Here is a 54,799-nt window from a genome sequence, read left to right as displayed (position 1 = left end):
ACAATCTTGGATTCGCGGGATGAGCTGGCGCAAGCAGCGACCGACAAGAGAACGGCTGATGCAGATCGGAGAGATTCGCCGATCGCGATACCGGCAATTCCTTACAATGAGTTGACGCCGTACTTCTACGGCTCACGATTTTCACAATCAACTAATCATGAGCTGCGAGACTGGCGGATACATAGGAGATGTGTCCCATGTTTACATTTGAAACCGCCGACCAGAAGGAAGTCAGGCGTTTCCGAATTGCGCAGTTCAACGGCCGGACCGCAACAGTGAAATCCGGCGGAGCCACGATCACGGGCCACGTCCGCTCCGTGATGGAGAAGGAAGCCAGCGTTCCGCCACGCTGGACGATTACGCTCGTGCCGGCGCCCGCCAAGGCACAGGCTCCACTGCGCCCCGCGTCCCGCGTTCGTCCTTTCGCCGAGGATTATTTCTGATAGCCGGGCAGCCCGCATCTCGATCGGCTCGCCAAGTGCCTGATCAATGCGATCGCAACGCCGCCGCTTCGCCCGACACAGCAGCAACCGCAATCCGCGATCGATGCCCAGCCGTCATCGCGGTCGATGCTGCTCGTTAAGCTGCGGCGTAGTCCGCAAGCCAACACGCAGCCAAGTTGGATCATCCGATCTGATTGAGTAACGCCGCGCGAACCAGCTCGGCGGTGTTGCGTGCACCCAGCTTGCGCATCGCCTCGGCGCGATGGCTTTCGAAAGTACGCGGGCTGATCCCCATGCGCAGCGCGCCTTCCTTGTTCGAGTGTCCTGCGCTGATCAATTCGAGCACCTCGCGCTCGCGAGGGGTCAGCGACTTGTTGGTCCGGCCTGGGTGTCTTGACGTCGTAGCCGTGCCGATAACGACGGAATCCTGGCCCGGCAGGCTTCGCGGCGCAGAGCCGCATTGCGGCTGCGCACCAGCCATTTGGCTGACCAGCGTGCAAATCCGCTCTGTCTGCATCAGTGCGTTGTCGACGATCATCTGGACATGGCGACGGTCGCCGGGCGTCCTGGCGATGTCATCGCTCCGCTGCTTGATCTCGCCCATGTAGAGCATCAGCGCCGTGAGCGAGCCGTTGAGCTGGCCGGTCAAGGCGACAAGTCCGTCGGATGGCTCGGCCTGTGCCGTGACGGGCGCACCCAGCGCCTCGGCGCGAGGGGGCGCCAAGCCGCCGTCGTTAACTTTCGGCGCGCTCGACAGGGCGACGCCGCGATCGTCGGGAAGTCTGTGTCTCAGCTGTGCCATGCCTCATCTTGACGGCTCGGAAACTTTAACATGGTTAATATTGGAACCCGTAACAATACGGGATTTTCTGCAGAACTCCCGCAAACGTCGAGAAATTTCCCTCATGAGCTGTACGGCTGGAAGTTAACTCTCTTAGGGCGATATGCCTCTGAGACGGCGGGACCGACCGGCCATGCCGAGCGAACAGGCCATGGTTTGGTGGCTTTGTTTACCGGAATTAATCGAGCACCAACTGTTTCGTGGTTCGATATTCCCGTTCTCGCCCATAGAGGCGAGCGGGTTCGGACATTCAGCTGACAGCCAGACGCATGGGACCGGTCGACCGGATCTGGGAATTTCTGCAGCGGTTGTCGCCGTTGACGCGGAGCTGTCTTCTCAGCGAGCTGGAGCGGCTCGAGCTGAGCGGTGTCGACATGCCCGGATCGGCGGATATCCAGGCCCGCCTGCGGGCCGAGATCCGCAAGGATGGCGTCGGCGGCCATCGGACGGCCAATCCCTCGCGCTACTTTTTCATGCCGGTGGAGCAGCTCCTGATCGACGGCTCACCGGAGCATGCCAATGAAGGCCGCATCGCCCGCGGCTCGCTGACGCCGATCTGGGAATGGATCTCGCGCGATCTGCTGCCGACCATGGCGCGCGACTATAATGCACAGATGCGGGACCTGATCGCGGCGGACAAGCAGCGGGAGATTCGCCAGGTCGCGAGTGCCTTCCAGACCAAGGTGACGAAGTCGCTGGAGGGCACGCTCGCGCGCGCTGACGGCATCGAGCAGGTTCGCAGCAAGCTCAAGGCCTATACGGCATCGCCGTCGGTCTTCGACGATGTCGTCAAGCTGATGAAAGCGCTGCGCGCCCGCGACGAGCTCGCAAAGTTCGCCGACTCACTGCCGGATCGGATCGCCGAGTTCGACGACCCGCAGGTCAAGAAGATGGCGTTGCTGCTCGATGGCCTTCGCAAGAAGGAGCCGGAAGCGGTGCCATTCGCCCTGACGCTGGTCGCCAAGCGGCTGAAGGAGCCATGGCAGGTGATGCGGCTGGCGACGAAGGCCGCACGAACGAAGAACGTCGCCGACGTCGTTGCTGCGCCCTATGCCATGACCATTCCGATGGTGCTCGATCAGCTGGAGGACAAGCGGCTGGCGCTGCGAATGGCCCTGAAGAACAACCGCGTGGTCACGGCCAAGGAGATCCTGACCAGCATCTATGAGATCGAATACGCGATCCAGGTGCGCATCGACCGGATCGAGGAGTCCGACTGGGGCGCACGGCTGGAGGCGATCATGACCAGCACCGACCGGATGGTCCAGGCCGAGATCAAGCGGTTCCCGGACGAGGTCGGACACGTGCTCGGCTCGAACCGCCTGCGCGGCCACCGTTCGCTCAGCGGCCGCCTCACTTACCTAGCCTGGAAAGGCCGCGATGCGATCAAGACCGCATTGCGCTCGACGACCGGCTGAGGCCGCCGGTCCGCCGATCTCGCTGGTCGCTTTGCTCATCCTCCGGCCATCCGCTCACGCGCCGACTTGAAGCCGGCAACAAAGCGCGCCAGCGTGTCCGACGTCTTGCCACGGGGCAGCATCACTTCGACCAGCGAGAACTGCCCGCGCCGTTCCACGGCGCGTTCGAGCGCGGCAACAAGCTCGGCTCGCGTGGTGACGCGTTCGCCGACACCGCCGATGGACTTGGCAATGTCGGCGTAGTGCCAGTCGTCGAGATCGTTGAAGCGCGATTCCGGCTGGAACACCCGCAGCATCTCCCAGCTGCAATTGTTGAACAGCACCACGATCGGATCGAGACCGTAGCGCCGGCAATTGCCGAGCTCCCAGCCGGTCATCTGAAACGCCCCATCGCCGACGAGGATCAGCGGCCGCAGCCCGGTCGCCGCGACCCCGATGCCGGCCGGCACGCCAAACCCCATCCCGGCATAGTAGCCGGGCGCAGCCAGCGCCGTGTTATCGATCTCCATCGCCGTGAACAGGCAGTCGCCGATATCGGCGGTCATCGGCATCCGGCCATGGCGGTCGAACATGTCGTTGATCGCGGTCGCGATGTCCGACGGCGCGATCGGATTGCTGTCGGCGACCAGACCGCGCGGATAGGCCGAGCGCTGCCGGACGCGATCGGCCGGCGCCGCGCGCGGTGTTGCGCGATCGTCCAGCGCATCGATGAGATCGCCGAGCGGCATGTCACGATAGACATGATGCCCGATCTGCACCTCGCAGCTCGCCGCCAGGATCATGCGGCGCGGGTCCGGTGCCCGGTTTGACAGCGCAAAATTCGTATCCGACAGGATCACGCCGAGCATCAGCACCAGGTCGGCATCTTCGACCAGCGCGGTGATCGCGGGATTTCCCGCGGCGCCGAGATAGGTGCCGGCGACGACATCGTCGGCCTGGTCGAGCAAGCCGCGTCCCATGAAGGTCGTGACCAGGGGCAGGCCCAGCTTGCGCGCCAGCGCCGCGATCCTGGCCTCGACTCCATAACGCCGGATCTCCACGTCCACCACGATGACCGGGCGCTCGGCGCGCGCGATACGGCCGAGGATCTCCTCGACGCACTCGCCGAGCGCGTCCTGATCGGCCCGCCGCGGCGGCAGCGGCACCACCGGCTCGGCTTCGACATCGACCATGTCGCGCGGGAATTCGAGATAGACCGGCAGCGACATTTCCTTTGCGCTGCGCAGCACACGCGCGATCTGCGCCGGCGCGGTGGCCGGATCGCTGAGAACGGCCTGATCGCAGGTGATCTCCTTAAACACCGCAAGCTGGGTATCCACCGTGCGGGCCTGATGGTGCAGCAGGAAGCCGGACACGCGCTCGCGCGCGCCGGGCGCGCCGGCAATGACCACGACGGGCGAGCGCTCGGCATAGGCGCCGGCGACCGAGTTCACGAGGTTGAACGCGCCGGCGCCATAGGTCACGACGGCAACGCCGAGGCCGCCGTGATAACGGGCCGCGGCATCCGCCGCAAAGCCGACCGCCGGCTCGTGACTGAGCGTGACGGCTGGCAGGATCCTGCTCTCCTCGATGACCTTGAACAGAGGCAGAACGAAATCTCCGGGAATGCCGAAGATCTCGCGGGCGCCGTGGTCCCTCAGAGCGGCAAGCAGCACATGAGCGAGAGCAGGCATCAGCGTCCTCCTGCGCGGGAGCGTCGACCGGTGCTACACGATGAGCGGCGCCGTGCCAATGTCAGGACCTCACGATGGTTCAACGGGCCGGAGCTGCCGGCGGCACCTGATTGCTGCTCACCAAGGTCGCCGCCGCGCGGCCATCCGGCGCGGCGGTGCGGGAGATGCTCAGCGACAGCGAGAACGAGACCGCCAGCAACGCGATCATGCCAAGCTTCATCATCACCGTTCGGCGGTCGGTGATCGGCAGGAACAGGAAGAACAGCAGCGCAGCAGCGAGAGCGGCATCGAGTATGTAGGTCATTTCCATCTCCATCGTTGCGATGGACAATGGCGCCGAGCGCGTCGGCCCGACTGTGGAACGCATCACACAGCGTGAAACGACATCCCGACAATGCCAGCCGGCCGCGTCCCCTTTCTCGTTCCTCCGCTGTCTCGTTCCTCCGCACCTAGCCCGCGATCACGCGCTGCTCGATCGCATAGCCGTGGCGGATCGAACGGTTCAGCACGGGATCGACGAGCTCGTAGGCGAACCGATCGGCCGGGCGGATGCCGCCTTTGGCGGCGAAAGTACCGCCGAACATCGCGGTGCCCTCCGGCAAGCCGGCCTCGCCATAGCGGCGCGCGATCAGATCGGCCGGCGCCAGCATCCCGCTCAGCGCACCCTCCTGATACAGCACGCGCTCGCCGCCGATCGTCGCATAGGCCCGCAGCACCAACTGGTCCCAATGCGCCAGGACATCGTCGACCAGCCACAATTCCGGCGCGACCGGCTTGTCGCATATCTGCTTCGACACGGTGATATTGTAGGTCTCGACCTTGCGATCGGTGTGATCGGACCCGACGCCGAGCAGCAGCCGGCCGCCGGCCTTTACCAGCACGAACTCGACCTCGCCGGACGAGTCGGCGCCGCTCACCTCGATCGCGTCCGAGGTGGTGAGGCGGCGGGCCGCGACCTCGTAATAGATCGGCGTGGTCGCCGGGCGGGGAATGCCGAGCGCTTCGAGCTCGGCAATGTGCTTGTCGCGCGCCACCGGATCGCGCCCGGTCCAGCCGGCGATGACGAGGCGGTTCACCGTGACCTGCTGCCGCGTGGCCGTTCCGCCCGCGTGAACCAGAACATCGATCGTCATGCCGCTCATCGTCTCATCGCCTCTCGCTGATCAGCACGCCGCTTAACGCCGCTGTCGCGCGCTGGCAAGCGCCCGTCCCTCATTCCCCGGCCGTCTTCTCCGCCTCATGATCCTCCTTGAGATGCCGCTTGCGGATCTGGTGCGTCGTGAACCAGATCAGCGCGATCGCAACCGGCACGAAGGCGGCGGTGGCGAAGGTCGGCTCGACCGGCAGGCCGATGTCGTGCGCGCCCTTGGCGAGATAGCCGAACAGGCTGACGACGTAATAGCCGATCGCGGCCACCGACAATCCCTCGACCGTGCTCTGCAGCCGCAGCTGCAGCTTGGTGCGCTCGTTCATCGAGCGCAGCAGGTCGCGGTTCTGCTCCTCCAGCTCGACGTCGACGCGGGTGCGCAACAGGTCGGCGGCGCGGGCGAGCTTACGCGACAGATTGTCCTGCCGCCGCTCCAGCGTGGTGAGCGTGCGCATCGCCGGCGCGATGCGGCGAGAGAGGAACGAGGACCAGCTCGAATAGGGCGTGATCGGCTCGCCCTCGATCACCGTGAGCCGCGCCTGCACCAGCTCCCAATAGGCGCGGCTGGCGCCGAAGCGGAACAGCGAGCCGGTGGCGCCACGCTCCAACGACGCCGCAAGCTCGGTCAGCTCATCGAGCAGATGGTTGTTGATCTTCAGCGTCTCGGCGCCCTGCATCTCGACGAGCACCTCTCCGAGCCGCCGCTCGATGCGGTCGACCTGCGGCGCCAGCTCGAGCGCGGCGGGCAGGCCGAGCAGCGCCAACGTGCGATAGGTCTCGAGCTCCAGCGCGCGCTGCACCAGCGCCCCAAGCCGCTCCTGCGTCGGGCCGTCGGCGCAGACCAGGATGCGGGTGAAGCCGTCCTCGTCGAGGCGGAAGTCGGAGGCGACTGCGCCGGCGCTGCCCTTGATCGTGACGATCGCGAGGCTGGTCTTGTTGAAGATCTCCTCCGCACGCGCCACCGGATCGGCCGCGTTCTCAACCTCGAGCTTGACCGCGACCAGCAGCTCGCCGGCCTGCGGCAGCGCGGCGATCAGCGCCCGCAGTTCGGGCGCGATGGCGCCGAAGCGGCGCGGACCGGCGCCGGCCGGCGGGGTCCAGATCCAGGTCAGGGTGGCGAATTCCGAATGCTGCTCGAAGCGCAGCCTGACCGGGCCGAGATCGACCTGGTGATGCTTGACGCCCGGCTCCGGCGGCGGCGCGCCGTGCTGCGCGCAGAATGCCGCGAGGCTGGCGCGATCGGCCGCGGCGCTGTCGCCTCTCGCCATGAAGGCGAAGCGGATCACCAGCACCGGCTGGGTCAGCGGCGTGAACGGCCGCGCATGCACCTCGTTCAGCACGCTGTCGCGCAGCGCGTGCGGCGTGAAGGCAGAGAGGTCGAATGCGGCGGTCATCGGCGGGCTCCATCGGCGGCTGCCCATCGCGCTGCGGCGGCGCTGCGGATTGGCGACACATCTGCAGCCGCAGCGCACGGCGCCCACGCGGCCGCCGCGTCTGGAACGATCACTCCCGTCATGCCGCCACCCACCTCCCTTTGCTCGGCCGCACCCGACTCGCGCAAGGCCGCCCCTGTTTGACGCCACTGTAGCGCAATTCAATGACGGCGCCACGGCTGCGGCGTTGCGCCAGCCTCGCGCATCTTGATGTCGCGAAGAACGGGGAGGAAGGGCAGTGTGCGCGTCCCAATAGACCGGCTCACACCTGTTCAGATCGCATCGGTGGCGTGAATGTCGACGCAGCATGCCGCTCGTGCCTTCCGCGCGATCGCAGCTGGCGCCTGGGCGATCTCCTCGTCATGCGTCGGAAAACGCTCCGCGTTCCTCGTGCGAGCGCCTCCGCAAAATCGCCTCGCGCCGATCACGCGACAGCGCCGTCTCGGACTCGGCCCGCTGCAGATCGGCAAGCAGCGTTGCAAGGTCGCCGTGGCCGTCCGCCACCGCATGAGATCATAGCCGCGCACTTGACCTCATCGATCGTGGCGCAGCGCGAGCGGGATGTTCGGTCTGAAACAGAGAACATCGTCGGCGCGCTTGGCCTTGCCGCGGCCAACGAGCTCGCCGCGCACGGTGATGCGGCCCTTTTGAAAGTGGTGGCGGCCAGCCGACACAACGTCGACGCCTCGAAAGTCCCGGCGCAGCCGTGCTTGGCAGCCGGGCGCCACTCAATTATAGTCAATTTAGTCATTATGGTCATCTTTCATGAAGACGCCGAAATCAAGCAAAGCCGACTCTCGGGAAGGCGCCTGGACTCTTGCTGGCGCCAAGGCGCGACTGTCTGAACTCGTCGACCGCGCTCAGGCTGGCCCGCAGGTCATCACCCGAAACGGCAAGCCGGCTGCCGTGGTCGTTTCGGCCGAGGAATGGTCGCGCAAGACCGCCCGCAAAGGGACGCTCGCGGAGTTCCTGCTGGCCTCGCCGCTGCGCGGGACCGACCTCGACCTGCCACGCTCGACTGACAAGCCGCGCGACATCGACCTGTGAACTTCCTGCTCGATACCAACGTGCTCTCGGAGGTTCGCCGCCCGGTCCCCGATCGGCGCGTGATCGGCTGGCTCGATACCGTCGACGAGGATCGGGTCTTCATCAGCACGGCTTCACTTGCGGAGCTCCAACGAGGCATCGAACTTTTGGACGCAGGCCGCCGACGGACGGCTCTCGCGGCCTGGCTCAGTCATGACCTGCCGTCGCGATTTGCCGGTCGGATCCTCGCGATCGATCAGGCCGTCGCGCTGCGCTGGGGTGACGTGATGGCGGCAGGCCATCGACGCGGTATCGCGCTCTCGGTGATGGATGGCTTCTTCGCAGCCACCGCTTTGGTGCACGGACTCACTCTCGTCACGCGCAACGTGAAAGACTTCGCCGCGACCGGAACGCCCCTTTTCAATCCCTGGACAGACGACGACGACGTGGGCTGAGCCGGTGAAGGGTTCGCAGATCCCATGCGCAGCGCACGCAATTGTCACGTTGGGCATGATAGACCATAACGGCATGGTCTTCTCCCGTCTGTATGGCCCTCACGCATCCCACCTCTGCCCCATCTCCACAGGACTCCCATGACAACCCTCTCCTCGATCGTCGCGCGCGGTGTCGCGCTGGTTGGCAATGCGGCGCTGCAATGGCGCAAGCTGCAGGGGGAGACGCCGCAGCCGGCCTGGGGCACGCAGCCGCAGATTCCGGTCGCGAAGCCGCAGGGCCTGTTGCCGACCCTGAAGATGCCGACCGCGCGCGGCTGGCGCGACGGCGAGCGGCCTGTGGCGGCGCCGGGGCTGAAGGCGAATGCCTTCGCCACCGGGCTCGACCATCCGCGCTGGATCTATGTGATGCCCGACAAGTCCGTGCTGATCGCGGAGGCCACCCAGATTCCGAGCCCGGTGCGCAACATGTTCGGCTATGCGATGCAGGCCACGATGCGCCGCGCCGCAGCGCTCGGCGTCAGCGCCAACCGCATCACAAGGCTGGTCGATGCCGACGGCGACGGCACCGCGGAGCGCCGCAATGCGTTCATGGAGAATCTGAGCCAGCCGTTCGGCATGGCGCTGGTCGGCGACACCTTCTATGTCGGCAACACCGACGGCATCGTCGCCTTTCCCTATGCCGCGGGCGCCGAGCGCATCACCGCGCAGGGCAAGCGCCTCACCACGTTCAAGCCGGGCGGCCATTGGACGCGCAGCCTGCTGGTCAGCCCTGATGGCACCAAGCTCTATGCCGGCGTCGGCTCGCTCAGCAACATCGCCGAGCAGGGTTTTGAGGTCGAGAAGGGCCGCGCCTGCATCTATGAGCTGGACATCGCGAGCGGGCAGTCGCGCATCTTCGCCGGTGGCCTGCGCAACGCGGTGGGGCTGGCGTTCGAGCCGACCACGCGCGTGCTATGGACCGTCGTCAACGAGCGCGACGGGCTCGGCGACGAGACGCCCCCGGACTATCTGACGTCGGTGCGCGAGGGCGGCTTCTACGGCTGGCCCTATTGCTATTGGGGCAAGACCGTCGACGACCGCGTGCCGCAGGATCCGGCTCTGGTCGCGACCGCGCTGACGCCGGACTACGCGCTCGGCGGCCACACCGCCTCGCTCGGCCTGTGCTGGCTGCCGGCGGGCACCCTGCCCGGCTTCCCGGACGGCATGGTGATCGGCCAGCACGGTTCCTGGAACCGCAGCAAGCTGTCCGGCTACAAGGTCGTGTTCATCCCGTTCGAGAACGGCAAACCGTCGGGACCGGCGCGCGACATTCTCTCCGGCTTCCTGGCGCCGGACGAAAGCTTCTCCTACGGCCGGCCGGTCGGCGTGACGCTCGGCCCGGACGGATCGCTGCTGGTCGCCGACGATGTCGGCAACTGCATCTGGCGCGTGACCGGGGCGTAAGAGCCGGGCCAGGTGCGGCTCCGGCCTTGCGCGTGGGCCGCCATGCTCAGTCGTGGCCGTAATATTGGCGATTGCAGTAGCGGCGGCCGGCTTCGTGCTTCGCCGCACGCTGGGCCGGGGTGGCATTTGCCGGCATCAGGAAGTCGCCGGTGTAGAACAGCTGCAGGCAGCGGACGTAGTCCTTGTTGCCGAGCCAGTCCCAGCCCGCCTCAGCCGGCGAGGTCGATGCGGACGCGAGCAGGCCGGTGCTGGCGACGATGGCGGCGGCGGCGAGAAGGCGAAGGCTGGAGGTCATGACCGTGTCCCTTGTGCTTGAGGCTGCCCGTGCAGCCGATGCGGGGATCATGACGACAACGGCTCGCGGCTTCAGTGATGGCGCGCACAGAGCGTGCATCGGCGCAGCCGCGGCACTCGGCCGCGGAACGGCATCACACCCGGAACGTTGTCCGGTACAGCGACAGGAGAGTTCCATGGCCGACAATGTCAATCCCGACCAGAAGCAGCCGGGCGAGAACCACGAAGGCAAGTTTCACTACAATCCAGGCAACCAGGCCGGCAAGACGGTCGAGGTGGGCAAGCCGGACAGCGAGCAGGTCAACAACAAGGACCGCATCGAGAACCGCGAGACGCCGCGGTCGCGGTGAGGTCCCGGGACGTCGCTTCTCGTCATGCCCGGGCTTGACCCGGGCATCGATCTCCTTGCGAAGAGTGATGGATGGCCGGGTCAAGCCCGCCCAAGACGCTTGAGAGAGCGCAGCCTACCCCTCCAGCAGAAACGCCAGTGCCTCGTCGCAGGGCGCTTCCACCTTGAGTGACAAGAGATCATCCGCGCGGGTGCGGCCGAGATTGACGACGGCGATCGGAATGCCGCGCTCCGCTGCGGCGCGGACGAAGCGGAAGCCGGAATAGACCATCAGGGATGTGCCGACGACGAGCATGGCGTCCGCCTGATCGACGTGATCGCGCGCTGTCGAAACGATCTCGCGCGGCACGGTCTCGCCGAAGAACACGACATCCGGCTTGAGGATGCCGCCGCAAATATGACAGGCCGGGACCGTGAACGCTGTGAAATCGACGCCGTCGAGATCGGCGTCGCCATCGGGCGCATCGGCTGCATCGAGATCGCCCCAATGCGGGTTGGCTGACGCCAGCTCATCCTGGAATGACGCGCGCGACAAGGTTGCGCCGCAGCCCATGCAGCGGACGCGATCGAGCCGGCCATGCAGGTCGATGACGTTGCTGGCGCCGGCGGCCTGGTGCAGCCGGTCGACGTTCTGCGTCACCAGCAGCGAGCTGCGGCCCTGTGCTTCCAGCCGCGCCAGCGCGTGATGCGCGCCGTTCGGCACCGCGCGGCCGAAGCGGCGCCAGCCGACCATGCTGCGCGCCCAGTAGCGCCGGCGGGTCTCCTCGGTTCCCATGAAGGCCTTGTAGGTCACCGGCGGCGTGCGCTTCCATTGGCCGTCGCTGTCGCGGTAATCGGGAATGCCGGAATTGGTGCTGCAGCCGGCGCCGGTGAGCACGACGATGCGGCTGTGGCTCTGGAGAAAGGATTGCAGCGCGGTGGGATCAACCATGGCGCAGATGTAGGCGGCCAAGGTCGCCTGCGCCAGACCGGCGCAGCGCGGATCGGCCGGGGTGAACCAATGCGCGCGACCGGTCTTATCCCGGACGGGAGGACACGCCATGACGCCACGCAATGGACATGACCGCGGATTGTGGCCGCTCGAGGAGGCCGAAGACGACCCCGCCGAGGACGAGCGCGACCTCGCCACCGGCGAAGGCGGCACGATCGAGCTGCCGCTCACGCCCGACGACCTCGATGAGGACGACTGACGCGGCTCAGACCGGCGGCACCGTCGCGAGCCAGTGCCGCGCGATGTCGGCGCGGGGCGCGATCCAGGCGGCGCCGCTACCGGTGACGTGCGCCAGGATGCGGTCCAGCGCACCGATGCGGCCGGGGCGGCCGATCATGCGCAGATGCAGCCCGATCGACAACATCTTCGGTGCCGTCGCGCCCTCACGCGCCAGCCAGTCGAAGGCGTCGATGACGTAGTCGGCGAAGTCGCCGCCACGGAAACGCGAGCCGTTGAAGTACTGCATGTCGTTGCTGTCGAAGGCGTAGGGCAGCACCAGATGCGGGCGGCCGGCGACATCGACGTAGTACGGCAGGTCATCATTATAGGCGTCGCTGTCGTAGAGGAAGCCGCCCTGCTCGACCAGCAGCCGGCGCGTGTTCGGCGAGGCTGCCGAGCGCGTATGCCAGCCCAGCGGCGGCTTGCCGGTGACGTGCTGGATGGTGTCCACCGTGCGCGCGATCAGGCGTCGTTCCTCGGGTTCGGCCATGCCGGCATGGCTCTGCCAGCGCCAGCCATGGGCCGAGATCTCATGGCCGCGTGCGACCGCATCGCGCGCGAGGTCCGGTGAGCGCTCCACGGCACGGCCGCAGGCGCTGACGGTCACCTTGACGCCGTAGCTGTCGAACAGGTCCATGATGCGCCACCACGCCGCGCGCGTGCCATATTCGAAATGGCTGTCGATGCAGGGATCGGGACCCTCGAGCCGGTGCACGACCTCGTAGATCGCCTCGTTGGCCGTATCGCCATCGGCGACGGAGAATTCCGAGCCCTCCTCGAAATTCACCACCACCGACACCGCGACGCGGGCATCGCCGGGCCAGCGCGGATGCGGTGGACGGCCGCCATAGCCGACGAAATCGCGACGAAAGACTGGCTGTGAGCTCATCGTGTCAATCCGCGGTTCCAGCCATGCGGTGCAGGCCGACCAGGCGATCGCTGATCAGCAGCAGCACCAAGGTGCCGGCGAGAATGAGGGTGGAGAGCGCAGCCAACGTCGGATCGGGCGCCTCCTCGATATATTGCAGCATACGGATCGGCAGCGTCTTGGAGCGGACGTCGGTGAGGAAGATCGAGACCGGATAATTGTCGAACGAGGCCAGCAGGCTGAACAGGCCTGAGATCAGGAAGGACGGAGCCAGCGCCGGCACCATCACCCTGATCACGCTGCCAGCATAGGTGCAGCCGAGCGTGCGCGCGGCTTCTATCAGGGTGAAGTCGAAGCGAGAGAGCCCGGCGATCATGGTGCGCGCAACGTAAGGCAGCGTCACCACGAGATGCGCGACCAGCAGCGCGCTCCAGGTCGCGGTCAAGCCGATCATGCGGAAATATTGCAGGAGCGCGATGCCGAGCACGAGGCCGGGCATCATCAAGGGCGACACCAGCAGCGTGCCGAGCGCCGTCGCGCCGGGCAGCCGGCCGCGCGCGATCGCGATGGCGGCGAGCGTGCCGGCGACCAGCGACAGCGCGGTCGACAGCACGGCGATCTGCAGCGACAGCGACAGCGACGGCCAGAAGCCGTCGAGCCGGCCGATGCGGCCATACCAGCGCAGCGATGCGCCCGACAGCGGCAGGTCGAACACCGGCGTCGGTGAGAAGCTTGCCGCCGCGATCACGACCAGCGGCAGCAGCAGGAACAGCGCGAGCCCGATCGCGAGCACCCAGCAGAAGATGATGGCGTGGCGCGTCATCATTTCGGCTCCCGCGACAGCAGCGCGCTGAGTGCAACGACGATGATCGCGATTGCCAGCAGTACGACGCCGGCGGCGGCGCCGAAGCCGGGCTCGCGCGCCAGCAGGTAAGCCTTGGCGATGGTGGTGGCGAGCGTCGGATATTTCTCGCCGATCAGCAGCGTCGGCACCACATAGGCCGACACCGACAGCGAGAACACCAGCGCGACACCGGCAACGATGCCGGGCAAGGTCAGCGGCAGGATGACGCGAAAGAACACGACGAGCGGCGAGGCGCCGAGCGTTGCCGCAGCTTCTGCATAGCGGCTATCGAGCTGCGCCACCACGGCATAGATCGGCAGCACCATGAACGGCAGGAAGATGTTGACGGCGCCAACGATCAATGCGGTCTGGGTGAAGATCATGCGGATCGGATCCTCGATGATCCCCGCCGCGATCAGCACCGTGTTGATGAGACCATCGCTGCGCAGCAGGATGGTCCAGGCGAAGGCCTTGACGATGACAGAGGCCGCGAGCGGCAGGAATAAGGTGGCCAGCAGGATCGAGCGCAACGGCCCGCGCGCACGCGCCAGCGCAAACGCCGCGGGATAAGAGATGAGGAAGGCGATCAGGGTCGTCAGCAGGCCGAGCCGCAGCGAGTTCCAGATGACGCCGAGATAATAGGGCGTGCCGAGCAGCCGGGCGTAATGCGCCGAGGTGCCGCCGCCCTTCGGATCGAGCACGCTGACGCCGAGCAGCAGCGCCAGCGGCAACACGAACACCAGCGCGGTGATCAGCAGCGACGGCGCGACAAAGCCGAACGCGGCGAGCCGCTCGCGATCGGGCGCAGGCGTCGCGACCGGGGCTGAGAGCACGGCGTCCGTCATGGCGACGCCTCGGCGGCGAAGGCGAAGGTCTCGGCGGCCGGCCAGGCGAAGCGGACCTCGTCATGCACGCGCGGCACCTCGGCCTCGCGTCCCGACAGCTCGGCGAGCAGGCTCGCGCCGGCGCCGGCGTCGACGTCCACGAGGGTCCGCGAGCCCTGGAACACGACCGAGCGCACGCGGCCGCTCGCGGAGTTCGCCTCATGGTCCGCGCCGAGGCGCAACTGCTCGGGCCGCGTCGCGACGATCACCGAGGCGCCGAGCTGGAACGCACCACGCGCCGAGAGACGGCCGACCGGGGTCACGACATCGACCATGCCGTCTTGTCCGCCAACCACCTGTCCTGCGATGCGCGTGGACAGCCCGACGAAATTGAGCGCGAACAGACTCGCAGGCCGCGCGTACAGCTCGCGCGGCGCCGCGAGCTGCTCGATGCGGCCCTTGTTCATGACCGCGACGCGATCCGACATCGTCAGCGCCTCGTCCTGGTCGTGGGTAACGAAGATCGCGGTCGCCTTGACGTCCTGCAGCAGGCGGCGCAGCTCGATCTGCATCTCCTCGCGCAGCTTGCGATCGAGCGCCGACAGCGCCTCGTCGAACAGCAGCACGTCGGGCTCGACCGCGATCGCGCGCGCCAGCGCCACGCGCTGCTGCTGGCCGCCCGACAATGCGGAGATGCGTCGGCCACCGAGATGACCGAGCTTGACCAGCGCCAGCGCCCGCTGCACTGCGCGATCGATCTCCGCCTTCGGCGCGCCGCGCACCTTCAGGCCGAAGGCGACGTTGCCCGCGACGGTGAGATGCGGAAACAGCGCGTAGCTCTGGAACACGACGCCGACATTGCGCCGGTGCGGCGGCACATGAGTGACGTCGCGCCCGGCAAGCGCGATCGTGCCAGTGTCCGGCGGCGAGAGGCCGGCGATGGCGCGCAGCAAGGTGGTCTTGCCGCAGCCGGATGGGCCGAGCAAGGTGACCAGCTCGCCGCGCCGGATCGTGAGATCGACGCGATCGAGCACGGTGGCCGCGCCGAAGCGCTTCGAAACGGCGCTGATGACGAGATGCGGCGCAGGCTCGCTCATGTCATCTCCTTGCTCCAGCGATCGACCCAGCCGGCGCGGTTCTTGGCAATGAAGGCCCAATCGGGCGCGAACAGCGAGGCCGGATCCGGATAGCCGGCCGGCAGCGGCGTCGCCTTGCTGGTCGGCGCGATGAAGGCCGTCTTGGCCAGAATGGTCTGCGCCTCCGGGCTGAGATAGAAGTCAATCACGGCGTCGGCGAGGTCGCCGGCCGGCGCGCCTGCGACCTTGGCGATGCCCGACGGCATCGAGAAGCCGCCATCCTTGGGAATGGCGAGATCGACCGGCGAGCCATCGGCCTTGCGGATCAAGGTGTAGGCCGAGAACTGGCCACCGATCATCCAGGCCTCGCCCTGCTCCAGGAGATTGATGGCCTGCGGCGCGTTGGTATAGACGTTCAGCAGATTGGCCTTCAGGCTCTTGATCTTCTTGAAGCCGGCGTCGATCTCGTATTGCGCCTCCTTGTAAGGCTTGCCGGTCTCGAGATGCGCGGCGGCGAGCAGCGTCCAGAACCCTTCGGTGTTGGACAGCGACGGCACGACGATCTTGGAGTCGTATTTCGCATCCCACAGCTCGGCCCAGCTCACCGGTGCCGTCTTCATGCGCTTGGTGGAATAGGCGATGCCGACCCAGGGCTTCTGGTAGTTGGCCCACATGCCGTCCTGGTGCACGGCATCGTCGACCAGTTTGCCGAGATTCGGAATCGCCGACGACGACATCTTGGTGATCAGCCCTTCGGCCGCGGCCGGCAGCATCACCGGGTCGTCCATGATCACGACCGAGATCTTCGGGCTCGCTTTGTCGGCCTGCATCTTCTGCAGATTGGTCAGCGAGTTGGTGCCCTCATAGAGCACCTTGCAGTCGAGCTTCTTCTCCAGCACCGGAAACAGGTCGGCGTTGAAATATTTGGCGGCACCGGCGGGGCCGCCAATCACGATCTCTTTCGGGGCGGCGCGCACCAGGGATGGCGCGGCGAAGGTGGCGGCGAAGGCCGCACCGGTCTTCAGGAGGCTGCGGCGGGAGAAAGGGTGCATGAGGTGATCCCGTGTGAGCTGTCGCGTGGCGCGTCACCAGACATCAGCAAGCCCTATGCCAAATGTGCACATTTTTATTTCAGGCGCGCCGTCAATGCCTTAGTCAAATCGCTGCGCCGGTCCCTGCTCGCTGCGGTGCATAATGTGCACATTTTTTGGAGGTGACCTGCCGTACCTTTGAGCCTAGCTAGGAGGCATGGCGATGCGCGTGCAACGAATCGGGAAGGCCAATCCCGCCGAGGACGAGGCGGTGTACCAGGCCATCCTGCGCGCGCTGCTGGAGGGCAAGCTGAAGGCCGGCACCAAGCTCGCCGAGACACCGCTGGCCGCGATCTTCGGCGTGTCGCGCGAGCGCATCCGGAAAGTGCTGCACCGGCTCGGCGCCGAGCGACGGCTGGAGATGATCCCCAACCGCGGCGCGCGGGTGCCGCGACCGACGCTCGACGATATCAGGCGGGTCTATGAGGCGCATCGCGTGCTCGAGGCCGGCGTGCTCAGCCAGCTGGTTCTCAGGGTCGACGAGGTGCTGCTCGCGCAGCTCGACACCCATCTCGAAGAGGAGCGCGCCGCGGCGCGGCGCGGCGATCGCGCCGCCTCAGTCAGGCTGTCCGGGGCCTTCCATGTCCATCTCGTCGAGGCGCTGGGCAATCCCGAATTGTCCCGCATCCTCGCCGACCTGCTCAGCCGCTCCTCGGTGATGGTCTCCGTCTACGAGCCGGCGGCGCAGTCGATCTGCGCGGTTGATGAGCATGGCGCCATCGTCGCGGCGCTGCGCGACCGCGACCTGATGCGGGCCATCGCGGTGTCGCGCGAGCATTTCCTGCATGTCGAGGGCCGGCTCCGGCTCGACGAGGCCGCGGCCTCGGAGAGCGAGGATCTTGCGGCGATCTTCACACCTGTCAAACCGCTGCGGCGCAAGCCTCGCTCAGCGCAATCGTGACGACCGCACCGGCTCACCGTCATGTCCTCGGCAAGTTGCGCGGCACACACCAGGGCAAGGCCAGCCGCGGCATGTAGTAGCCGTTCCATGTGCAGACCTCCTCGGGTCCCCTGCGCTTGAGCGCCATCTTGACCGGCTCAGCCTGGCTGATGCCGACATGCAGCACGAGCAGCGTCACCCCGATCGGATAGGCGAAACGCGCCAGGCGCAGGTCGACGAGGCGGTCGAGCAGGATCATGCCGGCGATGATGATCAGCGGATCGGTGAAGACGAGATACTCCACCTTCAGCCCGCGGCGGACGCCGAGCGTGTCGATGCCGATGGCGGCCAGCATCAAGAGCGCGGCTTGCAGCGCCACCTGCCGCTCGCCGCGGCGCCACGCCAGCACGATGCCGGGCAAGATCAGCCAGGTCAGGAACACCGTGGGCCGCGCCGAGGATTGCAGGATGAATGTGTAGCGCCGGATCACCCCGAGGACCCCGGACAACAGCAGTCCGATGGCCCCGCTGAGGCTGCCCGCGGCCTCCGGCGCGTCGACATAGGTGATCATCTTCTCCAACGGATTCAGCACGACCACGACGTTGTTGATGTCGTAGCTGAGATCGAGCGCGAGCAATCCGAGACTTGCGCCGGCCGAGGCCGCCGCCATCGCGGCCAGCGTCTCGGCCGCGCTCACCTGCCAGAGTCGTGCGAACACGATCATGCCGATCGCGATCCCACCGATCAACGCGAACTGATAGGCGCCGAAGCGGCCGAACAGCAGCGGCTTCAGGCCGGCCGCGGCGGCGTTGGCCGGATCGATACCGGCGGCGACCAGCGGCCAGACGATGAACGCTCCGGCGAGCGCCAGGACGACCGCGAGCAGCGCAGCCATCCACGCCTGTGGTGTCCGCCAGAACGCCACGCTTCCGCTCGTCGCCGTCCCGAACGGCATGACGAGGACCGGAATGGCGGCGATCAGCAGGATCGCATGCACCTTGTTCTCCAGTCCGAGCGTGCAAAGCAGCGCCGCGAGTCCGATAGCGAGCGGACGCGACACGCTGGCGCGGCGCGCGGCCAAGATCAGGATTATCAACGCGAGGACACAGAACGACGCCGCGATCATCTCGCTGCGCAGGATGCGCAGATGCATCTGCACGCCGCCCGACCAGGCGAAGGCGACGACCGCGAGCATGGCGATGCGCCAGTCCGACACCAGCCGGCGGGCCAGCACCGCGAATGCGAGGATGACGCCGCCGGCGGTGAGCAACGCGGCGATGCGCCCCGCCCGAACGGCGCTGATCATCGAAGCGTCAAAGGCGGCGCGGTCCGCCGCCGACGGCATCGTCGAGAGCGTCCAGACGTCGAGCAAGCCGATCCGGTGCAGCAAGGCGAACCACGCCTTGACCGAGAGGATGGTGAGATAGGCCGGATGGTCGAAAAACACCTGCGCGCCGCCATCATTCATGGCGAGCGCGCTGTAGATCACCATGAAGTCCATGTCGGCGTTGCGCCAATACACGGTGAAATAGCCGACGATCAGGAACGAGGCCAGCGACAGCAGCAGCGTGACCGCCACGCCGCCGCGCCAGCCGAACGGCGTCAGGCGGTCGAGAGCGTCGCGGGCGGAGGCGTCTGTCGCCGTCTTGCAGTCCGCTCCGGCCCCGGGCCCGAGGCGGTCAATGCGAGTCACGGCAGGCCTCCGCCGCGGGTCGAAACGAAGCGCCGCCTGGGGCCGTCCTTCGAGACGCCCGGCTGCGGCGGGCTCCTCAGGACGGGGGACGAATGCGCGGCGTGGCTCGGAACCCTCTCCATGAGGACGCTGCCGTAACCGGCAGCATCCTCATGGATTGTGTGCAGCGCCAGTTGGCGGACGCGACTCATGGCGAGGAGCGCCGTCTTCGGCGCGTCTCGAACCTTGAGGCCCGGACAGCGGCGCTCGCCAACGACTTCGCCTGCTCGACGCCGGCCCTGCACATTCCTCAGATCGCCTTGATCTTGAAGAATGCGAACACGACCATCTTGAGCAGCATCCAGCCGTGACGGAAGCGGGAGATCTGGGTCTCGCCATAGCTGCGCGCCGCGTAGCGGATCGGCAGGTCGATCGATTTCAGGTTCAGCTTGGAGGCGCCGAAGATCAGGTCGAAATCGCCGAACGGATCGAAATCGCCGAAATAGGCCTTGCCGGCCTTGAGCCGCTGATAGTCACTGCGGCGGAGCACCTTGGTGCCGCACAAGGTGTCCGTGTAGCGCTGGTTGAGCAGCCATGAGAACAGATAGGAGAAGGTCTTGTTGGCGATCAGGTTGAGAAAGCGCATCGCGCCCTCGTCCATCGGATAGACCAGGCGCGAGCCGTTGATGAACTCGCCCTTGCCCGAGCGCAGCGCCTCGAAGAATTTCGGCAGCTGCTCCGGCGGCATCGTGAGGTCGGCATCGAGGATCATCAGCACGTCGCCGCGCGCCGCATCGAATGCGGTGAACACCGCATCCGCCTTGCCCTTGCCGGGCTGCCGCATCAGCTTGATGTCGTGCTGCGGATAGGCCGCGCGCACGCGCTCCATCTCCTCATAGGTGCCGTCCTGGCTGTGGCCCTCGATGAAGATGATCTCGATGTCCGGGCAGAACGCGGCGATGCGCTGCACCGCCGGCGCGATATTGCCGCGCTCGTTGCGCGCCGGGATCACCACCGTGGCCGAGCGGACGTCGTCGGTCACGCAACGCATCGAGCGCGACACCAGATAGTGCCGCAGCGACAAAGCGCGCAGGCCGGGCAACACGCTGAGGAAGCGGTTGGCAAAGCGGCCAAGGCCGTAGAGCCGCAGCGGCGACAGCACGCGCTGCTCGGATTTCACCGGATCGAAATCGGCCAGATGCGCGAGGTTGCGCAGGTCGGCCGGCGACAGCACGTTCTGCTCCGGCTGCGGCATGCGCAGGCCGATCGCCTCCGCCGCCTTCAACAGCGGATACCAGAGATGCGAGAAGTAGCCGATCACCAGCCGGGTCTCGCGCGTGCACAAGGGATGCAGTTGCGCGATGAACTGCTGGCAGTCGTCGAGCGAGCCGATCGTGTCGAGCACCAGGATGACATCGAACGGCCCGGTGACGGCGGCGAGCGTCGCTGGATCCTCGGCATCGCCGGCGATGAAGGTCAGGTTGGGATGGCGGGTGCGTGCGATGGCGATCTGCCGGTCGCTGAAGTCGATGCCGACCCCGTAGGACGGCGCCAGCGCGGCCAGCGTGTCACCGATGCCGCAGCCGATCTCCAGCACCCGGCTGCCGGGCGGGATCAGGAAGCGCAGATAGCACTCGTCCTCGGCATGAAAGAACGCGGCCTTGTCGCGCCAGCCGGCGCGCGCATCGGCATGGCTATTGGCGTGATCGAGGATGGCCTGCTTGCGCGGCGACAACGCCTTGGGCGCAGGCGCCGCGATGGCTGCGGCCTGCGGCCGCGCGTGCTCGTCCTGCAGGACCTGCCCGTCCAACTCCGTCACCCGACACCATCCTTGTTAAGATCCCCGTCTCTCTAAGGCCAGCCGCGCTGGGCGGAGTCAAGGCCGGCCGGCGCGGCCTTGTATTCGGCTTCGGCAACGGATCGAAACGCGGCCACCACAATCATTCGCACGCGCACGGCGCAGCCACCTTTGCTTCTCATTCGCGCTCGCAAATGCGAGGACGCGGGGAATTCCGGGTGAAGGCCTCGCCCAGGGCTCACTTGCGACGAATAAAGGCCGGCGGCGCTCAGCGCAGGTGCAGCTCGCCACCGGTTTTCGCCGCATCATGGGTCAGCGCCCGCAGCAGAATTTGGACTTCTTGCCGCTGCCGCACGGACACGGATCGTTGCGGCCGACCTTCGCTGCACCGGCGGTGCGCTTCGGCTCCACAATGACGGCCCGCGTGTCACCCGCGACGAACCGCCAGGCGCCGTCGTCATCGCGGCGAAACTGCGAGACCTCGTGATGCTCAATGGTCTTGCCGGCCTCGCGGTAGCTGGCAACGAAGCTGACGACACCGTCGGAATCATCGATCTGGCCGCGCGCGGTCGACACGATGCGCAGGCCGAGCCAAGTCGCGCGCGAGGCCCATTGCCTTGCCGCAGCAGCGTCGAACGCCGCGCGCTTGTCGGCGGCAAGCGTCGCCGCGATGTAGCCGATATCGCCGCGCGTATAGGCCGTGTAGCGCGAGCGCATCAGCGCCTCGGCCGTCGGCGGCGTCGCATCGCCGCTGAGGTAGGGACCGCAGCAGCGGTCAAGGGGAAGGTCCGATCCGCAGGGACATGACATCAGGGAAGTCGATACTCCGATTCCGAAGTCTGATCATATCGCCGGCTCGGGGGACTTGGCATCCCGTTCGAACAGTGAACAAGCAGCCTGCTCACGCGGCGGTTGTGACTCCAAAGCCGCACTTCGTCGCTCTTGACCGTTCGTCCGGCCGCCACACGCGCCGCACGGTTTTGAAACCGGCGAATCCGTGTTAACCATTGGTTAAGAACAAGGGTGTTGGGCACACGCTGACCGGCCCGGCCCCGCGCGGACCAGAACCTTCCGGGCGCCGCCTCATTACGTGGCGCTTGTGACCGCTGCCCGGCCGCCTCATCGGCGGCGACGGGCGCGTGAGACGCCGACAATTTCTTCGCGCGACGCCAATCCGGCCGCAAGAATTGAAGGCCCGCCTTGAGGCGGGCCGCTGCTCGATTCCCGATCATACGTCCACCTGATGCCGGCGCGATCTGCGCGCGCGCAAACGCGCGCCCGCGTCCCATCACGACCGATTGGAGCGGCCCCGATGGCTGATGAGTCCGTAGTAGCGTCGATCATTCCCTGGCAGCAGCCGAAGACGGCCAAGCCGCGCCCGAAGCGCCCCAAGGTCGTCAAGCCGCGGCCGCGGCCCAAATCCGACCGGCCCGAGAAGACCAAGGCGGCAGCGCTCGATGACGAGATGCTCGCATCCGAGACGCTGATCATGCCGGACTTCCTCGAACTGGTGAACGAGCCGGCGAAGACCCCGGTTGCGGGCGAGCCCGGTCGCACCGAGGCCGCCGCCAGCGCCGCCGCCGCCGTGACCGCGGGCCAGGCCGCGCCTGCTCCGCAGGCACTGCGCGAGACAAATGCTGCGGTCGCAGGCGAAGTCGTGCCGGCGAGCGCCCCGCTCGCCGCACCTGAAGCCGAGCGCAGCCCCGCCAAGGCCGAGCATCCTTCGGCCAGGCCCGAGCGCCGCCGCATCAGCGCCTCGTCGATCCTGCTGCAACTGGCCGCGCTGGCGCTCGCCGCCGTCGGCATGGCGATGAACGGCTGGTTCGCGCACTCGCTCGGTTCGAACAACACTGCCGGATACATGTTCCTGGCAGTCGGCGTCACCGCAGACCTCGTCGCGCTGGTGATGCCGACCTGCGCCGCGCGGCTGTGGCAGGCGCGGCACCGCGCCTCGGCGCTGACCGGCTGGACGGTGTGGCTGATGACCTTCGTGTTCGCGGTCACCGCCGGCATCGGCTTTGCCTCCACCAATATCAGCGATGTCACGCTCGCCCGCGCCTCCCGCGTGACGCCGGCGGTGCAGGCGGCGCAGACCGCGCTCGCCGATGCGATGACCGCGCGCGATCGCGAGTGCAAGGGCGGCGTCGGCAAGTTCTGTCGCGAACGCGAGGCCGCGGTGGCCGAGCGGCGTCAGGCCTTGGACGTGGCGATGAGCGCCGTGAGCCAGACCGCCGATCCGCAGACCGAGGCCGCGATCAAGCTGGTCGCCTGGGTGTCGCGCGGCGTGGTGAAGCCGTCGGCCGACGACTTCGTGATGCTCCGCCTGATCCTGCTGGCGCTGCTGCCGCAGATCGGCGGCATCCTGCTGATGGTCGGGCGAAGGGCATGACAGGCCCCGCACGCATCGCGTGCGGGCGTCACGAGCCATGATCGATGACAGCCGCGCGCAGCGCCGCCTGCCGCCAACCTCCTCCGGACAAATTTCCATTCGTCACTCCCGGGGTAATTTGGTAGCGTGACCTCAAATTTCACATCATGACGCCGGCACGTCCTGATGGAAGACGATGGGAGGTCGAATTGCGGGAGGACAGCGGGGAGATTGTCTTCGACATCGCCGCGGCAGATGGCGACGCGCGAGCGCGTCACCCCCTTTGCCGGAACCGCCGGATCGCGTCCGGAGAATAGCCTCTGGCCTGCGGCAACAGACCCGCCGCCCGGCGCAGCGCCGATGGGAGAAGGCCGAGAGCCAAGTCTGCGCAGCGCGCGACCGCCCCCCTGAGCTGACAAAGATCAAACCAAGTTTCGCACCGTCGGGCGGGATCAGCCCCGGCGAAGCAGCGAAGATGAGGCAGCCGCACGACCGACAGAATGCGGCGCCTGAACGAGGAAACGGAGACGACGCGTGCTCAATGTAGGACTGCTCGGCGCCGGACGGATCGGCGCCGTCCATGCCAGAACGATTGCGACACATCCGGGAAGCCGGCTCGCGGCGATTTCGGACGCGATCACGGAGAGCGCGGCGGCGCTTGCTGCGAAGATGGGCGCCGAGCCGCGGAGCACGGAGGCGATCCTCGCCGATACAAGCATCGACGCGGTGCTGATCGCCACACCGACCAACACGCATTCCGACCTCATCGAAGCTGCGACGCGGGCCGGTAAGGCGGTGCTGTGCGAAAAGCCGGTCGACCTCAGCCTGGCGCGGGCCCGGGCCTGCCAGGCGGCGGCCGCCGCCACGGGGCGGCCGGTGATGATCGGTTTCAATCGACGGTTCGATCCGAATTTCGCGGCGCTGAAGGGGGCGGCCGAGCGTGGCGAGATCGGCAAGCCCGAACTGCTGTCGATCACCTCGTTCGATCCGGCGCCGCCGCCGGTCAGCTATGTGAAAGTCTCCGGCGGCCTGTTCCGCGACATGATGATCCACGATTTCGACGTGGCGCTTTGGATCATGGGGGCAATACCGTCACGGGTCATGGCGGTCGGCGCCGCCATCGTCGATCCCGAGATCGGCGCGGCGGGTGACGTGGACACCGCGATCGTCACGCTCGCTTTCGCCCATGGTGCGATGGCGGTGATCAAGAACAGCCGCCGCGCCGTCTATGGCTACGACCAGCGCATCGAGCTGCTCGGGTCCGAGGGGCTGCTGTCCGCCGGCAACGTGCTGGAGAATACCGTGTCCAAGGCGACCACGGCCGGCATCAGCAGCGCCAAGCCCGAGCACTTCTTTCTCGAACGCTATGGGCGCGCTTATGCGGCGGAATGGGCGGCGTTCGTGGCGGCCGTCGAAAGCGGCGGCCCGATGCCGGTGACCTTGGCGGACGGCGTCAAGGCGCTCGCCCTTGCCGAGGCCGCAACGCGCTCCGCGCAGACCGGCGCCGTGGTCGATCCCGCGTCCCTGCTGCAAGGCTGAGCGCTGCGGGAGATCACGACATGACCGGAACGATCCGACTGACCGCGTCGCAGGCGATGGTGCGCTGGCTCTCGGTGCAGCTGACCGAGCAAGGCGACCGCTTCATCGAAGGCGTGTGGGCCATCTTCGGCCATGGCAATGTCGCCGGCCTCGGCCAGGCGCTGCACGGCATCGGCGCGGAGCTGCCGACCTGGCGCGGCCAGAACGAGCAGACCATGGCGCATACAGCGATCGCCTATGCCAAGACGATGAAGCGCCGCAAGACGATGGCCGTGACGTCCTCGATCGGACCCGGTGCCACCAACATGGTGACGGCCGCGGCGCTCGCGCATGTCAACCGGCTGCCGGTGCTGTTCATCCCCGGCGACGTGTTCGCCAACCGCCGGCCTGACCCGGTGCTGCAGCAGATCGAGGATTTCGACGACGGGACGGTCTCCGCCAATGACGCGTTCCGCCCGGTGGTGCGCTATTTCGATCGCATTGCACGGCCGGAGCACATCTTGTCCGCGCTGCCGCGCGCGCTCGCCGTGATGACCGATCCGGCCAATTGCGGCCCGGTGTGCCTCGCCTTCTGTCAGGACGTGCAGGCCGAGGCCTATGATTATCCCGACAGCTTCTTCGCACCGAAGGTCTGGCGCATCCGCCGCCCCCTGCCCGATCCTGACGAGGTTTCGGCCGTCGCGGCGCTGATCCGCGCGGCGCAAAAGCCGTTGCTGATCTCCGGCGGCGGCGTGATCTATTCCGGCGCCGAAGCGGCACTCGCCGCCTTCGCGCGGAAGCATGACATCGCCTATCTCGAGACCCAGGCCGGCAAGGGCGGCAATGCCTGGACCGATCCGCTCAATTTCGGCGCGCCCGGCGTCACCGGATCGGACTGCGGCAATGCGCTCGCCGCGCAGGCCGACCTGATCATCGGCGTCGGCACCCGCTTCCAGGATTTCACCACCGCCAGCTGGACGCTGTTCAGGAACCCCGCGCGCAAGCTGGTCTCGATCAATCTGCACGGCTACGACGCCAGCAAGCGTGGCGCGACCGGCGTGGTCGGCGACGCCCAGGCCACGCTCGCGCAGCTCTCGGCGGCGCTCGGCGACCACAAGGCCGCAGCGCCCGACGCGGCCTTGCGGCGCGCCTGGCACGCCAAGGTGACGGCGGTCACCGCGGCGCCAGACGAGAGCGCGAACGGGCTACCGAGCGACGCGCAGGTGATCGGCGCGGTGCAGCGCGTGGCCACCGACAGCAGCATCGTGATGTGCGCCGCCGGCACCATGCCGGGCGCGCTCCAGGTGCTGTGGCAGGCAGCCGCGGGCGGCTATCACATGGAATATGGCTATTCCTGCATGGGCTATGAGATCGCCGGCGCGCTCGGCGTGGCGCTCGCCGCGCCCGGCAAGGAGGTCATCTGCTTCGTTGGCGACGGCTCCTACATGATGGCCAATTCCGAACTCGCCACCGCGGTCATGCGTCGCGTGCCGTTCACGGTGGTGCTGACCGACAATCGCGGCTATGGCTGCATCAACCGGCTGCAGATCGCGACCGGCGGCGCGGAGTTCAACAATCTCTACAAGGATTGCGCCGTCGCCGACGGCCCGGAGATCGATTTCGTCGCGCATGCCCGCGCGATGGGCGCCCATGCGGAGAAGGCCTCAGGTCTCGCCGATCTCGCGGCGCGCATCGTTGCCGCGCGCGGCCGGACCAGACCGACGGTGATCGTGATCGAGACCGACCCGGTGCCCGGCACCGGCGCCGGCGGCGCGTGGTGGGATGTCGCGGTGCCCGAGACCGGATCGGCGCAGCTGGAGACACTGCGCGAGATCTACGAAGCCAACACCACGCAACAGCGCGCTTTCGACTGAGAGCTTCCCATGATCCTGTACGGCACCAATCCCATCGCCTGGTCGAACGACGACGACTGGAGCATCGGCGATCATCTGTCGCTCGACGACTGCCTGCGCGACTGCCGCGAGATCGGCTTCGACGGCATCGAGAAGGGCCACAAGATGCCGGACGAGGGCTCGGCGTTGAAGGCGAAACTCGGCGAATATGGCCTGCGCTTCGCCGCCGGCTGGCACTCGACCAACCTCCTCGTCAACGACATCGAGACCGAGATGAAGGCGTTGCAGAGCTTCATCGACATGGTGAAGGCGGCCGGCGGCGACCACATCAATGCCTGCGAATGCTCGAACACCGTCCATGGCAACGACGATGTTGCGGTCAACGACCGTCCGATCATGACCGACGCGGAGTGGGACCGCTTCTCCCGCGGCTACGAGGCGCTGTCGCACTACGCGCATGAGCAGGGCGTGAAGATGGGCTACCACCATCACATGGGCACGATCATCGAGACCCCCGAGGACATCGACCGCTTCATGGCGCAAGCGGGGCCCTACACGCGGCTGCTGTTCGACACCGGTCATGCGCGCTTCGGCGGCGGCGATCCGGTCGCGATCCTGGCGAAATACGTCGATCGCGTCAGCCATATCCACTGCAAGAATGTCCGGCCGCCGGTCATGCGTGACGTGCGCGACAACGGCCTGAGCTTCCTCGAAGGGGTGCGGCGCGGCGCCTTCACGGTGCCGGGCGATCCCGACGGCTGCATCGATTTCGCGCCGGTGCTGAAGATCGCAGCCGACAGCGGCTATTCCGGCTGGATCGTCATCGAAGCCGAGCAGGACAGCCTCAGATACGAACCGCTCAGCTATCAGGGCCTCGGCTATCGCACGCTGAGGGAGCTCGCCGCACGCGTCGGCCTGCGCTGAGACAGCGGCCGGCCGGCACCGCTTGATGTCGCGCCCGCTCAGCGCCGCTTGCCGGACCGTGACCGCTGCGGACGATGGGCCGCGCGCCAGGCGCTTTCAAGCGCGGCACGCAGCAGGCCCACATCGGCCTGCATCAGCGTCACCATGGTCCAGCCCTGGTCGCCCCATTTGTTGGGGACACGGCTGAAGATCCCGGGCTGCAGGCCTGCATAATGGTCCTGCTCGTCGGGCGTGAGCAGGACATTGGCGGATGTGCCGTCGGCGGCGAGCGTCGCGAACGTCCGGTGTCGCTTGAACGCCGTGCGATCGAAATGCGGCGCGGCCGTCGTCCCCTCGAAGGACAGCGCAAGGGCGCTGAATTCATCACCGGTCATCTGAAGGCCCCTATCGCCTCGGCTGAAGAAAGATGATGGCATCGATCGGCGGCGGGACGCCAGCAGCCTTGCCGCAGCATCTTTGAAAGGGTCGCCGGCCGCTCACCATGACGCAGCAGGCGGGCGCGTCTGCCGCGCACGGGAACGTGAAGTCCGACGTTCGCCCGCTTGACTCAGATCAAAACTGCACAGTGTTGTTTATCTACGCTGCGCTCGCTAGAAAAAGGGAGAGCGGCGATGTCGACACAGAGCAGCATGCATGTGTACCTGAACTGGGCCAAGGAGCGCCTTCACGAGATGGATGCGGCGCTGGATTCCTTCGACGCGACGGCGGCCAAGGCCGAGGCGGCGTCCAAGGTGAAGGCCGCAGAGATCATCGCCGACCTGAAGAAGCGGCGCGGCGAGCTCGAAGCGATGCTCAAGACGCAATCCGAAGCCGGCGAAGCGGCGCTGGCCGGTGCGAAGACGGAACTCGACAGGCAGTGGGCCGAGTTCGAGACCCAGATGAAGGCCTATTTCGAGAACGCCGGCAAACAGGTCGACCAGCAGCAAGCGACGTTCAAGCAGATTGCCGCTGCACAGGCGAAGGCCTGGCAGGAGACCACCAACAGGTTTCGCGAGGCCGCGGCCAAGGTGACCATGGCTGGGACCACCGATATCGATGCCGTACTCAAGCAGCTCCGATCCGATGCAAGCGAAGCTGGCGCTCATCTCGAGAAGCTGAAGCAGACCGGCAGCGAGTCCTGGTCGGTGCTGAGCGCCGCCTTGAGCGACTCCCGCAAGGCGTTCGATCAGGCCAATCAGGCGGCATGGAATGCGCTGAAGGGGAGCGCCCCGAAAGGCTGAGCGCCGCGACCTGCCCGGCCTGGTCACCCTTGTCGCGCGCTCCTCTTCGGCGGGGCGCCGTCGAGGCCAGGATTGATGGGCAGCGTCGCGCCGGCGGCACCGCCGGCTTCATAGGCTGCCGTCGACACCATGCGGCTCGTCGCGCGCTGGGTGCGCAGCTTCATATCGAGCTTGTCGAACTCGGCATCGACGACCGACGTCTTGAGAACGACCAAGCCACGGCCGGTGCGTTCGTTGACCTGGTCGCGGCTCTTCTTCATCGCCACCAGGCGATCCGCGATCGAGGTCACCATGCCGAGCGCGAAGGAGGCATTGGCGAGATGCCGCTCCTGGTGACGAAACCGGGCATAATCAGCCGAGGTCTTGAAACGACCGAGCTCGGCCCGCACCGCGCCGTCGATCAGCTCGGCCAGATAGTGCGCCACCTCGACATCCGCTGACAGGCCGAAGAACACGTAGCTCGCTTCTCCGGCGGCGTTCTTCTCGCGCCAGACCCGGCAATCGCAAAACTGCGCAACGGCGCCGATGCAGTCGTCGAGCGGAATGCGCTTCTTGCGATGCGTCTCATAGACCCTCCGCTCGCACAGCGAGGTCTGCAGCTCGACATCCGACAGCGACAGATCATGCCGATCGAGCAGCTCGGCGACCTTGGCGGCCGCAGACAGCGCCTCGTCTTCGGTGCAGCCATTGGCCGTGGTCTTGGCACGCAGCGCCTGAATACGCGCCTTCAGCTTGTCCAAGGCGACGGGATCGGAAGGCTGGTTCACAGGTCGCGCCTACGAAATCCCGGGCCAGCGGAACGGGCGGTTGGGTATGGCGGGCCGCGCCAGATAGTGATGATCACTACGTTTACGCCATAGCCCTACCATAGGTGGAAGGACGCGGCGCGTTGGCTTGGACAAAGCGGCGCACGCTGTCATGGGTGCCCCTCGTAGCCGCTCCCGGTCAAATCCTCAACCGGAAGACCTGCATCAATCGCCCCAACGCTCGCTGTTGGTGGTCGACTTCACCTACGCGCATACTCGGGCCGGCTTCGTTTACGTCGCCTTCGTGATCGATGCCTTCGCCGGCGGATTCTGGGGTGGAAGGTGAGCAGCTCAGCACGGCCGGCCTCGTCCTCAATGCCTCCAATTCCGGCTTGCCTGGGTTTAAGGGTCGGGACTCATAACCACCACGTGACGGCGGCGGCGAGGTAGATTGCGCCGAGGAAGTTGGTGGCGAGTTTGTCGTAGCGCGTGGCGATGCGGCGATAATCCTTGAGACGGCCGAACATGCGCTCGACGGCATTGCGCCCTTTGTAGAGCGTCTTGGAGAAGCAGCTTTTCCAGCGTCGGTTGGCCTTGGACGGGATATTCGGCACCGCGCCCTGGCGTTCGATCAGGTCGCGGATGGCGTTGCTGTCATAGGCCTTGTCGCCGAGCACGATGGTCCCGGCCGCAAGATCGTTCAACAGGACATCGACCGCACGGCAATCGGCGACCTGGCCGCCGGTCAGCAGGAAGCGGAGCGGCCGGCCTTCGCCGTCGGTGAGGGCGTGGAGCTTGCTGTTGCGGCCGCCCCGGCTGATCCCGATCGCCTGGACGAGCGCCCCCCTTTCCGCCGCCCGCCGAGCGGTGCGCCTTCATGTGCGTGCTGTCGATCAGAACCTCGGCCGGTGGTCCGCCCGCCGCTGCCAGCGTCACGAACAGCTCCTGCCACACGCCCTTCGCCGCCCAGCGCACGAACCGGTTGTAGAGCGTCTTCCTCGGTTCGTAGCAGGCCGGCGCATCGACCCAGCGACCGCCCGACGTCACGACATGGATGATGCCGCTGATCACCCGCCGATCATCAACCCGGGCAACGCCGCGCACCTTGCTCGGCAGCAGCGGCCGAAGCCGCTCGAACTGCTCTTCACTCAACCAGAATTCGCTCAAATCCACGCTCCTGCTGTTGCAGAGCCTGAATCACATCCGAGCCGCCATGGGAATCCTGTTTATGGGTCCGGACCCTGGGCTGGGGTGGCCATCGCACCTAGCGGCTAAAGCATGATCCGGAAAAGTACGCCGCGGTTTTCCGAAAAGATCATGCTTAGACAACAACCTAAAGCGCGATGACGATTCATCCTAATCGCATCGCGCTTTAGGGTGGAGTCGCGAAGCTCCCACCGCTGGCCGACTGGCAGCGTCGTAACGTGCGCTGGTCAGCGAAACAGTTCCGGTCGAACGCACAGGCGAGATCATCTCGCCTGTGCGTTCGAAACGATCAAAGATAGCTCGTCAGGATACCGATGCCGGCAAGCGCTATAATGCTGCCGCTGGTCCGAAGCGCGACACGAGACGTTCGTGCGCCGATCCTGCCGATGCCAAGTGCGATGCCGATACCGACGACGTGCAACAAGGCGGTCGCCAGCATGAAGCCCATCGCATACTCGAAACCGGATGCGTCAACCGGCATCTCGGCGCCGTGCGCATGGCCGTGGAATATGGCGAAGAAGCCAACCAATCCCATCGCAGCGATCGTCGGTAGGCTCCATTGCATCGCAACAGCCAAGCCAAGCACGATGACGGAAACCGCGATGCCGAGCTCCACATATAGCAACGGCACGCCAGTGATGCCGAGCACGCCGCCCACACCCATCATCAGCACGAAGGTTGTCGGCACCAGCCACAGCGCGCGGCCCCCGAGATAGGCTGCGAACATGCCGACCGCCACCGTCGCCAAAATGTGGTCGATGCCACTGACCGGGTGGCCGAAGCCGTGCATGAAGCCATGGGTGTCGCCGACGCCGACATGCGCGAAAGCGGTAACTGGAAGTCCAGCGATAGCGAGCCCCAGAAGGGCAGGTTTAAGGGTCGATTTCATGTCTAACTCCTCCAAAAGATGCTCAGTTGCATGACCAGATGCGGCGGCCCGAGCCATGACCGCTTATCGCCCCCACGGAGCGAATTCATTCAAAGCCATGCTTGCGACGCCTGGGTGCCGAGCCAGTCGTACCAGCCGCCGAGTCCCTCTCCCGTCCGAGCCGACACGCTGAACGTGACGATCTCCGGATTGACCTGGCGCGCATTGGCGTTAGCGATATCCACGTCGAAATCGACATGCGGCAAAAGATCGATCTTGTTGATGACCATGATCTCTGCAGCCCTGAACATGTGCGGATACTTCAGCGGCTTGTCGTCACCCTCGGTGACCGAGAGGATGACCACCTTGGCGTGCTCGCCGAGATCGAACATCGCCGGGCAGACGAGGTTGCCGACATTCTCGATTATGACGACGGAGCCGAAGGCCGGCTTCAGCTCGGCGAGCCCCTTGGCCACCATGTCGGCTTCGAGATGGCAGCCGGCGCCGGTGTTGACCTGGACAGCAGCAGCGCCCGCGGCGCGGATACGCTCACCGTCATTGGTGGTCGCCTGATCGCCCTCAATGACCGCGATCGGGATCTTGTCCTTGAGGTCGCGGATGGTGCGCTCGAGCAGCGTCGTCTTGCCGGAGCCTGGCGAGGAAACAAGGTTCAACGCCAGGATTTCGCGGCCGGCGAACCAGCCACGGTTCCTGGCCGCGAGCGCGTCGTTCTTGGCCAGGATCCGGGTCTCGAGTTCGATGACCGAGGAATGGCCATGGCTGTGCGGGTGATCATGGTCGTGCGGATGGTCGTGACCGTGCAACTCCACGTCGTCATGGGCGTGATCGTCATGGTGGTGATGCTCATGCGCATGCTCCGAACGATGATCGTGCCCGTGCTCATGGCCATGAATATGATCATGGACATGGCCGTGCGGATGTTCATGATCATGGACATGGCCGTCGCCATGGTCGTGCCTGTGGTCATGACCATGCCGATGCACCATGTCATCGCCATGCGCATGCATGTGAGGGCGCTCATCGTCGAGAGTGGTCTCCTCACCTGTCTGCAGGTTGAGGAGTCGGGTTTCGGCCTTGGAGCCGCAGCCACAGGTTCCGCACATCAGGCAGCCTCCTCGATTTCCATTTCCCGGATCTTCAGTTCTTCCCCAGCAAGTCGGTCGATGGCGCGCGAGCCGCAGGCGCAAGCCTGGTAGAGGGATGTGGTCTTGAACGCCTCGCCGCAAGACCGGCAGCGTGCGAGACCGGCTATTTTCTGGATGTCGAGCAGCGCGCCGTCGAGCAGCGTACCCTTAGCGACGATGTCGAAGCAGAACAGGATCGCGTCGGGCATCACTCCGGAGAACTGCCCGACATCGAGCGTCACGCGCTTGACGCGCCGTCCCTTCGCCGCCTCCTCGACGATCTTCACGATGTTGCGTGTAATCCCGAGTTCGTGCATCGGACCCCGTTCTCAACAGATGCGTGGAAGCTGTTCACCAATCAGCATATCGACGATGCGCTTCCCGCCGAAGACAGTCTGCATGGTGACGCGCGCTGGAATTCCCCCGCTGGCATGGCCGATCAGGGCTGCTCCCGCGCCAAGCGGATGGGCGCGCATTGCCGCAAGCGCGGCTTCGATCTCGGCAGGCGGCACAGCGATGACCACCTTGCCCTCGTTGGCGAGATAGAGAGGATCAAGCCCGAGAATCTCGCAGAAGCCGCGCACCTCTTCACGCAGCGGCGTCGCCGACTCGTCGATTTCGATCGACAGCGCGGAGGCCTCCGCCATCTCATTGAGCACCGTGGCGAGGCCGCCGCGGGTGGCGTCGCGGATGCAGCGTGTTCCAGGCGCCGCTCGTAGAAGGGCCTCGATCAGCCCGTGTAGGGCGGCGCAGTCGCTGGCGACTTCAGTCTCCAGCGCAAGATCGCCTCGGGCCGCGAGGATCGCTGCGCCGTGGTCGCCGAGCAGTCCGTTCACCAGTATGCCATCTCCGGGTTTGATCTGGTGAATGCCGAGGTCAATCTGGGGCGGGATCACGCCGATGCCGGTCGTTGTGATAAAGAGCTTGTCGCAGGCGCCCCGCTGGACGACTTTGGTATCGCCGGTCACGATCCGCACACCAGCCATTCTCGCCGCTTCAGCCATGGAATTCGCAATCCCGCGCAAAGCATCGAGCGGCATTCCTTCCTCGATGACGACGGCGCAGGACAGATAAAGCGGCTTGGCGCCGCCGACGGCCAGATCGTTGATCGTGCCGCAGACCGCGAGCTTGCCGATATCGCCCCCGGGGAAGAACAGCGGATCGACGACGAAGGAGTCCGTGGTGAAGGCGAGCCGGTCGCCATAGCGGGCAAGCGCCGCGAGGTCGAGCCGCGCCTGATCCTCCAGTACATCCGGCGCCTTGGCATTGCAGAAGGCGCTGACGAAGACGTCGTCGATCAGATCCTTCATGGCCTTGCCGCCGCCGCCATGCGCCAGTGTGACGGCTGGCACATGGACTCGGCCGAGCGAGCGCCGCGGGGGCAGGTCCAGAAGGTTCATGACACTACGGCCTCTTTCTCGGGAGTGTTGCTACGTTTAATCCCGCCATACTGGTAGTAGGCCGAGCAGGCTCCTTCCGGGGAAACCATTAGCGCGCCGAGCGGCGTTTCCGGCGTGCAGAGGGTACCGAACACCTTGCACTGCCAAGGCTTCAAAACGCCCTTGAGCACTTCTCCGCATTGGCAGGATTTAGGGTCGGCGATCTTGACATTTGGGATAGCGAATTTCCGCTCTGCATCAAAGCGGGCGTATTGATCACGCACTTTGACGCCGGAATGGTCAATCGAGCCGAGGCCACGCCATTCGAAGAACTCGCGCAGTTCATAGACCTCCGCAACAGCGGCGAGCGCAGGATGGTTCCCGGCTTCAGGAACGATGCGCGTGTACTGGTTTTCGATCTCGGCACGGCCCTCCCTGATCTGTTTCAGGAGCATCCAGATCGACTGCAAGATATCGAGGGGTTCGAATCCAGCGATGACCATTGGACGCTTGTAGAACTCGGCGATGAATGCGTAGGGCGCCGCGCCAATCACCATTGACACATGGCCTGGTCCGAGGAACCCGTCGAGGTGAAGATCTGGGCTATCGAGTATCGCCTTGATAGTCGGAACGATGGTGATGTGATTGCAGAAGACCGAGAAATTCTCGATTCCATCGGCCTCGGCCTGCAGCACAGTCAGCGCGGTTGACGGCATAGTGGTCTCGAAGCCCAGCCCGAAGAAGACCACCTCGCGATCCGGATGCTTGCGCGCGAGAGCCAGTGCGTCCATGGGCGAATAGACCATCCGCACATCCGCCCCGTCGGCCTTGGCCTGCATGAGGCTTTTCTTCGATCCGGGCACGCGCATCGCGTCGCCAAAGGTGGTGAAGATCACGCCGGGCCGCTCGGCGATCGCGACGCAATCATCGACCCGTCCCATGGGCAACACACAGACGGGGCAGCCAGGCCCGTGCACCAGTTCGATCGAGGAAGGCAGCATGCCTTCCAGGCCATAGCGGAAGATCGAATGCGTATGGCCGCCGCACACCTCCATGAGTTGGAGCGGCCGCGTCTTTGTCGTCTCGATCTGGTCGGCCAGCGTTTCGATTTCGCGGACCAGCGTCCTGGCCTTGTCGCGGTCACGGAATTCGTCGGCGAATTTCATTGCATGGCCTCCCTGTTAGCCGCCGAGCCGCGTTCGTCCGCAAGCAGGGTGTGCACCAGATCCCACAGGATGTGATAGGCGGCGACGTGACATTCCTGAATGCGATGGATGGATGTGGACGGGACGACAAGACAATGATCGACCGCGCCGGATGACTTCATCTTGCCGCCGTCGCCGCCGGTGAGCCCGATCGTGGCAACGCCGAGTTCCTTGGCCTTGACGAATGCGGCGATCAGGTTTTGCGAGTTCCCGCTTGTCGAGATGCCGATCAGCGCATCGCCCTTGCGGGCATGTGCCACGAGCTGACGAACGAATACATGATCGAAGCCTAGGTCGTTGCCGACTGCCGAGATCATAGCGAGATCGGCCACCAAATTGGTGGCCGCGAGCGCCGGCCGCCCTGCCGTGATAGGGTGCACAAACTCGACGGCGACATGGCTCGCATCGCAGCTCGAGCCGCCATTGCCCATCGAGAACAGCTTGCCGTTCCGCCGATAGACGTTGGCCAGTGTTCCTGCAGCGGCGACCAGAACTTCAGACTGGTCACCAAAGAAGCGCTCGTTGGTTTCTCGCGAGTCGCGCGCCTTCCCCGCCACCGAGTGGAGAAGGGCGGCATTCAGCTTTTCGGGATTCTGCGCCGTCCCGTGAAGGAAGGGGTAGAGGCCCCGCAGTACGCCTTCGTTGGACATATCTGGTCCTCCCTGGTTAGGGCACTGCGGTCTCGCGCATCGCCTCGATCTCGGCTTGTGCCTCCCCGAGTTCTGTCAGGATTTTCAGGGTCTCGGCCGCTTGTTCTTCACTGATACGGCTCATGGCGAAGCCAACATGGACGAGAACCCAGTCGCCGACACAGGATTCCACTGGGTGCGCGTCGTCGATGACGCAGGCGATGTTGATTTGGCGCCGCACGCCGCTGACTTCGACAGTCGCGAGCTTTCGCGTCGGGTCGTCGATCCTTACGATCCGTCCGGGAATTCCAAGGCACATGATGTTCCTCCCTTGCGCCGTGTTCGTTCCGCATCGATGAGATGCGCGGCGGCGATGGTTGCTTGGCCGAGAGCCACCCCGCCGTCGTTGGCGGGCACCTTGGCATGCGTAAGAACTTTGAATTTCTTTTCCTCGAGACGACGGACCGTCTGTTCCAGAAGAATGCGGTTTTGAAAGCAGCCACCCGACAGCGCCACCGTGTCGAAACGCGGCTGCGCGTCTTCATCGTCTCGCCGCGCCAGCTGGATTGCCATTGTGACAATGGACCTGGCGAGCGCCTTGTGAAAACGCGCAGCAATGATCGGTTGAGGCGTGCCTAGGATCAGATCGCCTAGGATCGCGTTCCACATGGCAAGCGGCTCAATATACGGGAGGCCAGATCCCTTAAGAACGGGAATCGGCATCGGATAGCAGAGACTGTCGTCTTCCTCTGCGAGCGTCTTTGGACATGCGATCGCCTCGAGTCGCGCCGCGGCCTCGCCCTCATAGGCCTGGCGCTCGAAGCAGACGTCGAGCGCGGCCGCAACCGCGTCGAAAAGGCGGCCGCAGGAGGAAGCAAGAGGCGAATTGATGTGATCGTGGATCATCGTGTCCAAGACCGCGCGAGGCTTGGCGGCCAGCCGCTCGAACAATGGGAGCTGCCTAAAATTCATGGCGAAGGCGGCCCATCCCATCTGCGCGGTCAGATGCGCGTAAAGGTTGCGCCACGGCTCGCGCGAGGCGGCAGCACCGCCTACCATGGCCACCGGCCGGAAGGTGCCGACACGCTGGAAACCGCGGTAGTCGCACAACAGGAATTCGCCACCCCAGATTGTGTCGTCCGTGCCGTAGCCCAACCCGTCGAGAGCGATGCCAAGCACGCGTGGCGCGTCAAGCGCGCGTGCGTTCTCGGTGAGACACGCGGCAATGTGGGCGTGGTGATGCTGGACCTCGATGAGCGCCAGACTGTCCTCACTGGCACGTTTTCGCGCGAGCTTCGCGGAAAGGTATTCCGGGTGCATGTCGCAGGCCAGCGCCTGCGGATCGTGCGCGAAGAGATCCCGGAAGAGCGCGAGATTCTTCCTGTAGTCGTCCCAGGTCGCGGCGTCCTGGAGATCGCCCTGATGTTGGGAAAGCACCGCCCGGCCTTCCTTTACCAGACAGAAAGTCGCCTTCATCTCCGGGCCGTAGGCGAGGATGTCGGGCGAGTCCTCGAAGCCCTTCGGCAGGGAAATGGAGGCCGGCGCGTAGCCGCGCGCGCGGCGTAACAGACGCATGCGCCCGTCCATGACGCGCATGACGGAATCGTCAACGCGATTGGCGATTTCGCGGTCGTGAACGAGGGCGTAAGGGGTGATGGTCCCGAGCTTGCGCGCTGCCTCCGCGTCGCCGATCGCTTGCGGTTCGTCCGAGAGGTTGCCGCTGGTCATGATCACGGGGCGCGGCATGCGGCGGAACATGAGCACATGCAGCGGCGTCGAGGGGAGCATGAAGCCGAGCATCCGCATTCCGGGAGCAACAGCCTCAGGCAAGCGTTCCGGACCGGCCGCATCGAGGAGCACGATCGGCGCTGCCGGCGAGCACAACGCTTCCTCCTCGTCCGGGCTGACGGCGCAGAATCGGCGGATCACATCGAGGTCGCGCGCCATGAGGGCGAAGGGCTTGACCTCGCGCCGCTTAAGCAGCCGCAGCCGCTCGACAGTGTCGAGCCTTGTAGCATCGCAGGCGAGCTGGTAGCCGCCGAGCGCCTTGACGGCGACGATTTCGCCTTTCTGGATCAAGCTCATTGCAGCATCGACGTCATCGAACATCGAATGCTGCTCGTAGGTCAAGGCTCGTCCATCGAAGCGGACGAGCTGCGCTTTCGGGCCGCAGGCATGGCAGGCGATAGGCTCGGCGTGGAAGCGCCGATTGGCCGGGTCGCCATATTCGGCGGCGCATTCGGCGCACACGGGAAAGGCGGCCATTGTCGTGGCGCTGCGGTCATAGGGGATCGAGCGGATGATGGTGAAGCGTGGGCCGCAATGTGTGCAGTTGGTGAAAGCGTAGCGGAAGCGGCGCTCGAACGGATCGAGCACTTCAGCCGCACACGCGGGACAGATGGCAGCGTCGGGCGAAATCTCGGTGCGGGCCTCACTTCTGTTGCTCTCGATGATGCGGAACCCAGGCGCCAGTCTTCCAGTAAAGGGCTCGACCTCGATCGCTTCGATCGCAGCGAGCAACGGTGCCTCGTCGCGCAAGCGCCTGACCAACGTCTCGATGTCCTTCCCTTGGCCGCGGGCCCGGATGAGCACTCCCTCTCCGTCGTTCAGCACTTCACCGTCCAGGCCAACTTCACGGGCATGGCGCCAAACGGTCGGCCGGAAACCGACGCCCTGCACGCGACCGCGCACCCTGATCTGGACGCTTTCCAGAGCAGCGGCGTTGGCGATGGCGGGCTGCGTGCTCATACTGCCGCCTCCCACAGGAGCACGCGGTTATTGCCGGTGTCGGCGACGGCGACCAGCCCGTCGCAGACCGTGACGGCAAATGGCCAGCACAGGCTGTCGCGCGCCGCGAACCGCCAGCGGTTGTCGCCCTTATCGGAGAAGCGACGCTGGCCGGTGAGCGTTGTGGCGGCCGCGTCCATTGCGAGCCCCGGCAGGGGAAAGCCGACGAGACGAGAATTGCCCGTGTCGGCGCAAACCAGCATGTCGTCGTGCACTGTGATGCCATACGGCATCTGGAGCGCGTGCGCGCTCGGTTCATAGGCAGCGCGATTGTGATCGACGGCTTCGAAACCGGCCTGCCCAATCACGAAGCTGGCTGGAGCGCCATCTGCATTGGGAAAACCATTCCACACCATGATCCGGCTGTTGCCGGCATCGGCGACGAAGATGCGCCCATTTGCCACGACGATTGCGTGCGGCCAGCGCATCCCGACCGCACTCGCTTCCGCGCCCGCGTTGTCGTCATGGATCGTCATTCCCGCCTGGCCAAGCACCATGTCAGCTGGCTGACCATTTTCCCCCGGCAGCGTGTTCCAGATCAAAACGCGGCGGTTTCCAGTGTCGGCGACGAAAAGGCGGCCGTCCGCGATAGTGACGCCGTAACACCAATTGAGCGTATGCGGCCCGGCGTTGCTCGAGCCGCGGTTGGCGAGTCCGCCGCTGAAATCGGCCTGACCGAGCACGATGTCTGCTGGCTGATTGTTGACCTCAGGAAGTGAGCACCAGATGAGGATGCGATGGTTCCAAGCATCTGCAACTGCGAGGACGCGTCCATCTGTGGCGATGCCGCTCGGCATGTTGAGCGTCGCTGGACCCACATTGCCCCCCGCGTTGCGTCCCTCCACGTTGAAGTCGGGCTGGCCGATCAGGAGGTCGGCCGGCGAATTGTCCGTGTTGGGCACGGTCCGCCAGACAAGGAGCCGATGGTGCCCGGTGTCGGCGATAAAGAAGGGGCCCTGCCGGCTGGCGAAGGCCACGCCGCGCGGGCCGAAGAGCGTGGCGCGGCTCGGTAAGAGCGGTGCTGGAAGACCGTCCGCTGCGAGGTGATCGCCGAGTACGATGCGGGCGCCCACCGGATTCAGCAGCGGAAGCGGAGCAGGCGCCGGCGCGAGAGCGGCAGCATGTTGAATACTAGAGGTGAGCGAGACGCGCATCATGTCGCCAGCCTCACTTCGACGCGATTGCCGACGACCTTGACAGCATGGGATTGAAGTTGAACTTCCGGTGCCGTCAGGCATTCGCCAGTCGCGAGGTCATATTGGAAGCCGTGCCAAGGGCAGGTGATGATACCATTCTCGACTGCGCCTCCATCGATCTCCATACCGAGATGAGCGCAGGCGTTCTGGAAACAGGATACGACCGCGCCCTGCCGCGACAGGATGACGTTCTGTTCGCCGACGATCCGCGTGATGACGCCGCCCTGCGGTATCTCGTCCAGCCGACATACCAGATGCCAGCCGTTGACCGCGCCCAGCGCGAACGGGCTGACGAAGCGCACGCTGTCATGCTGGCTGCCGCTAGCGCCTTTGACCTGCAGAATGTCGGTGATCTCCGGGCAGGCTTCTTCGACAGCTTTCTTGACGCCAGCGTGGAAGGTCAACGCTGACGCCGGACAGCCGTCGCAGGCGCCGGTGAAGCGCACTTCGATCGCCGGCGGTCTCACTGCGATGAGCTCGACGTCTCCGCCATGGGAAGCCAGGATCGGCCTCACGCTGTCGAGCGCCGTTTCGAGCCGCTCGCTGAGGCTCGGCTTGAGGATGTCGTGACGCCTCAATACCGCGTAGACAATCTCGTCCGAGACCGCCTGCTTCATCGCTGTCAGCGCTGCAGAGTCCGATTTCAAGGCTCGCACGAGACGACGGAACGCTTCGCCCTGCAGATCTTCGATCGCGCGCCGATAGGCATCGACCGCGCTGCGCTGCGTCTCATCCCAGTCGGCAAAGACCGCCTCCAGCCGTTCGATGTCTCCGGTGAAGCCGGCCAGGGTCTCGCGACGTGTGGAGATGAGATCAATGGCGTTCATGTCAGTACCAGCCTCAGCGATAGCGCAGATCCTTGAAGAGGTAAGGCTGTGCCGCTCCGCCGATCAGTCCGGCAATGGCGGCTGAGGCGATTATCGGCAAGCCAAGTTTGGTGAGGCCGAACAGGATCACCGCCGTTGCGAGCGCTCCGGTGGCGGTTTGACGGTAGACCTTGGCCGGATCTGCGAAGAGCTTTCCCCGGAAAAACAGGACAATCGAGCTTTTTACCATTTCCAACATGATCGCAACTCACTTCAGGAAAGCGAGCGCGATCAGCCCGACGATGAGTCCCGGGATGACACCAACAGGGCCGTAGAAGCTGCCCATCAGAGCAGCCAGCTGATTGCCGATCGCCTTGCCACCGGTGAGCACGCCGCCGCCCGCTCCACCAATCCCGGAGGCGACCAGGCCCACAATCAGAGCGGCCACAGCGCTCGCCGCTGTTACTTCTGTTCCCGTCACGTGAAAGCTCCTCACTCCGGTTCAGTTGAGATGTTGCGAGCGGCTGTCCGCCGGCCCGCGTGAGCGCGCTGGAGGCGCTGAGAGCAATTCGCGATCGATTTGCTCGCAGGCTTCCGCGACAATGCGTGCTTTCGCGACTTCGCCAGCCCGAATGAAGATTTCCCGACTCTCTAGATAGTATTCGCGCGCCGCCATGAGATTAGCGCGGTTACCGTTCTCTGGATGTTGTGGGGCGTCGGGCAGGTTACGCAGGCAATTGGCTTTGTTTGCGAGCGTGTTGGCGTATTCGATCGGCATGGTTGCGCGGGTGCGCACCTTCAGCGCCTCGTCGTAAGCGTCAAGGGCACGAAGGTTGTTCTCGATCATATGGCTGGAGGAACTGTACTGGAGCGCGTTACCGAGATTGTTTTGCAGCATCGCGTATTCGGTTGGATGATCGGTCAGGTTTACGATCCTCAGCCCCTCCTCGAAGGCTTGGACTGCGAGCGCTTCCCTCATCTTGGCGCGACTGTCGGTGAACGGCATCGACAGAAACGCGGTCGCAAGATTGTTCTGTAGAATCGCGAACTCCTTCGGGAAGCGATGCTTATCGAAGGTTCGCAGCGCCCGCTGGTATGCTGCGATCGCATCTGTGATACGAGCTCTGTTGCGGCCAGCGAGATTTTGGATAGCGAGGCCAAGATTCATCTCTGCCTCCGCCAATTCTTCGGGGCGGCCAAAATCACGAAGGACTGAGATCGCTGCCTCGAATCCCGTCCGGGCAACCTCGAGCGGCTCCACGCCTTCGCCGGGGAGCGCTAGCAAGGCGGTGCCCTGGCGCGCGCGGATACGCGCCGCAAGAAGGCGCTCGTCCTCAGGGCAGATATCCAGAGCGCGCGCATAGAGGTCGATCGCCGAGTAGAGCTGGCCAACATCTTTCGGCCGCTGTTGGAGGCCCAATGCGATCTCCATCAGCATCTCGGCGCGCTCTGCGAGGGTTGCCGTCTCGTCCTCGGCGGCAACAAGAGCGGCCCTAACGTCGTCGTCGGTGCGGTCAATCTTCACCAAGCCGTTCCTCCCGGAGTCTGCTTTTCAACGCAGCTCTCCCTCTGACAGCAACCTATAGTCAATTTTGCCAAGTCTGTCTATTTGAATTACGAAATGCCAACCTAGTTTACAATCCGGAGGCGATCAAGGCTGCTGCGTGATCGTCCCAGTGGGCTTCGAGCACCACTTCGGCATCATCATCGAACCCGCACGCCCGAAAGAATTCGGGAGCGGAAACCACCCGGTCGCCGCGGCTGTTGCGCTGCTTGAGCAGATATCCGCCCGCCGCCGCGTGACGCACGGGCAGCACAACGAGAGCGCGGTCACGCCGCAGCAGGGCGACGGCGTCGATATTCGCAAAATACTGTTCGCACGTGGCGGCAGACATATAGAGCGCGCCCCGTCGGATCATGAGACTGACAGGCGCCTCGTTCACGTCACGTCCTTCGACCGACGCTTCTCAATCAGGGCCTCGATGCGGCAGGCAACTTTATCGGCTGCCCGCGAGACTGCTGGCGTGAGGCCCACGCCGAAGCCGAGCTCGGCGGCTTCGATCAAGAAGACGGTGACGTCACTCGGAAAGGCATCGCGGAAGATTTGACGGCCCGCGTGAAGAGCTGCGTCCCAACGGAAGTCATGGAGGTTGAGTCCGTGCTTATAGGGACGCTCGAGTTCAGCCCCCGGAACCTCGTAGATTGCACCGGCCTCCACCCCCGTGTGGGCGGCGTCAACCACGATGAGCGATGAACAGCCGCGCGCCGAGAACATGACGGCCATCCCGTCGGTACCCGCATCGAGCAGCCTTACGCTCACTCGATCAAACTGCTTGCCCTTCAGGCTCTGTATCACCTGGTGCCCGACGCCGTCATCCTGACGGTTCGGATTGCCACACCCCACCACTGCGATGATTGGATCCGGCGCGATCATATGCGCCACAACCGGCAGGACCACTGCGGCTCGACGGGCAGGTTAAGCTCGGGCAATTCGCAGAATCGACGATGAACGACGTAGTACATGCACGTCTCGCAGGCCTCCTCGATGCCGCTATGTTCAATCGGCTCCAGCGTGAACCCCGCGATCACCAACTTGGCCTTGAGATCGCCGCCCGCCGCGCGAAGACGGGCGACGATCTGCGTGACTTCCTCATGCGTGTCGGCGCGTGGCTGGACCTCAGTGGTTAGGCCGCCGGCCAGAAGCCCACGAACTTCCTCACGCCCGGAGACGTCGGCCAGTTCCTTTGAGTCCGTGGTCATCCCTTCCTCCGTGGCGGATGCCTGCTCCGATGGCCTTCAATCAGATGCGCCAGAGTCTGCACCACCAGTCCGCTTTCACCGGCACTGCAAGCTCCGGCAGGTCACACCATTCTCGATGAACGAGGTAGTACATGCATTCCATGCAGCGCTGCTTGTCTGGTCCGTAGGGATGGTCGACAAAGCCGCTGATGACCAGCTTGGCTTTGATATCGTTCGGATCAAGCTTGCGCAGCTCGTCAAGGATGCCGGCGAACTCCCGTTCCGTTTCCGGAACGGGCTCCGTTTGCGTCTTCAGACCTGCCTCCATGAGGTCGGCCATTTGGAGGAGCAGTGCGCGTTGTTGCTCGCTGTTCATCGGCTGTGGCCCCGATATTTCTGCGCCGCTCCATCACCCTGGAAGTGATGATCGAGCGGGTCGTCCAACCGGAGACCAACTAGGCCGTGCGGAAACGTGCAAGTTCCTTGCCCGTGCTGGCGTGATGGGCGTGCACAGTACAGACGAGGCACGAGTCATATGAGCGACAAACATGCCCGACCTCTACAGGATCATTCACGTCGGCAACCGGAGTTCCGATGAGCGCTTGCTCGATCGGGCCAAGTTCATCACGGTCGGAACGCGGACCGACGTTCCAGGTCGTTGGCGTAATGATCTGGTAGTTCTTGATCTTCCCGCCCTGCACCTCGATCCAGTGACAAAGGGCGCCGCGGATCGCCTCGGTGGCGCCCCAGCCCCGCCCATCCTTTTCCGTCGGTTTGACATACCAGGGATCGTTCAGCCGGAATTCGCGCAGGGCATGCTCGGCTTGCCGATAGAGCTTCACGCCTTCATGCATGCGGGCGAAATGACGCAGCATGACGCTTGCGCCTCCGAGTTTCCTATACATGTCGAGCACCAGCGGATCGTGATGCTGCCAGCGTTCTCCGTGCGGTCCGCCAGCAATGAGCTGGCGCGCCAGCGGACCGGCTTCGAGCCTGCCGTTCTGGTCGTGGCGAACGGCCGTCGCCCATGAATATTGCTTAGTGTGATCGACGGGGTTTTTGCCAACCGGCTTGGTGACTCGGTCGAAGGGGTGTTTGCCGCTCTGTTCATCGTACCAGGCATGCATCAGATCCTCGCGGGTGTGAATCTGATCCATCAGCTTATGGGTGTCACTGGCGCCATCATAAACACCGCTCTTCATGATCACCGCCGCATTGCGGCCCTCGATCGTCGGGCGGTTGTACTTGTCCTCATGAGGCAGATATCCCCAGGACACGTATTTTCCGTGGCCCTTGCCGTATTTGTCGACGCCGATGTCCTGGCTCATGCGCCAGAACATCCCGAGGTCTGAGTTGGCATGCTCGGGCCGCTCGTCTAGCCACGCCATGAAGTCGTCGTAGGATTTGATTTCCTCGTAGCGCTCGAAGGAGCAGCCAAGCCATACCGGCTCCATCCAGTTGCGCCGGAAATGCTCCAGAATCGACCAGGCGCGGGTGACGTCAGTCAGCGTGGGCGCGCACATCACCCCGCCAGGGACCATGAAACTCGAATGCGGCCACTGGCCACCGAGAAGCGCATAAATTTCGACGGGACGGCCCGAAATCGTAACGCCGAGCTCGTAGTTGGTACCCGTGTATGGTGACCATCGCCGAACCGCCTCCTCGTAATATTTGGAGCGCGAGTAGTTCTTGTGCGTGTAGTCGATCATGAAGAGGCCGTAATGGTGCCTGGGAAGGCTCTGCAGGCTCTCTGCGATCTGTCCGAGATTGCGCGCGAGGATGGCGTTGCGGGGAACCTCGGTCTTCCACGCGGTGTCGAGCGCCCAGGCGGCGCAAGTCAGATGCGAGGCGCCGCAGATGCCACACGCGCGTGGCGTCACTACGAGTCCCGCTTGAGGATCCTTGTCGCGAAGGATCACCTCGAAGCCGCGGAAGAGTTCGGCCTGGGTCCACGCATTAACGACGACGCCGTTCTGGATATCGACGCGCACGTCGAGGTCGCCCTCGACGCGTCCGACGGGTGAAATATCAAGCGTTTGAACTGCTGCGGACATGGTTTTCTTGACCTCTTTGAATGGATGCGGACGGGGCGCGGGGCGATCAAACGACGAAGATGTCTTCTTCAGCCCACCGCGGTGAGGCTGCTTTGGCGGCGGCCGTCAGCTTGATGTAACCGGTCTTGTCCACGCCTGCCGGCATGTCCTTCGGTACGCCCATGACGGTCTGGGTTTTGAAGACAGTGCCCGGGGCGAGGTCAAAGAAGGGAAACTCCGGCTCGGTGCAGCCCAGGCAGGGCATGCCGGAGCGAGTCTTGGAGGATTGACGATTCCACAAGATGCGATTGCAGGGCGAATGCGTCATCGGCCCTCGGCACCCAAGGTCATAGAAGAGGCAGCCCTTGCGCTGGCCGAATTCGGTCGCCGAAACCTTGTAGGCGAAGTGCATGTTGCGGGTGCAGCCGGTCTGGGTAAACGAGGTGAAGAAGGTCTTCGGCCGCTGGAATTCATCGAGCGCCAGATCGCCCGCGCGGCCGGTTGCCACCGCCACGACGATTTGCGTGATCCAGTCGGGATGGGCGGGACAGCCCGGCACATTGATCACTGGAAGGCCGGCTTTGGACTTATAATCCTTGCCAAGGAAACCGCCTTGACTACGCTTCAGGAATTGGAGTCCCTGGCTTTCGGAGGGGTTTGGCGCTGTGGCTGGAATGCCCCCCCACGTCGCACAGTCGCCAATGGCGACCACGAAGTTTGCCACCTTGGATAGATCATGAACCCAATCCCGCATGGGACGGCCGGCGAAGCGATTCCATTCACCGGTGCCGTTCGGCGCATTGACCACCGTTCCCTCGAAAACGAAAATGTCGAGCGGCAGTTGGCCAGACGTCAGGGCCCGCAGCATCTTCTGGAGATTTTCACCAAGCTCGAGACCCAACGAAGGGTGCCACAGCACGTTGATGCCGAAGTCCGTTACAAGGTCGCAGACACTTGGTTCCTCCGCATTTAGGAACGACATCGTGTTGCCGGAGCAGGCCCCACCCTGGAGCCACAAAAGATTCGCCATTGAGTTTCTCCTCCCGATAGCCGCCGATCGTTGAACGCATGAAGGCACCTAAATGGGCGTTAAGCAAATCCCGTGCCAATCTCTAAGGGAAGCAAAATACATCGAAATGTCAAGTATGTAAGGGCATTGCCACGACGGTCACATTGCGGTCGCACTTCCGCAGACCCTGCAAACCTTCTTGGCGGCTGTAAATTTAGTTTGGGATTTAGAGGGCGGTTTAGCCCTGTCTGTTTCCGCACACGGGGCAGGCGACCTCGAGCAAGTATCCGAACCAGATGCCTTGACAACGGCTGCACCAATGGCCCGTCGTCTGATGGGCTGGCGCCCCGAGGAGTTCAGCCATCTTCCCGGCGCCAAGAACCTTTGCCGGTTTGGCTGCACCAGTTGGGGAAACGCGCGATTGGGGAAAGCGAACGACTTCGGAGGATTGTTCGTTCTTGATCATCTCGCTAGCCTTGTTGCTCGAGGTTGTAGCGCTTGATCTTGTTTGAAAGTCCAACGCGCGATAGGCCAAGTTCAGCGGCTGTGCGGCTTTGGTTCCAGTGGTTGCGCAACAGCGCACTTCCGACGATCTGCTTCTCCAGACTTTCTACTCGATCCTTCAAGGTCGCGCCTTCGGGTACAAAGCCACGTGGTCCATCGCTTCGACTGCGCGCCGCGGCAGATGCCAACAACGAAGCCGACATATTGCGCGTGGTGATGTATTCGCCGTCCTTGGCCAATGCAACCATGCGCCGGATTTCGTTCTCAAGCTCACGGACATTGCCGGGGAAGTCGCAAGCGGAAAGCTTCTCGATCGTGCTCGCTGTGATGCCGAGGATCTTCCGACCCATCCCATCGGCATGCTTCGCGGCGAAGAATTCGGAAAGGGGCGCGATATCGTCGCGGCGCTCACGAAGCGGAGGCACCTCAAGCTCGAAACCTTTGAGGCGGAAATAGAGATCCTGGCGAAATTCCCGCCGGGCGACCATGTCTTTGAGCGACCTGTTCGAGGCGGCAATGATGCGAACGCTACAGTGCTCGACTTTGTCAGAGCCAAGCGGTTTGACCTCGCCCTCCTGGAGAAAGCGCAGCAGGCTCACCTGGAAAGATGGGGACACCTCCGAAATCTCGTCGAGGAATACCGTGCCGCCATCGGCGGCGCGAAAGAGGCCGAGGCGGTCGGAGATGGCGCCGGTGAAGGCGCCGCGTTTATGGCCGAACAATTCTGATTGCAGCAAGTCGTCCGGCATGCCGCCGCAGTTCTGGATGAGGAGCGGGCTCGTGCGTCGTGGCGAATTGTAATGGATAGCGCGCGCCAAAAGCTCCTTGCCCGTTCCGGTCTCACCCTGAATCAAGATCGGCAATTCTGTTGTGGCGGCTTGTTTGGCCAAATCACACAGCTCTGCCATTTTCTCGCTGGCATAGACGAGCTTTTCGAATTGGTGGCTTTCGGGCCTGAAGAGGAGATCCCGGCGCTCGCCTAATCTGAGTACGTCACCGGAGATCTTGAACTCCCGCGAAAGAATGCGGTGGCGGCGGGCGAGTTCGCGAGCTTCAAGCGCCCGCTCGACGACGAGGCCGAGCTGCGTTGCGTCGAGCGGGGTGAGCAAGAACTGGTAGATCGCGGCCTTGGTCAATGTGCCGTAGGATAGAGGCGATCCCCCCGTGGCTACATATACCCGCATGATTTCCGGGTGGGACACGCGCAACCTGGTCAGAAAATCCAGGCCAATGGACTCGTCCTTCCGATCTTCGGCAACGGCAAGATCGACATGGATGCCGCTCATCGTGGTCAGCGCTTCGGCTACAGAGCCGACAAGCACCACGCGATAGGCATAGCGCTCGGACAGGACGTCAAGGCAGTCCGTCCAATCGCCTCCCCGCCGAGCTACGATGAGGACCGTACCAGAGTGCTCCATTCAAGAATCTTTTCAAGCTGCTTACTTTCTTTGCAGAATGGCGCAAGCGGCGATGGTATGCAAGGAACTTGTCAAGAGAGAACGGCCAGAAGGCATTACGGGTTCTCTAAACCTTCGGCCGGCGCTCTCGTGAAATGGGCAACGTCGAATCCGGTGAGATCCGGCAAACACAGATCCGCTTCCGTGAAGTCCTCTCCCGTTGAGTATTGGCTTGGCGTAACGACGACCCGAAGCCCCGCCGATTTCGCGGAGAGCAGGCCGTTGCGCGAGTCCTCGAATGCGATGCAGTCCTTGGGCTCCAGGCCAAGCCGGTCCAGCGCAATCGTATAGATGTCGGGGGCCGGCTTCTTGCGCGGCGCCTCGTCGCCGGCGGCTATCACATCGAACACAGCGCCGGCCGGTTCGCCCCAGAACGCGACGCAAAGCGCATCGACATTCGGCAGGTTCGTCGTCGTCGCCACGGCGGTTTTGATCCCTTGGAGCTTGGCGAACTGGATGAGCTCCCGGACGCCGGGACGCAAGGGAACGCCGCCGCCGACGATGATATCGCCGTAAGCCTTGGTCTTTTGGCGATGCAGGCCGACGATGCTCTCATCCGACATGACAACTCCGGGGTATGCGCGCTCAAGAAAGGCACGGATCCGCTCTTTGCCGCCGGTGACCTTGAGGAGTTCCCCATAGAGCGGCGCGTCCCAGTGCCAATCAAGACCGGCGGCAGCGAATGTCGCATTGAAGGCCTGCCGATGGGCCTCCTCCGTCTCGGCAAGTGTGCCGTCAACGTCGAAAATGAAGGCAGCGGTCTTCATCGTCTGCCGACCCCCTGCAGCACGTAATCCGAAAGATCGTCGAAGTGATCGAACACGTACACCGGTTCGAAGGCGTCGACGGATTCCCGGAGATACCCCCCGGAGAACAGCGCGAACGGAACCTTCGCGCGGAATGCGGTTTCGGCGTCGATCTCGCTGTCGCCGACATAGAGCGCGGAAGTTTCGTCCGCGCCGAGCCGGTCCAAGCAATGGAGCAGGGGAGCGGGGTCGGGTTTGAGCTGCGGCACCGTGCCTTCCCCCACGAGGGCGCCGACGAAGCGCATAAGCCCGAGCTCTTTGAGAATGGTGACGGCGAACTCAGGCGGCTTGTTCGTGCAGATGCCGAGCGCAACCCCGGATGCGGCGAGCCGCTCGAGCGTCGGCTCGACGCCAGCGTAAGGCCGTGTCAGCTGCGCCGGGGCACGCGCATAGTGCTTCCGGAACCGGGCGAGCGCGCTATCGAAATCGTCCGCAGGGCCGCCGGTCGCATCGAGGCACCGCGCGACCAATGCCGGCACGCCGTTGCCGACGAAACCGGCGACACGCTCAAGCGTCAGGGGCGGCCGCCCAAGGTCGCCGAGCATCCGGTTCGCCGCAGCATGGAGATCCGGCGCACTGTCGATCAGCGTGCCGTCAAGGTCGAAAACGATCGCTTTCATCTTTTGGTTCCCGACGAAGTCGGCGGCTGGGTGCTCAAACTCGACTTTTCCTCCTCGCCCGAAACATCGACAAGCTCGAAATCGATTGTGACGCGATCTGGAGCTGTCGGCCGGAACACCTTGTCGGCATAGCCGACGTGATCAGGGTGATCGCGGTAGCTGGCGACGACCTCGGGGGATGCGAAGCGGATGAGCCAGCACAAGAGATATGGTGCATCCGTTCGCAGCGCGCGCCCGGCCAGCACATTGCGCACACCGGGGATTGCGCCAAGCGCCTCAACGCCCTGCGCCGCAAAAGCGCTCCAGTCTACGTTCTGCCCGCCGTCGCGCAGGTTGTAGACGACGACATGCTCGACTTCGCGCCAACGACGGCAAGCGGCCGACGCGGCGCCAGCGCGTCCCGCGGCTCCGAACAGCCGGCAAGTCCGCTCGACCTCGGCGCGAACAGCCCCCCGAACGCCGTGGATGAGTGCGGTGTCGGCCGGCGAGTCCTTGCTTTCCGCTTCCTCTACTATCGAACGCGCCGCGGCGTCGGCGAGGCCGGTAAAGTAGTTGATCTTGGCGACACCGTTTGCGGCGAGCATCCCGTACTGGTCGTCGCTCAAGCCGGTCCCGCCATGGATGACGAGTGGAATGTGCAGGGCACTGCTGAACGCGGACAGACGTTCGAAGTCGAGTCGCGGTGCGCCGCGTAGACGGCCGTGGACGGTGCCGATGGAGATCGCAAGGCAATCCACAGGCGTTTCCGCGATGTACCGCTCGGCGTCCGCGAGCGAAGTGAGCTGCATCGCGCGGGGATGTTTTTCTGCGTCCTCCCCCTCGACGCCAGGCACATAGCCGAGCTCGCCCTCCACCCTTACGCCGCAGCGGCGGGCAAGGCGGACGACCTCGCGCGTGGCCTTGATGTTGTCCTCAAGCGACGATAGCGACGCGTCGACCATGACATTGTTGCAGCCGAGCCGAATCGCCCGTTCGACCGTCGCGAGAGAGTGCCCGTGGTCGAGATGGATAGCAACCGGCACCCGGGCGCGGCGCGCGGCATCCACGACCACCGGCATGAGGCACTCGAAATCGAAATGATCGAAATGGGACTCGGCCAGGCTCGCGATCACCGGGGCGCGGCAGCCCTCGGCGCCGTCCAGCACAGCCTCTAGAAAAGCTGTGTCCACGACATCATAGGCGCCGATGGCGTATCGCTCACAATGGGCGTGCCGAAGCAGGTCGCTCATGTCCAATGTCCACGAGTGCCATCGGCTTCCGCCACCTTTCTCTGCGCCGCAGTCGCAGCTTCACGGATGGCCAAGATGTTCCGCCCATAGGGTGCAGGGTCGGCAGCCGATCCGCCTTTGAAGACAGCTGATCCTGCGACCAACACGTCGGCGCCAGCGGCTGCGACGAGCGGCGCCGTCGCGGGCGTTACACCGCCATCAACCTCGATATGAATAGGCCGGTCGCCAACCATCTCGCGCAAACGGCGGATCTTCGGGACCATGGCCTCGATGAAGCTTTGCCCGCCGAAGCCGGGGTTGACGGTCATCACGAGGACCAGGTCGATCCGGTCGAGGACGAATTCGATCGCTTCCGCTGGCGTGGACGGGTTAAGCGAGACGCCCGCTTTAGCGCCGGCGGCGCGGATGGCTTGCAAGGTCCGGTCAAGATGCGGGCCAGCCTCGACATGTGCGGTGATGACGTCGGCGCCCGCCTCGGCGAATGCGTGAATGTAGGGGTCCACTGGAGTGATCATCAAATGTACATCCATGACCGTCTTCACGTGCGGCCGGATGGCCCTGCAGAGTTGCGGGCCAAAGGTAATGTTCGGTACGAAATGGCCGTCCATCACGTCGACATGCACCCAATCGCAGCCTTGTGCTTCGATAGCGCGGCATTCGGCACCGAAAGCGGCGAAGTCGGCGCTGAGGATGGAAGGTGCGATCTTGATGGAGCGATCGAACGTCATCTGTCGTCCTCCTTCCCGCCGTCCTCGCGCGCCACATCGCTGTCCAGCCCGCCGCGAAACACGCGGCTCGCACGCACGTCGCTTTCCTCGATTGTGGATACCGCCTCGATTCCTACCGGGCCGTCTACGCTCTCGAAGAGGCGATTGGCTTGACGCAGCCGCATACGATCAATGGCGTTGCGGATCGAGCGCGCGTTGGCAAAATGCGGCTGCGCGCGCCGCAGCGCGATATACTCGGCCATCGCCGCGCGCGCTCCGTCCGTGAAGCGGTAGTTCTGGGCGTCCAGCATGAGCGTTGCGATATGCAGCAGCTCCTCGTCGGTATAGTCTGGGAACTCGATGTGATGCGCGATCCGCGAGCGGAAGCCTGGATTGCTGTTGAAGAACCGGTCCATGCGGTCGGCATAGCCCGCGAGGATCACCACAAGATCGTCACGGTTGTTCTCCATCACCTGTAGCAGGATTTCGATGGACTCCTGACCATAGTCCCGTTCGTTCTCCGGACGGTACAGATAATACGCCTCATCAATGAACAGAACACCGCCCATCGCCTTCTTCAGCACTTCCTTCGTCTTGGGCGCCGTGTGACCGATATACTGGCCGACCAGGTCGTCGCGGGTCACCGTCACAAGATGACCCCTGCGAATGTAGCCGAGCCGGTGAAGCAGATCGGCCATTTTGAGCGCGACGGTGGTTTTGCCGGTTCCAGGATTTCCGGTGAAGGACATATGCAGGGTCGGCGTCTCGTGCGCGAGTCCGAAGCTCTTGCGTGCCCGATCGACTAAGAGAAGCGCGGCTGTCTCCCGGATACGGCGCTTGACCGGCTTCAGACCGATGAGCGATCGGTCAAGTTCCTCGAGCACAGCGTGCACGCCGGACGATTCGAACTCCCTTCTGAGGTCGATCTCTGCCGTTGGTTGGATATCCTTATCGACGGGCACCGTCAGCCTGGCCGTGTCGCCGGTGTGGGTGTCCAGCCGTGAATCGGTGCTCGCAGACATGCGTCGTTTCTCCATCCAACGAATCCGGACCACCACTCCGTCACGGGGCTGCCGGCACGTCAGCCTGCCGGATGCCACCGTGGAGAGGGGTCAGCCGTAGCGCTGACCTTCGGGACGGTCGGTCACATAGGCATGTGTTGAGTATCGGATGCGCCGTCCCGCCACCTCCTGACGGTCGAGCCGGAAGCCAGGCTCCTCCTTCGGCCGGTTAACGATAAAGGAGAGACGCACCGACTCCCAGCCATGGCTCGAATCGAAGGCGGAGAGGCGGATGTAGCGGTCGGCATAGACGCGCCGGCATTTGGCGAGTTCCATCATGACGCCGGCGGCGTCCCTGAGGTCGAACATCGGCAGGCCCCACATTTCCCAATAAGTGTTGCGGGGATGCGGGTCGTCGGTGAACTCGATGTTCACCGACCAGCCTTTCTCCAGGCAGTATTGCACTTGCTTGGTGATTTGCTCGTCGGTGAGGTCCGGCAGGAAGGAGAAGCAACCCTGGGTGATGCGCATGATCTGATCCTCAAGCAGTGACAGCAGCGGTTGGCACGAAATCGGGCGTGTCGGTTGAATCGTAATTGAAGGTTACGTTCTTCCAGACATCGAGAGCCTGCTTGAGCGGCGTGCATGTCGCCGCCGCCTTGGCGAGGATCTCAGGCCCCTCATGGACATAGTCACGACCCTCGTTTCGAGCGAGGATCATGGCCTCGAGCGCGACGCGATTGGCGGTGGCGCCCGCCTGAATCCCCAGCGGATGTCCGATGGTGCCGCCGCCGAACTGCAACACGACATCCTCGCCGAGGTAGTTGAGGAGCTGGTGCATCTGGCCGGCATGGATGCCGCCCGAAGCGACAGGCATCAGCTTGTTGAGGCTTGCCCAATGCTGTTCAAAGAACAGGCCATACTCGAGCGCCATTGGGTTGTGGTCCTCGCGACAGATGTCGTAGTAGCCGCGCGTCGTATTGGGATCGCCCTCCAGCTTGCCGACCACCGTGCCGGCATGGATATGGTCAACGCCAGCTAGCCGCATCCATTTTGCGATGACGCGGAACGACACGCCATGGGACTTCTGGCGGGTATAGGTGCCGTGACCAGCCCGGTGGAGGTGCAGGATCATGTCGTTTCTGCGCGCCCACTTCGCCATAGACTGAATCGCGGTGTAGCCGATGACGAGGTCGATCATGATGATGACCGAACCAAGTTCTTTGGCGAATTCCGCCCGCTCGTACATGTCCTCCATGGTGGCGGCAGTGACGTTGAGATAGGTCCCCTTCACTTCGCCGGTGGCAGCCTGGGCCTTGTTGACGGCTTCCATGCAGTAGAGGAACCGATCGCGCCAGTGCATGAAGGGTTGCGAGTTGGTGTTCTCGTCGTCCTTGGTGAAGTCCAGGCCGCCCTTCAGCGCCTCATACACAACGCGGCCATAGTTGCGACCGGAGAGGCCGAGCTTTGGCTTCACCGTGGCGCCGAGCAGCGGCCGACCGAACTTGTCGAGCCGCTCGCGCTCCACCACGATGCCGGTCGCTGGCCCCTGGAAGGTCTTCACATAGGCGACGGGGAAGCGCATGTCCTCGAGGCGTAACGCCTTGAGCGGCTTGAAGCCGAAAACGTTGCCGATGATCGAGGCCGAAAGATTGGCGATCGAGCCCGGCTCGAACAGGTCGAGATCGTACGCGATGTAGGCGAAGTAGGAGCCAGGCGTGTTCGGGACAGGATCGACCCGGTAGCATTTGGCGCGGTACTTCTCCGCCGCCGTCAGACGGTCGGTCCACACCACCGTCCAGGTCGCGGTCGAGGATTCGCCCGCCACCGCCGCCGAGGCCTCGATCGGGTCGACGCCGTTCTGGGGCGTGACGCGGAAGAGCGCAATGACGTCGGTGTCCTTAGGCTCGTAGTCGGGCTCCCAGTAGCCCATTCGCTTGTATTCGAGGACGCCAGACTTGTAGCGTTCCTTGCCGGTGACGGTCAGGGACTTCAATGCTTCGTTCATGACAGGTTCCTTTCCTGGTTCATGCGGCTCTGGCAGCGGAGATTTGCGGCT

The 54,799-nt window shown here is 64.6% G+C and carries 59 protein-coding genes (1 of these 59 running past the window's edge); 13 read left to right on the top strand and 46 right to left on the bottom strand.

The features are described 5' to 3' along the window. Positions 1 to 197: 197 nt before the first annotated feature. Positions 198 to 443, top strand: a complete 246-nt coding sequence (locus tag BBTA_RS02460) for a hypothetical protein (protein WP_012040849.1) — start codon at positions 198 to 200, stop codon at positions 441 to 443. Between the two features lie 181 nt (positions 444 to 624). Here BBTA_RS02460 and BBTA_RS02455 read toward each other — a convergent pair whose 3' ends face one another. Further along, positions 625 to 1,245 carry a response regulator transcription factor gene (locus BBTA_RS02455; RefSeq protein WP_012040848.1) on the bottom strand — a complete coding sequence of 207 codons (621 nt, stop codon included), beginning with the start codon at positions 1,243 to 1,245 and terminating at the stop codon, positions 625 to 627. 308 nt (positions 1,246 to 1,553) lie between these two features. Here BBTA_RS02455 and BBTA_RS02450 point away from each other — a divergent pair, with 308 nt between their 5' ends. Next, positions 1,554 to 2,702 (top strand): hypothetical protein, encoded by a 1,149-nt coding sequence (locus BBTA_RS02450; protein WP_012040847.1) that lies wholly within the window; start codon positions 1,554 to 1,556, stop codon positions 2,700 to 2,702. Between the two features lie 35 nt (positions 2,703 to 2,737). Here BBTA_RS02450 and ipdC read toward each other — a convergent pair whose 3' ends face one another. The 4 genes from ipdC to BBTA_RS02430 form a co-directional block, all read right to left on the bottom strand. Beyond that, positions 2,738 to 4,375 (bottom strand): indolepyruvate/phenylpyruvate decarboxylase, encoded by a 1,638-nt coding sequence (gene ipdC, locus BBTA_RS02445; protein ID WP_012040846.1) that lies wholly within the window; start codon positions 4,373 to 4,375, stop codon positions 2,738 to 2,740. A gap of 79 nt (positions 4,376 to 4,454) precedes the next feature. Further along, the gene (locus BBTA_RS02440; protein ID WP_041751187.1) at positions 4,455 to 4,679 is read right to left on the bottom strand and encodes a hypothetical protein; all 225 of its coding nucleotides are present in this window, start codon (positions 4,677 to 4,679) and stop codon (positions 4,455 to 4,457) included. Between the two features lie 145 nt (positions 4,680 to 4,824). Then, positions 4,825 to 5,517: a DUF2848 domain-containing protein gene (locus BBTA_RS02435; protein WP_012040844.1), complete on the bottom strand. Its 693-nt coding sequence runs from the start codon at positions 5,515 to 5,517 to the stop codon at positions 4,825 to 4,827. Between the two features lie 70 nt (positions 5,518 to 5,587). Continuing rightward, the gene (locus tag BBTA_RS02430) at positions 5,588 to 6,916 is read right to left on the bottom strand and encodes a DUF3422 domain-containing protein (protein WP_012040843.1); all 1,329 of its coding nucleotides are present in this window, start codon (positions 6,914 to 6,916) and stop codon (positions 5,588 to 5,590) included. An 804-nt stretch (positions 6,917 to 7,720) separates the two neighbouring features. On the opposite strand from BBTA_RS02430, the gene BBTA_RS02420 reads away from it, so the two are divergent. The 3 genes from BBTA_RS02420 (at position 7,721) to BBTA_RS02410 (ending at position 9,879) form a co-directional block, all read left to right on the top strand. Next, on the top strand, positions 7,721 to 8,002 hold the full coding sequence (locus BBTA_RS02420) for a type II toxin-antitoxin system Phd/YefM family antitoxin (RefSeq protein ID WP_012040842.1): 282 nt from the start codon (positions 7,721 to 7,723) through the stop codon (positions 8,000 to 8,002). Beyond that, positions 7,999 to 8,436, top strand: a complete 438-nt coding sequence (locus tag BBTA_RS02415) for a type II toxin-antitoxin system VapC family toxin (protein WP_012040841.1) — start codon at positions 7,999 to 8,001, stop codon at positions 8,434 to 8,436. The genes BBTA_RS02420 and BBTA_RS02415 overlap by 4 nt, the downstream gene beginning before the upstream one ends. Before the next feature lie 138 nt (positions 8,437 to 8,574). Further along, complete coding sequence (locus BBTA_RS02410) at positions 8,575 to 9,879, top strand: sorbosone dehydrogenase family protein (RefSeq protein WP_012040840.1); 1,305 nt, start codon at positions 8,575 to 8,577, stop codon at positions 9,877 to 9,879. A gap of 46 nt (positions 9,880 to 9,925) precedes the next feature. Here BBTA_RS02410 and BBTA_RS02405 read toward each other — a convergent pair whose 3' ends face one another. Then, positions 9,926 to 10,174, bottom strand: a complete 249-nt coding sequence (locus tag BBTA_RS02405) for a hypothetical protein (RefSeq protein ID WP_012040839.1) — start codon at positions 10,172 to 10,174, stop codon at positions 9,926 to 9,928. A 175-nt stretch (positions 10,175 to 10,349) separates the two neighbouring features. On the opposite strand from BBTA_RS02405, the gene BBTA_RS40615 reads away from it, so the two are divergent. Then, positions 10,350 to 10,523 (top strand): hypothetical protein, encoded by a 174-nt coding sequence (locus BBTA_RS40615; protein ID WP_012040838.1) that lies wholly within the window; start codon positions 10,350 to 10,352, stop codon positions 10,521 to 10,523. 114 nt (positions 10,524 to 10,637) lie between these two features. Here the strand turns inward: BBTA_RS40615 and BBTA_RS02400 are convergent, their stop codons facing one another. Next, the gene (locus BBTA_RS02400; RefSeq protein WP_012040837.1) at positions 10,638 to 11,564 is read right to left on the bottom strand and encodes an NAD-dependent protein deacetylase; all 927 of its coding nucleotides are present in this window, start codon (positions 11,562 to 11,564) and stop codon (positions 10,638 to 10,640) included. On the opposite strand from BBTA_RS02400, the gene BBTA_RS40610 reads away from it, so the two are divergent. After that, on the top strand, positions 11,563 to 11,712 hold the full coding sequence (locus tag BBTA_RS40610) for a hypothetical protein (protein WP_012040836.1): 150 nt from the start codon (positions 11,563 to 11,565) through the stop codon (positions 11,710 to 11,712). The two genes, BBTA_RS02400 and BBTA_RS40610, sit on opposite strands and share 2 nt — an antisense overlap. Positions 11,713 to 11,718: 6 nt before the next feature. Here the strand turns inward: BBTA_RS40610 and BBTA_RS02395 are convergent, their stop codons facing one another. Genes BBTA_RS02395 through BBTA_RS02375 form a run of 5 tightly spaced genes read right to left on the bottom strand, consistent with a single transcriptional unit; the run spans position 11,719 to position 16,396 of the window. Beyond that, positions 11,719 to 12,621 carry a polysaccharide deacetylase family protein gene (locus BBTA_RS02395; protein WP_012040835.1) on the bottom strand — a complete coding sequence of 301 codons (903 nt, stop codon included), beginning with the start codon at positions 12,619 to 12,621 and terminating at the stop codon, positions 11,719 to 11,721. A gap of 4 nt (positions 12,622 to 12,625) precedes the next feature. Then, positions 12,626 to 13,426, bottom strand: coding sequence for an ABC transporter permease (locus BBTA_RS02390; RefSeq protein ID WP_244424304.1), 801 nt, complete (start codon positions 13,424 to 13,426; stop codon positions 12,626 to 12,628). After that, entirely contained in the window at positions 13,423 to 14,289 is an 867-nt protein-coding gene (locus tag BBTA_RS02385) for an ABC transporter permease (protein ID WP_012040833.1), read from the bottom strand. Before BBTA_RS02385 ends, BBTA_RS02390 begins: the two co-directional genes overlap by 4 nt. After that, positions 14,286 to 15,365 carry an ABC transporter ATP-binding protein gene (locus BBTA_RS02380; protein WP_012040832.1) on the bottom strand — a complete coding sequence of 360 codons (1,080 nt, stop codon included), beginning with the start codon at positions 15,363 to 15,365 and terminating at the stop codon, positions 14,286 to 14,288. The genes BBTA_RS02385 and BBTA_RS02380 overlap by 4 nt, the downstream gene beginning before the upstream one ends. Beyond that, a complete protein-coding gene (locus BBTA_RS02375) occupies positions 15,362 to 16,396 on the bottom strand; it encodes an extracellular solute-binding protein (RefSeq protein ID WP_012040831.1) in 1,035 nt (344 codons plus the stop codon). Before BBTA_RS02375 ends, BBTA_RS02380 begins: the two co-directional genes overlap by 4 nt. A 196-nt stretch (positions 16,397 to 16,592) precedes the next feature. Between BBTA_RS02375 and BBTA_RS02370 the strand changes: the two genes are divergently transcribed. Beyond that, positions 16,593 to 17,336: a GntR family transcriptional regulator gene (locus tag BBTA_RS02370; protein ID WP_041750271.1), complete on the top strand. Its 744-nt coding sequence runs from the start codon at positions 16,593 to 16,595 to the stop codon at positions 17,334 to 17,336. Between the two features lie 19 nt (positions 17,337 to 17,355). Here the strand turns inward: BBTA_RS02370 and BBTA_RS02365 are convergent, their stop codons facing one another. The 3 genes from BBTA_RS02365 to BBTA_RS02350 all read right to left on the bottom strand — a co-directional run bounded on the left by BBTA_RS02365 (position 17,356) and on the right by BBTA_RS02350 (position 21,595). Next, positions 17,356 to 18,999, bottom strand: coding sequence for a hypothetical protein (locus tag BBTA_RS02365; RefSeq protein WP_041751185.1), 1,644 nt, complete (start codon positions 18,997 to 18,999; stop codon positions 17,356 to 17,358). A gap of 298 nt (positions 19,000 to 19,297) precedes the next feature. Beyond that, positions 19,298 to 20,806, bottom strand: coding sequence for a bifunctional class I SAM-dependent methyltransferase/glycosyltransferase family 2 protein (locus BBTA_RS02355; RefSeq protein ID WP_012040828.1), 1,509 nt, complete (start codon positions 20,804 to 20,806; stop codon positions 19,298 to 19,300). Between the two features lie 291 nt (positions 20,807 to 21,097). After that, positions 21,098 to 21,595 carry a YchJ family protein gene (locus BBTA_RS02350; protein WP_012040827.1) on the bottom strand — a complete coding sequence of 166 codons (498 nt, stop codon included), beginning with the start codon at positions 21,593 to 21,595 and terminating at the stop codon, positions 21,098 to 21,100. A 502-nt stretch (positions 21,596 to 22,097) separates the two neighbouring features. Between BBTA_RS02350 and BBTA_RS02345 the strand changes: the two genes are divergently transcribed. The 4 genes from BBTA_RS02345 (at position 22,098) to iolE (ending at position 27,448) form a co-directional block, all read left to right on the top strand. Then, complete coding sequence (locus BBTA_RS02345) at positions 22,098 to 23,174, top strand: hypothetical protein (RefSeq protein WP_012040826.1); 1,077 nt, start codon at positions 22,098 to 22,100, stop codon at positions 23,172 to 23,174. A 513-nt stretch (positions 23,175 to 23,687) separates the two neighbouring features. Next, complete coding sequence (iolG, locus tag BBTA_RS02340; RefSeq protein ID WP_012040825.1) at positions 23,688 to 24,692, top strand: inositol 2-dehydrogenase; 1,005 nt, start codon at positions 23,688 to 23,690, stop codon at positions 24,690 to 24,692. Between the two features lie 20 nt (positions 24,693 to 24,712). Further along, a complete protein-coding gene (gene iolD / locus BBTA_RS02335; RefSeq protein WP_012040824.1) occupies positions 24,713 to 26,545 on the top strand; it encodes a 3D-(3,5/4)-trihydroxycyclohexane-1,2-dione acylhydrolase (decyclizing) in 1,833 nt (610 codons plus the stop codon). 9 nt (positions 26,546 to 26,554) lie between these two features. Beyond that, on the top strand, positions 26,555 to 27,448 hold the full coding sequence (iolE, locus tag BBTA_RS02330; RefSeq protein WP_012040823.1) for a myo-inosose-2 dehydratase: 894 nt from the start codon (positions 26,555 to 26,557) through the stop codon (positions 27,446 to 27,448). Positions 27,449 to 27,486: 38 nt separating this feature from the next. Here iolE and BBTA_RS02325 read toward each other — a convergent pair whose 3' ends face one another. Then, on the bottom strand, positions 27,487 to 27,822 hold the full coding sequence (locus tag BBTA_RS02325; protein WP_012040822.1) for an MmcQ/YjbR family DNA-binding protein: 336 nt from the start codon (positions 27,820 to 27,822) through the stop codon (positions 27,487 to 27,489). Positions 27,823 to 28,059: 237 nt separating this feature from the next. Here BBTA_RS02325 and BBTA_RS02320 point away from each other — a divergent pair, with 237 nt between their 5' ends. Further along, positions 28,060 to 28,668 carry a hypothetical protein gene (locus BBTA_RS02320; protein WP_012040821.1) on the top strand — a complete coding sequence of 203 codons (609 nt, stop codon included), beginning with the start codon at positions 28,060 to 28,062 and terminating at the stop codon, positions 28,666 to 28,668. Positions 28,669 to 28,691: 23 nt separating this feature from the next. Here the strand turns inward: BBTA_RS02320 and BBTA_RS02315 are convergent, their stop codons facing one another. From BBTA_RS02315 to fba, 30 genes are all read right to left on the bottom strand, one after another. Continuing rightward, positions 28,692 to 29,435 carry a DUF2786 domain-containing protein gene (locus BBTA_RS02315; protein ID WP_012040820.1) on the bottom strand — a complete coding sequence of 248 codons (744 nt, stop codon included), beginning with the start codon at positions 29,433 to 29,435 and terminating at the stop codon, positions 28,692 to 28,694. Positions 29,436 to 29,830: 395 nt separating this feature from the next. Then, positions 29,831 to 30,581 (bottom strand): IS5 family transposase gene (locus BBTA_RS38555; RefSeq protein ID WP_103168461.1). Its coding sequence is split into 2 segments (ribosomal slippage): positions 29,831 to 30,248 and positions 30,247 to 30,581, totalling 753 coding nucleotides; the frame shifts between segments, so codons are not numbered across the junction. 328 nt (positions 30,582 to 30,909) lie between these two features. Next, on the bottom strand, positions 30,910 to 31,509 hold the full coding sequence (locus BBTA_RS02305; protein ID WP_024918878.1) for a HupE/UreJ family protein: 600 nt from the start codon (positions 31,507 to 31,509) through the stop codon (positions 30,910 to 30,912). A gap of 89 nt (positions 31,510 to 31,598) precedes the next feature. Continuing rightward, a complete protein-coding gene (gene hypB, locus BBTA_RS02300; protein WP_024918877.1) occupies positions 31,599 to 32,612 on the bottom strand; it encodes a hydrogenase nickel incorporation protein HypB in 1,014 nt (337 codons plus the stop codon). Continuing rightward, positions 32,612 to 32,950, bottom strand: a complete 339-nt coding sequence (locus BBTA_RS02295) for a hydrogenase maturation nickel metallochaperone HypA (RefSeq protein WP_012040813.1) — start codon at positions 32,948 to 32,950, stop codon at positions 32,612 to 32,614. Before BBTA_RS02295 ends, hypB begins: the two co-directional genes overlap by 1 nt. A gap of 12 nt (positions 32,951 to 32,962) precedes the next feature. Further along, a complete protein-coding gene (gene hypE / locus BBTA_RS02290) occupies positions 32,963 to 34,033 on the bottom strand; it encodes a hydrogenase expression/formation protein HypE (protein ID WP_012040812.1) in 1,071 nt (356 codons plus the stop codon). Further along, positions 34,030 to 35,178: a hydrogenase formation protein HypD gene (hypD, locus tag BBTA_RS02285; protein ID WP_012040811.1), complete on the bottom strand. Its 1,149-nt coding sequence runs from the start codon at positions 35,176 to 35,178 to the stop codon at positions 34,030 to 34,032. Before hypD ends, hypE begins: the two co-directional genes overlap by 4 nt. Next, on the bottom strand, positions 35,175 to 35,867 hold the full coding sequence (locus tag BBTA_RS02280) for an SIS domain-containing protein (protein ID WP_024918876.1): 693 nt from the start codon (positions 35,865 to 35,867) through the stop codon (positions 35,175 to 35,177). The genes hypD and BBTA_RS02280 overlap by 4 nt, the downstream gene beginning before the upstream one ends. A 16-nt stretch (positions 35,868 to 35,883) precedes the next feature. Next, positions 35,884 to 36,165, bottom strand: a complete 282-nt coding sequence (locus tag BBTA_RS02275; protein WP_024918875.1) for a HypC/HybG/HupF family hydrogenase formation chaperone — start codon at positions 36,163 to 36,165, stop codon at positions 35,884 to 35,886. Further along, positions 36,135 to 38,594, bottom strand: a complete 2,460-nt coding sequence (gene hypF, locus BBTA_RS02270) for a carbamoyltransferase HypF (RefSeq protein ID WP_024918874.1) — start codon at positions 38,592 to 38,594, stop codon at positions 36,135 to 36,137. The genes BBTA_RS02275 and hypF overlap by 31 nt, the downstream gene beginning before the upstream one ends. Beyond that, positions 38,591 to 39,790 (bottom strand): NHL repeat-containing protein, encoded by a 1,200-nt coding sequence (locus tag BBTA_RS02265; protein WP_244424300.1) that lies wholly within the window; start codon positions 39,788 to 39,790, stop codon positions 38,591 to 38,593. The genes hypF and BBTA_RS02265 overlap by 4 nt, the downstream gene beginning before the upstream one ends. Then, on the bottom strand, positions 39,787 to 40,656 hold the full coding sequence (locus tag BBTA_RS02260; protein WP_012040806.1) for a NifU family protein: 870 nt from the start codon (positions 40,654 to 40,656) through the stop codon (positions 39,787 to 39,789). Before BBTA_RS02260 ends, BBTA_RS02265 begins: the two co-directional genes overlap by 4 nt. A gap of 13 nt (positions 40,657 to 40,669) precedes the next feature. Beyond that, entirely contained in the window at positions 40,670 to 40,894 is a 225-nt protein-coding gene (locus BBTA_RS02255) for a hypothetical protein (RefSeq protein WP_012040805.1), read from the bottom strand. Between the two features lie 9 nt (positions 40,895 to 40,903). After that, positions 40,904 to 41,116 carry a hypothetical protein gene (locus tag BBTA_RS02250; protein WP_024918872.1) on the bottom strand — a complete coding sequence of 71 codons (213 nt, stop codon included), beginning with the start codon at positions 41,114 to 41,116 and terminating at the stop codon, positions 40,904 to 40,906. Positions 41,117 to 41,137: 21 nt separating this feature from the next. Continuing rightward, entirely contained in the window at positions 41,138 to 42,160 is a 1,023-nt protein-coding gene (locus BBTA_RS02245) for a hypothetical protein (RefSeq protein WP_103168462.1), read from the bottom strand. A gap of 109 nt (positions 42,161 to 42,269) precedes the next feature. Beyond that, positions 42,270 to 42,578 (bottom strand): hypothetical protein, encoded by a 309-nt coding sequence (locus BBTA_RS02240; RefSeq protein ID WP_024918871.1) that lies wholly within the window; start codon positions 42,576 to 42,578, stop codon positions 42,270 to 42,272. Continuing rightward, positions 42,575 to 43,093 carry a hydrogenase maturation protease gene (locus BBTA_RS02235; RefSeq protein ID WP_244424298.1) on the bottom strand — a complete coding sequence of 173 codons (519 nt, stop codon included), beginning with the start codon at positions 43,091 to 43,093 and terminating at the stop codon, positions 42,575 to 42,577. The genes BBTA_RS02240 and BBTA_RS02235 overlap by 4 nt, the downstream gene beginning before the upstream one ends. Continuing rightward, the gene (locus BBTA_RS02230; protein ID WP_012040800.1) at positions 43,066 to 43,395 is read right to left on the bottom strand and encodes a hypothetical protein; all 330 of its coding nucleotides are present in this window, start codon (positions 43,393 to 43,395) and stop codon (positions 43,066 to 43,068) included. Before BBTA_RS02230 ends, BBTA_RS02235 begins: the two co-directional genes overlap by 28 nt. A 40-nt stretch (positions 43,396 to 43,435) precedes the next feature. After that, on the bottom strand, positions 43,436 to 43,750 hold the full coding sequence (locus BBTA_RS02225; protein WP_012040799.1) for a hypothetical protein: 315 nt from the start codon (positions 43,748 to 43,750) through the stop codon (positions 43,436 to 43,438). 79 nt (positions 43,751 to 43,829) lie between these two features. Further along, positions 43,830 to 45,428, bottom strand: coding sequence for a nickel-dependent hydrogenase large subunit (locus BBTA_RS02220; RefSeq protein WP_012040798.1), 1,599 nt, complete (start codon positions 45,426 to 45,428; stop codon positions 43,830 to 43,832). Between the two features lie 46 nt (positions 45,429 to 45,474). Next, a complete protein-coding gene (locus tag BBTA_RS02215) occupies positions 45,475 to 46,437 on the bottom strand; it encodes a hydrogenase (RefSeq protein WP_024918868.1) in 963 nt (320 codons plus the stop codon). Between the two features lie 449 nt (positions 46,438 to 46,886). Then, positions 46,887 to 48,338: a sigma-54 dependent transcriptional regulator gene (locus BBTA_RS02210; RefSeq protein WP_012040796.1), complete on the bottom strand. Its 1,452-nt coding sequence runs from the start codon at positions 48,336 to 48,338 to the stop codon at positions 46,887 to 46,889. A 95-nt stretch (positions 48,339 to 48,433) separates the two neighbouring features. Beyond that, positions 48,434 to 49,144, bottom strand: coding sequence for an HAD family hydrolase (locus tag BBTA_RS02205; protein WP_012040795.1), 711 nt, complete (start codon positions 49,142 to 49,144; stop codon positions 48,434 to 48,436). Continuing rightward, entirely contained in the window at positions 49,141 to 49,803 is a 663-nt protein-coding gene (gene gph / locus BBTA_RS02200) for a phosphoglycolate phosphatase (RefSeq protein ID WP_024918867.1), read from the bottom strand. The genes BBTA_RS02205 and gph overlap by 4 nt, the downstream gene beginning before the upstream one ends. After that, positions 49,800 to 51,032, bottom strand: coding sequence for a class II fructose-bisphosphate aldolase (locus tag BBTA_RS02195; RefSeq protein WP_041750269.1), 1,233 nt, complete (start codon positions 51,030 to 51,032; stop codon positions 49,800 to 49,802). Before BBTA_RS02195 ends, gph begins: the two co-directional genes overlap by 4 nt. Then, positions 51,029 to 51,760: a ribulose-phosphate 3-epimerase gene (gene rpe, locus BBTA_RS02190; protein ID WP_012040792.1), complete on the bottom strand. Its 732-nt coding sequence runs from the start codon at positions 51,758 to 51,760 to the stop codon at positions 51,029 to 51,031. The genes BBTA_RS02195 and rpe overlap by 4 nt, the downstream gene beginning before the upstream one ends. Further along, entirely contained in the window at positions 51,757 to 52,761 is a 1,005-nt protein-coding gene (cbbX, locus tag BBTA_RS02185) for a CbbX protein (protein WP_012040791.1), read from the bottom strand. Before cbbX ends, rpe begins: the two co-directional genes overlap by 4 nt. Before the next feature lie 90 nt (positions 52,762 to 52,851). Next, a complete protein-coding gene (locus BBTA_RS02180) occupies positions 52,852 to 53,271 on the bottom strand; it encodes a ribulose bisphosphate carboxylase small subunit (RefSeq protein WP_012040790.1) in 420 nt (139 codons plus the stop codon). A gap of 10 nt (positions 53,272 to 53,281) precedes the next feature. Beyond that, positions 53,282 to 54,748: a form I ribulose bisphosphate carboxylase large subunit gene (locus BBTA_RS02175; protein ID WP_012040789.1), complete on the bottom strand. Its 1,467-nt coding sequence runs from the start codon at positions 54,746 to 54,748 to the stop codon at positions 53,282 to 53,284. Positions 54,749 to 54,767: 19 nt separating this feature from the next. Then, positions 54,768 to 54,799, bottom strand: the end of a protein-coding gene (gene fba, locus BBTA_RS02170) for a class II fructose-bisphosphate aldolase (protein WP_024918864.1). The gene runs 1,048 nt beyond the window's last position; the window shows 32 of its 1,080 coding nt (coding positions 1,049–1,080); its start codon lies off the right edge, out of view; it ends in the stop codon at positions 54,768 to 54,770.

The sequence above is a fragment of the Bradyrhizobium sp. BTAi1 genome, assembly GCF_000015165.1.
GTDB classification, from domain to species: domain Bacteria; phylum Pseudomonadota; class Alphaproteobacteria; order Rhizobiales; family Xanthobacteraceae; genus Bradyrhizobium; species Bradyrhizobium denitrificans.
The sequence above is the reverse complement of the archived record's forward strand: the minus strand, read 5'-3'. Positions and strand labels throughout refer to the sequence as shown.

Excerpts from the sequence above, each read along its gene's own strand:
- BBTA_RS02460 (WP_012040849.1), top strand. The coding sequence starts at position 198 with ATGTTTACATTTGAAACCGCCGACCAGAAGGAAGTCAGGCGTTTCCGA.
- BBTA_RS02455 (WP_012040848.1), bottom strand. The coding sequence starts at position 1,245 with ATGGCACAGCTGAGACACAGACTTCCCGACGATCGCGGCGTCGCCCTG.
- BBTA_RS02450 (WP_012040847.1), top strand. The coding sequence starts at position 1,554 with ATGGGACCGGTCGACCGGATCTGGGAATTTCTGCAGCGGTTGTCGCCG.
- ipdC (WP_012040846.1), bottom strand. The coding sequence starts at position 4,375 with ATGCCTGCTCTCGCTCATGTGCTGCTTGCCGCTCTGAGGGACCACGGC.
- BBTA_RS02440 (WP_041751187.1), bottom strand. The coding sequence starts at position 4,679 with ATGACCTACATACTCGATGCCGCTCTCGCTGCTGCGCTGCTGTTCTTC.
- BBTA_RS02435 (WP_012040844.1), bottom strand. The coding sequence starts at position 5,517 with ATGAGCGGCATGACGATCGATGTTCTGGTTCACGCGGGCGGAACGGCC.
- BBTA_RS02430 (WP_012040843.1), bottom strand. The coding sequence starts at position 6,916 with ATGACCGCCGCATTCGACCTCTCTGCCTTCACGCCGCACGCGCTGCGC.
- BBTA_RS02420 (WP_012040842.1), top strand. The coding sequence starts at position 7,721 with ATGAAGACGCCGAAATCAAGCAAAGCCGACTCTCGGGAAGGCGCCTGG.
- BBTA_RS02410 (WP_012040840.1), top strand. The coding sequence starts at position 8,575 with ATGACAACCCTCTCCTCGATCGTCGCGCGCGGTGTCGCGCTGGTTGGC.
- BBTA_RS02405 (WP_012040839.1), bottom strand. The coding sequence starts at position 10,174 with ATGACCTCCAGCCTTCGCCTTCTCGCCGCCGCCGCCATCGTCGCCAGC.
- BBTA_RS40615 (WP_012040838.1), top strand. The coding sequence starts at position 10,350 with ATGGCCGACAATGTCAATCCCGACCAGAAGCAGCCGGGCGAGAACCAC.
- BBTA_RS40610 (WP_012040836.1), top strand. The coding sequence starts at position 11,563 with ATGACGCCACGCAATGGACATGACCGCGGATTGTGGCCGCTCGAGGAG.
- BBTA_RS02400 (WP_012040837.1), bottom strand. The coding sequence starts at position 11,564 with ATGGCGTGTCCTCCCGTCCGGGATAAGACCGGTCGCGCGCATTGGTTC.
- BBTA_RS02395 (WP_012040835.1), bottom strand. The coding sequence starts at position 12,621 with ATGAGCTCACAGCCAGTCTTTCGTCGCGATTTCGTCGGCTATGGCGGC.
- BBTA_RS02390 (WP_244424304.1), bottom strand. The coding sequence starts at position 13,426 with ATGATGACGCGCCACGCCATCATCTTCTGCTGGGTGCTCGCGATCGGG.
- BBTA_RS02385 (WP_012040833.1), bottom strand. The coding sequence starts at position 14,289 with ATGACGGACGCCGTGCTCTCAGCCCCGGTCGCGACGCCTGCGCCCGAT.
- BBTA_RS02380 (WP_012040832.1), bottom strand. The coding sequence starts at position 15,365 with ATGAGCGAGCCTGCGCCGCATCTCGTCATCAGCGCCGTTTCGAAGCGC.
- BBTA_RS02375 (WP_012040831.1), bottom strand. The coding sequence starts at position 16,396 with ATGCACCCTTTCTCCCGCCGCAGCCTCCTGAAGACCGGTGCGGCCTTC.
- BBTA_RS02370 (WP_041750271.1), top strand. The coding sequence starts at position 16,593 with ATGGCGATGCGCGTGCAACGAATCGGGAAGGCCAATCCCGCCGAGGAC.
- BBTA_RS02350 (WP_012040827.1), bottom strand. The coding sequence starts at position 21,595 with ATGTCATGTCCCTGCGGATCGGACCTTCCCCTTGACCGCTGCTGCGGT.
- BBTA_RS02345 (WP_012040826.1), top strand. The coding sequence starts at position 22,098 with ATGGCTGATGAGTCCGTAGTAGCGTCGATCATTCCCTGGCAGCAGCCG.
- iolD (WP_012040824.1), top strand. The coding sequence starts at position 24,713 with ATGACCGGAACGATCCGACTGACCGCGTCGCAGGCGATGGTGCGCTGG.
- iolE (WP_012040823.1), top strand. The coding sequence starts at position 26,555 with ATGATCCTGTACGGCACCAATCCCATCGCCTGGTCGAACGACGACGAC.
- BBTA_RS02325 (WP_012040822.1), bottom strand. The coding sequence starts at position 27,822 with ATGACCGGTGATGAATTCAGCGCCCTTGCGCTGTCCTTCGAGGGGACG.
- BBTA_RS02320 (WP_012040821.1), top strand. The coding sequence starts at position 28,060 with ATGTCGACACAGAGCAGCATGCATGTGTACCTGAACTGGGCCAAGGAG.
- BBTA_RS02305 (WP_024918878.1), bottom strand. The coding sequence starts at position 31,509 with ATGAAATCGACCCTTAAACCTGCCCTTCTGGGGCTCGCTATCGCTGGA.
- hypB (WP_024918877.1), bottom strand. The coding sequence starts at position 32,612 with ATGTGCGGAACCTGTGGCTGCGGCTCCAAGGCCGAAACCCGACTCCTC.
- BBTA_RS02295 (WP_012040813.1), bottom strand. The coding sequence starts at position 32,950 with ATGCACGAACTCGGGATTACACGCAACATCGTGAAGATCGTCGAGGAG.
- hypE (WP_012040812.1), bottom strand. The coding sequence starts at position 34,033 with ATGAACCTTCTGGACCTGCCCCCGCGGCGCTCGCTCGGCCGAGTCCAT.
- hypD (WP_012040811.1), bottom strand. The coding sequence starts at position 35,178 with ATGAAATTCGCCGACGAATTCCGTGACCGCGACAAGGCCAGGACGCTG.
- BBTA_RS02280 (WP_024918876.1), bottom strand. The coding sequence starts at position 35,867 with ATGTCCAACGAAGGCGTACTGCGGGGCCTCTACCCCTTCCTTCACGGG.
- BBTA_RS02275 (WP_024918875.1), bottom strand. The coding sequence starts at position 36,165 with ATGTGCCTTGGAATTCCCGGACGGATCGTAAGGATCGACGACCCGACG.
- hypF (WP_024918874.1), bottom strand. The coding sequence starts at position 38,594 with ATGAGCACGCAGCCCGCCATCGCCAACGCCGCTGCTCTGGAAAGCGTC.
- BBTA_RS02265 (WP_244424300.1), bottom strand. The coding sequence starts at position 39,790 with ATGATGCGCGTCTCGCTCACCTCTAGTATTCAACATGCTGCCGCTCTC.
- BBTA_RS02260 (WP_012040806.1), bottom strand. The coding sequence starts at position 40,656 with ATGAACGCCATTGATCTCATCTCCACACGTCGCGAGACCCTGGCCGGC.
- BBTA_RS02255 (WP_012040805.1), bottom strand. The coding sequence starts at position 40,894 with ATGTTGGAAATGGTAAAAAGCTCGATTGTCCTGTTTTTCCGGGGAAAG.
- BBTA_RS02230 (WP_012040800.1), bottom strand. The coding sequence starts at position 43,395 with ATGACCACGGACTCAAAGGAACTGGCCGACGTCTCCGGGCGTGAGGAA.
- BBTA_RS02225 (WP_012040799.1), bottom strand. The coding sequence starts at position 43,750 with ATGAACAGCGAGCAACAACGCGCACTGCTCCTCCAAATGGCCGACCTC.
- BBTA_RS02220 (WP_012040798.1), bottom strand. The coding sequence starts at position 45,428 with ATGTCCGCAGCAGTTCAAACGCTTGATATTTCACCCGTCGGACGCGTC.
- BBTA_RS02215 (WP_024918868.1), bottom strand. The coding sequence starts at position 46,437 with ATGGCGAATCTTTTGTGGCTCCAGGGTGGGGCCTGCTCCGGCAACACG.
- BBTA_RS02210 (WP_012040796.1), bottom strand. The coding sequence starts at position 48,338 with ATGGAGCACTCTGGTACGGTCCTCATCGTAGCTCGGCGGGGAGGCGAT.
- BBTA_RS02205 (WP_012040795.1), bottom strand. The coding sequence starts at position 49,144 with ATGAAGACCGCTGCCTTCATTTTCGACGTTGACGGCACACTTGCCGAG.
- gph (WP_024918867.1), bottom strand. The coding sequence starts at position 49,803 with ATGAAAGCGATCGTTTTCGACCTTGACGGCACGCTGATCGACAGTGCG.
- BBTA_RS02195 (WP_041750269.1), bottom strand. The coding sequence starts at position 51,032 with ATGAGCGACCTGCTTCGGCACGCCCATTGTGAGCGATACGCCATCGGC.
- rpe (WP_012040792.1), bottom strand. The coding sequence starts at position 51,760 with ATGACGTTCGATCGCTCCATCAAGATCGCACCTTCCATCCTCAGCGCC.
- cbbX (WP_012040791.1), bottom strand. The coding sequence starts at position 52,761 with ATGTCTGCGAGCACCGATTCACGGCTGGACACCCACACCGGCGACACG.
- BBTA_RS02180 (WP_012040790.1), bottom strand. The coding sequence starts at position 53,271 with ATGCGCATCACCCAGGGTTGCTTCTCCTTCCTGCCGGACCTCACCGAC.
- BBTA_RS02175 (WP_012040789.1), bottom strand. The coding sequence starts at position 54,748 with ATGAACGAAGCATTGAAGTCCCTGACCGTCACCGGCAAGGAACGCTAC.